47 protein-coding genes (2 of these 47 cut by a window edge) are annotated in these 57,671 nt (G+C 68.5%); 33 read left to right on the top strand and 14 right to left on the bottom strand.

Annotated features, from left to right (window positions below; all coding sequences use genetic code 11):
- Positions 1-3,162: the 3' portion of an ATP-dependent helicase gene (locus KF684_06425; protein ID MBX3352553.1), read on the top strand. Its footprint begins 288 nt before the window's first position; 3,162 of the gene's 3,450 nt are visible here — the last part of the coding sequence; its start codon lies off the left edge, out of view; it ends in the stop codon at positions 3,160-3,162.
- 4 nt (positions 3,163-3,166) lie between these two features.
- Here the strand turns inward: KF684_06425 and KF684_06420 are convergent, their stop codons facing one another.
- Positions 3,167-3,886: a site-2 protease family protein gene (locus KF684_06420; GenBank protein ID MBX3352552.1), complete on the bottom strand. Its 720-nt coding sequence runs from the start codon at positions 3,884-3,886 to the stop codon at positions 3,167-3,169.
- Positions 3,887-4,005: 119 nt separating this feature from the next.
- On the opposite strand from KF684_06420, the gene KF684_06415 reads away from it, so the two are divergent.
- The 17 genes from KF684_06415 (at position 4,006) to KF684_06335 (ending at position 21,965) form a co-directional block, all read left to right on the top strand.
- Positions 4,006-5,631, top strand: coding sequence for an acyl-CoA carboxylase subunit beta (locus tag KF684_06415; GenBank protein ID MBX3352551.1), 1,626 nt, complete (start codon positions 4,006-4,008; stop codon positions 5,629-5,631).
- The gene (locus KF684_06410; GenBank protein MBX3352550.1) at positions 5,628-5,906 is read left to right on the top strand and encodes a DUF4258 domain-containing protein; all 279 of its coding nucleotides are present in this window, start codon (positions 5,628-5,630) and stop codon (positions 5,904-5,906) included. The genes KF684_06415 and KF684_06410 overlap by 4 nt, the downstream gene beginning before the upstream one ends.
- The gene (locus tag KF684_06405) at positions 5,903-6,100 is read left to right on the top strand and encodes a DUF2283 domain-containing protein (protein ID MBX3352549.1); all 198 of its coding nucleotides are present in this window, start codon (positions 5,903-5,905) and stop codon (positions 6,098-6,100) included. The genes KF684_06410 and KF684_06405 overlap by 4 nt, the downstream gene beginning before the upstream one ends.
- 78 nt (positions 6,101-6,178) lie before the next feature.
- Positions 6,179-7,144 (top strand): hypothetical protein, encoded by a 966-nt coding sequence (locus KF684_06400; protein ID MBX3352548.1) that lies wholly within the window; start codon positions 6,179-6,181, stop codon positions 7,142-7,144.
- Between the two features lie 213 nt (positions 7,145-7,357).
- Positions 7,358-7,756, top strand: coding sequence for a DUF559 domain-containing protein (locus KF684_06395; protein ID MBX3352547.1), 399 nt, complete (start codon positions 7,358-7,360; stop codon positions 7,754-7,756).
- Positions 7,757-8,113: 357 nt separating this feature from the next.
- The gene (locus tag KF684_06390; GenBank protein MBX3352546.1) at positions 8,114-8,578 is read left to right on the top strand and encodes a VOC family protein; all 465 of its coding nucleotides are present in this window, start codon (positions 8,114-8,116) and stop codon (positions 8,576-8,578) included.
- Positions 8,579-8,629: 51 nt separating this feature from the next.
- Positions 8,630-10,066 carry a tetratricopeptide repeat protein gene (locus KF684_06385; protein ID MBX3352545.1) on the top strand — a complete coding sequence of 479 codons (1,437 nt, stop codon included), beginning with the start codon at positions 8,630-8,632 and terminating at the stop codon, positions 10,064-10,066.
- A gap of 113 nt (positions 10,067-10,179) precedes the next feature.
- On the top strand, positions 10,180-11,655 hold the full coding sequence (locus tag KF684_06380; GenBank protein ID MBX3352544.1) for a DUF559 domain-containing protein: 1,476 nt from the start codon (positions 10,180-10,182) through the stop codon (positions 11,653-11,655).
- Positions 11,652-12,422, top strand: a complete 771-nt coding sequence (locus KF684_06375) for an enoyl-CoA hydratase/isomerase family protein (protein MBX3352543.1) — start codon at positions 11,652-11,654, stop codon at positions 12,420-12,422. Before KF684_06380 ends, KF684_06375 begins: the two co-directional genes overlap by 4 nt.
- Positions 12,419-13,177 carry an enoyl-CoA hydratase/isomerase family protein gene (locus KF684_06370; GenBank protein ID MBX3352542.1) on the top strand — a complete coding sequence of 253 codons (759 nt, stop codon included), beginning with the start codon at positions 12,419-12,421 and terminating at the stop codon, positions 13,175-13,177. Before KF684_06375 ends, KF684_06370 begins: the two co-directional genes overlap by 4 nt.
- 135 nt (positions 13,178-13,312) lie before the next feature.
- Complete coding sequence (locus tag KF684_06365; GenBank protein MBX3352541.1) at positions 13,313-14,707, top strand: PilZ domain-containing protein; 1,395 nt, start codon at positions 13,313-13,315, stop codon at positions 14,705-14,707.
- A gap of 120 nt (positions 14,708-14,827) precedes the next feature.
- Entirely contained in the window at positions 14,828-15,742 is a 915-nt protein-coding gene (locus tag KF684_06360) for an enoyl-CoA hydratase/isomerase family protein (GenBank protein ID MBX3352540.1), read from the top strand.
- A gap of 80 nt (positions 15,743-15,822) precedes the next feature.
- On the top strand, positions 15,823-17,847 hold the full coding sequence (locus KF684_06355; GenBank protein ID MBX3352539.1) for an acyl-CoA dehydrogenase family protein: 2,025 nt from the start codon (positions 15,823-15,825) through the stop codon (positions 17,845-17,847).
- A gap of 178 nt (positions 17,848-18,025) precedes the next feature.
- Entirely contained in the window at positions 18,026-19,147 is a 1,122-nt protein-coding gene (pdhA, locus tag KF684_06350) for a pyruvate dehydrogenase (acetyl-transferring) E1 component subunit alpha (GenBank protein MBX3352538.1), read from the top strand.
- 146 nt (positions 19,148-19,293) lie between these two features.
- Entirely contained in the window at positions 19,294-20,268 is a 975-nt protein-coding gene (locus KF684_06345; protein ID MBX3352537.1) for an alpha-ketoacid dehydrogenase subunit beta, read from the top strand.
- Between the two features lie 144 nt (positions 20,269-20,412).
- The gene (locus KF684_06340; protein ID MBX3352536.1) at positions 20,413-21,165 is read left to right on the top strand and encodes a hypothetical protein; all 753 of its coding nucleotides are present in this window, start codon (positions 20,413-20,415) and stop codon (positions 21,163-21,165) included.
- 62 nt (positions 21,166-21,227) lie between these two features.
- A complete protein-coding gene (locus tag KF684_06335) occupies positions 21,228-21,965 on the top strand; it encodes a gamma-glutamyl-gamma-aminobutyrate hydrolase family protein (GenBank protein ID MBX3352535.1) in 738 nt (245 codons plus the stop codon).
- A gap of 62 nt (positions 21,966-22,027) precedes the next feature.
- Here the strand turns inward: KF684_06335 and accD are convergent, their stop codons facing one another.
- The 6 genes from accD to KF684_06305 form a co-directional block, all read right to left on the bottom strand.
- Positions 22,028-22,909: an acetyl-CoA carboxylase, carboxyltransferase subunit beta gene (accD, locus tag KF684_06330; protein MBX3352534.1), complete on the bottom strand. Its 882-nt coding sequence runs from the start codon at positions 22,907-22,909 to the stop codon at positions 22,028-22,030.
- 12 nt (positions 22,910-22,921) lie between these two features.
- Positions 22,922-23,551, bottom strand: coding sequence for a histidine phosphatase family protein (locus KF684_06325; GenBank protein ID MBX3352533.1), 630 nt, complete (start codon positions 23,549-23,551; stop codon positions 22,922-22,924).
- A gap of 191 nt (positions 23,552-23,742) precedes the next feature.
- Positions 23,743-24,510 (bottom strand): hypothetical protein, encoded by a 768-nt coding sequence (locus KF684_06320; GenBank protein MBX3352532.1) that lies wholly within the window; start codon positions 24,508-24,510, stop codon positions 23,743-23,745.
- Between the two features lie 22 nt (positions 24,511-24,532).
- On the bottom strand, positions 24,533-25,240 hold the full coding sequence (gene rpe, locus KF684_06315) for a ribulose-phosphate 3-epimerase (GenBank protein ID MBX3352531.1): 708 nt from the start codon (positions 25,238-25,240) through the stop codon (positions 24,533-24,535).
- 238 nt (positions 25,241-25,478) lie between these two features.
- Positions 25,479-26,888 carry an asparagine--tRNA ligase gene (gene asnS, locus KF684_06310; GenBank protein MBX3352530.1) on the bottom strand — a complete coding sequence of 470 codons (1,410 nt, stop codon included), beginning with the start codon at positions 26,886-26,888 and terminating at the stop codon, positions 25,479-25,481.
- A 295-nt stretch (positions 26,889-27,183) separates the two neighbouring features.
- A complete protein-coding gene (locus tag KF684_06305) occupies positions 27,184-29,058 on the bottom strand; it encodes a DUF885 domain-containing protein (GenBank protein ID MBX3352529.1) in 1,875 nt (624 codons plus the stop codon).
- 211 nt (positions 29,059-29,269) lie between these two features.
- On the opposite strand from KF684_06305, the gene KF684_06300 reads away from it, so the two are divergent.
- Positions 29,270-29,884, top strand: coding sequence for a hypothetical protein (locus KF684_06300; protein MBX3352528.1), 615 nt, complete (start codon positions 29,270-29,272; stop codon positions 29,882-29,884).
- A 33-nt stretch (positions 29,885-29,917) separates the two neighbouring features.
- Positions 29,918-30,739 (top strand): hypothetical protein, encoded by an 822-nt coding sequence (locus KF684_06295; GenBank protein ID MBX3352527.1) that lies wholly within the window; start codon positions 29,918-29,920, stop codon positions 30,737-30,739.
- Between the two features lie 148 nt (positions 30,740-30,887).
- Here KF684_06295 and KF684_06290 read toward each other — a convergent pair whose 3' ends face one another.
- Positions 30,888-31,619 (bottom strand): HAD-IA family hydrolase, encoded by a 732-nt coding sequence (locus KF684_06290; protein MBX3352526.1) that lies wholly within the window; start codon positions 31,617-31,619, stop codon positions 30,888-30,890.
- A 32-nt stretch (positions 31,620-31,651) separates the two neighbouring features.
- Here KF684_06290 and coaE point away from each other — a divergent pair, with 32 nt between their 5' ends.
- From coaE to KF684_06270, 4 genes are all read left to right on the top strand, one after another.
- Positions 31,652-32,293 carry a dephospho-CoA kinase gene (gene coaE, locus KF684_06285; protein ID MBX3352525.1) on the top strand — a complete coding sequence of 214 codons (642 nt, stop codon included), beginning with the start codon at positions 31,652-31,654 and terminating at the stop codon, positions 32,291-32,293.
- A 743-nt stretch (positions 32,294-33,036) separates the two neighbouring features.
- The gene (rho, locus tag KF684_06280; protein MBX3352524.1) at positions 33,037-34,458 is read left to right on the top strand and encodes a transcription termination factor Rho; all 1,422 of its coding nucleotides are present in this window, start codon (positions 33,037-33,039) and stop codon (positions 34,456-34,458) included.
- 564 nt (positions 34,459-35,022) lie between these two features.
- On the top strand, positions 35,023-35,562 hold the full coding sequence (locus KF684_06275; protein MBX3352523.1) for a hypothetical protein: 540 nt from the start codon (positions 35,023-35,025) through the stop codon (positions 35,560-35,562).
- A gap of 98 nt (positions 35,563-35,660) precedes the next feature.
- Complete coding sequence (locus KF684_06270) at positions 35,661-36,167, top strand: hypothetical protein (GenBank protein ID MBX3352522.1); 507 nt, start codon at positions 35,661-35,663, stop codon at positions 36,165-36,167.
- An 81-nt stretch (positions 36,168-36,248) separates the two neighbouring features.
- Here KF684_06270 and KF684_06265 read toward each other — a convergent pair whose 3' ends face one another.
- Complete coding sequence (locus KF684_06265; GenBank protein MBX3352521.1) at positions 36,249-39,344, bottom strand: DNA translocase FtsK; 3,096 nt, start codon at positions 39,342-39,344, stop codon at positions 36,249-36,251.
- Between the two features lie 150 nt (positions 39,345-39,494).
- Positions 39,495-41,630, bottom strand: a complete 2,136-nt coding sequence (locus tag KF684_06260) for a tetratricopeptide repeat protein (GenBank protein ID MBX3352520.1) — start codon at positions 41,628-41,630, stop codon at positions 39,495-39,497.
- A 390-nt stretch (positions 41,631-42,020) separates the two neighbouring features.
- Between KF684_06260 and KF684_06255 the strand changes: the two genes are divergently transcribed.
- Entirely contained in the window at positions 42,021-43,352 is a 1,332-nt protein-coding gene (locus tag KF684_06255) for a PQQ-dependent sugar dehydrogenase (GenBank protein ID MBX3352519.1), read from the top strand.
- 213 nt (positions 43,353-43,565) lie between these two features.
- A complete protein-coding gene (locus KF684_06250) occupies positions 43,566-44,450 on the top strand; it encodes a hypothetical protein (protein ID MBX3352518.1) in 885 nt (294 codons plus the stop codon).
- 89 nt (positions 44,451-44,539) lie between these two features.
- On the opposite strand, the gene KF684_06245 is transcribed toward KF684_06250, so the two are convergent.
- The gene (locus tag KF684_06245) at positions 44,540-46,039 is read right to left on the bottom strand and encodes a hypothetical protein (protein ID MBX3352517.1); all 1,500 of its coding nucleotides are present in this window, start codon (positions 46,037-46,039) and stop codon (positions 44,540-44,542) included.
- Between the two features lie 161 nt (positions 46,040-46,200).
- On the opposite strand from KF684_06245, the gene KF684_06240 reads away from it, so the two are divergent.
- A complete protein-coding gene (locus KF684_06240; GenBank protein MBX3352516.1) occupies positions 46,201-48,036 on the top strand; it encodes a TolC family protein in 1,836 nt (611 codons plus the stop codon).
- Positions 48,033-49,028: a threonylcarbamoyl-AMP synthase gene (locus KF684_06235; GenBank protein MBX3352515.1), complete on the top strand. Its 996-nt coding sequence runs from the start codon at positions 48,033-48,035 to the stop codon at positions 49,026-49,028. Before KF684_06240 ends, KF684_06235 begins: the two co-directional genes overlap by 4 nt.
- 1 nt (position 49,029) lies before the next feature.
- On the opposite strand, the gene rpiA is transcribed toward KF684_06235, so the two are convergent.
- Entirely contained in the window at positions 49,030-49,716 is a 687-nt protein-coding gene (rpiA, locus tag KF684_06230) for a ribose-5-phosphate isomerase RpiA (protein ID MBX3352514.1), read from the bottom strand.
- A complete protein-coding gene (locus tag KF684_06225) occupies positions 49,713-50,570 on the bottom strand; it encodes an RNA methyltransferase (GenBank protein MBX3352513.1) in 858 nt (285 codons plus the stop codon). The genes rpiA and KF684_06225 overlap by 4 nt, the downstream gene beginning before the upstream one ends.
- Positions 50,571-50,593: 23 nt before the next feature.
- Between KF684_06225 and KF684_06220 the strand changes: the two genes are divergently transcribed.
- Genes KF684_06220 through KF684_06205 form a run of 4 tightly spaced genes read left to right on the top strand, consistent with a single transcriptional unit; the run spans position 50,594 to position 55,111 of the window.
- Complete coding sequence (locus KF684_06220; GenBank protein MBX3352512.1) at positions 50,594-51,265, top strand: hypothetical protein; 672 nt, start codon at positions 50,594-50,596, stop codon at positions 51,263-51,265.
- On the top strand, positions 51,262-52,032 hold the full coding sequence (locus KF684_06215) for a class I SAM-dependent methyltransferase (GenBank protein ID MBX3352511.1): 771 nt from the start codon (positions 51,262-51,264) through the stop codon (positions 52,030-52,032). Before KF684_06220 ends, KF684_06215 begins: the two co-directional genes overlap by 4 nt.
- Before the next feature lie 33 nt (positions 52,033-52,065).
- The gene (locus KF684_06210; GenBank protein MBX3352510.1) at positions 52,066-54,135 is read left to right on the top strand and encodes a VWA domain-containing protein; all 2,070 of its coding nucleotides are present in this window, start codon (positions 52,066-52,068) and stop codon (positions 54,133-54,135) included.
- 19 nt (positions 54,136-54,154) lie between these two features.
- On the top strand, positions 54,155-55,111 hold the full coding sequence (locus KF684_06205; protein MBX3352509.1) for a hypothetical protein: 957 nt from the start codon (positions 54,155-54,157) through the stop codon (positions 55,109-55,111).
- A 12-nt stretch (positions 55,112-55,123) separates the two neighbouring features.
- Here KF684_06205 and KF684_06200 read toward each other — a convergent pair whose 3' ends face one another.
- Positions 55,124-56,299, bottom strand: coding sequence for a glycosyltransferase (locus KF684_06200; protein ID MBX3352508.1), 1,176 nt, complete (start codon positions 56,297-56,299; stop codon positions 55,124-55,126).
- Positions 56,300-56,351: 52 nt separating this feature from the next.
- Here KF684_06200 and KF684_06195 point away from each other — a divergent pair, with 52 nt between their 5' ends.
- Positions 56,352-57,671, top strand: partial view of an adenylyltransferase/cytidyltransferase family protein gene (locus KF684_06195; GenBank protein ID MBX3352507.1) — the 5' portion only. The gene runs 273 nt beyond the window's last position; the window shows 1,320 of its 1,593 coding nt (coding positions 1-1,320); the start codon lies at positions 56,352-56,354; the stop codon falls past the right edge of the window.

The following is a 57,671-nucleotide window of genomic DNA, read 5'->3' as shown; positions in this document are numbered from 1 at the left end:
GAGCGCGTCCGCGCGATGACGGTGCACTCGTTCGGCAGCCAGGTCGTGCGCCGCTTCGCCGACCGGCTGGGCCTGCCGCGCGAGGTGAAGGTGATGGACTCGGCCCAGCAGCGACGGATGCTGCGCTCGCTCGTCGCCGAGCACGACCTGTTCCGCTCGCAGGCGGCCACGGGGCGTGAGGCGGCCCTCGACGAGGCCATCGGGTTCATCTCCGCCTGCCGCGATGATTCCGTCACGACCCAGCGCTGCGCCGAGTGGGTCGCGCGTCGAGAATCGCTCATCGCAAAGGGGCTCGACCCCGAGCACAACGGCGCGGATGGCCAGCCATCGCCGGCCGACGCCGACCGGACCGCGGCGCTGCGCGCGGCCCTGCCCGCCCAGCGCGACATGGCCCGCCTGTTCGGGCTCTACGACGATCGCTGCCTGCGCGAGGGGCGCATCACGCTCGACGACTTCGTCGCGTTGCCCGTGCGTCTGCTCAGGAACGACCCCGCCTCCCGCGCAATCCTGCGCGACGAGTTCCGCCACATCGTCGTCGACGAGTTCCAGGACTGGAACGTCGCGCAGATCGAGCTGCTCACGCTCCTCGCGCCCGTCGCCCGGGAAACCGGCGCGCCCTCCGATGTCTGCGTGGTGGGCGACGACGACCAGGCCATCTACGGCTTCCGCGGCGCCGACGACCGGGCCTTCGCGCGCTTCGCCTCCCACTACCCCAACTCGACGACCGTCGCGCTCACCGAGAACTACCGCTCGGCGCCGGTCATCATCGAGACCGCCAACGCGATCATCGAGAGGGCGTCGTCGCGGTTCGACGAGAGCAAGACGATCGTCGCCGGCAGGCCGGATCACCCGGGCTTCGCCGACGCGCGCGTCGAGGGCGTCGAGCACGACCCGAAGGCCGGCGAGAGCGACGGCGCCGCCATCGCCGCGATGATCCTGCACGATCGCGCCGAAGCCACGGACCGGGACGAGCCCCGCCCGTGGAACGCCTACGCGGTCATCGCGCGCTCCGGCTCGCACCTCGACCAGATCGGCGCCGAACTCGCGGTGCAGAACATCCCCACGGCGCGCCGCGAGCGCTCCGGCGCGCTCGAGGACGAGTTCGTGAAGGACCTGCTCGCGTGGATCGAGGCGCTCACCGACCCGCGGTGCGCGCCCGGCGCCGGCCCGCGCCGGATGCTCACGCGCCCGCCCGTCGGCGTGCCTCTGGACGATGTGATCCGCTACGAGCGCGAGCACCGCGTCATGGTCGAGCAGTCGGACGAGACGCGCGGGTACCTCGAATGGCTGACGCTCGCGCACCGCACGGACCCTCGCATCGGGCGGTTCGTCGAAACATGGGACGCGCTGCGCGCGTTCTGCGCCGAACACCCGGCCGATGTCGCGATCGACCAGATCTGCCGACGCGCCATCTTCCCGGCGCTCGACCTGCTCGAGACGCACGACCGCCTCCGCAGCGGCACACGCCTCGCGAGGTTCGTCGCGTTCGTGCGCGCCAAGCAGCCCAACCTCGACGCGCCGGGCGACCTGCGCGAGTGGCGCGCGTATTTCAACGACCTCGATGAGAAAGAACGAGAACGCCTGTCCGACAGCGGCGAGAACGCCCTTCGCGCCCCCGACGACGACGCAGGCGAGGGCGTGCAACTGCTGACGGCGCACGCCGCGAAGGGGCTCGAGTTCGACACGGTCTTCCTGCCGCGCGTCTGGCCCAGCCAGGGCACGTTCCCGTCGACCAACGCCGACGGGAAGGCGCCCCTGCCCCCCGACCTCCGTCAGCGCGGCGACTCGATCGCCGCCGACGAAGAGCGCCGGCTGTTCTATGTCGCCTGCACGCGCGCCGAGCGCCGGCTCGTGCTCCTCGCCAAAGCCAAGAAGGGCAAGACGACCACCAGCAAGATGGGCGACTACTTCCTCGAACTCGCGTACAACGCCGGGGCGGGCATCCGCGCCGCCGTCGTCAGCGCGGGCGACCTGATGCGCCGCGCCGGCGTCGAGCCGGCGCCGGTCGTCGCCGACGATCAGCCGACCGACGCCGACCGCTCCGCGCTGCTGGATCGCGCCGAGCGTTCGTACCGGGAAGAGGCGGCGGAACTGTTGTTCGCCGCCGGTTCGGCCGACGCCGACGAGAACGCGCTGCAGCGCGTCGACGCCGGGCTCTCGCGCGCGGCGCGCCGGATGGCCGCGATCGCGAAGATCCGCGCGTCGGGTCTGCGCATCGACGCGGCGGGCTCGCTGGCGGAGGGCGACGAGCGCCTGCGCCGACTCCTCGAACGCGTCGTGGCCGGCGCGAGGGGCCCGGAGCGTCTGCGTCCGATGCAGGCGCCTCTGTTCCTGAGTTACAGCAAGCTCGCCGACTTCGAGCGCTGCCCGCGCTGCTTCTATGTGAAGTACGAGCTCGAGCTGGACGAGGCCAGGACCACCGAGCTGTCGATGGGCCATCTCGCGCACCTCGCGCTGGACAACTTCTACCGCGAGCGCCGGGCTGCCGAGGCCGACGGGCGCTTCCCGCCCGGCAAGGACCGGCTCCTCGAGCTCGGGCGCATCGAGTACGAGCGCAGCGAGGCGAGCCGCGCGCCCGGGGGACGCGTGATCCGCGAGCAACTCCTCGCGCAGCTCGTGAACGCGATGGACAAGCTCCACGACGACAGCGATCAGGTGCTGCACACCGAGCTGCAGATCCGCATGCCCTTCCGGCTCGAGGGCGACGCGCCGGGCGCGAGGCCCCACCTCTTCACGGCGAAGATCGACCGCGTCGACCTCGCCCCCGGGGGCGGCTTCCGGGTCATCGATTACAAGACCGGAAAGGCAACCAAGACCAAACTCGAGATCAAGAATGATGACCTGCAGATGGCGCTCTACGCGCTCGCGGTCTCGTGGTGGAGCGAATCGGGAGCGCAGCGCGACCCCGACGAGGCGCTTCCGCTCTCGAACGCATCGCCGATGGGCGAGGCGGTGCGACTCGGCGAGATCGAGCCCATCCCGGGCGTCGCGGAGTACTGGGTCCTCTCCACGGGCCAGCGCGGCGTCATCGGCTTCGACGCGCTCAACCTGAAGAAGGTCGTGAAGACTGTCGAGGGGTACGCCGCGAAGATGCTCGCCGGGGAATACAAGAAGGGCAGCGATCGCGACTGCAAGGGGCTGTGCGACTACCTCGGGGGGTGAGCGATCACCCCGCGTGCCCGCGGCGCACCGCGTTCGCGGTCATGAGCAGGTAGGCGCCGATCAGGATCCACCACAGCCCGCCGCCGATGCCGGCGCCCATGTAGGACAGCACGCCCATGCCGATCAGCACGACGCCGAAGCCCATGCCCAGATTGGCCGACACGCGCGTGGCCCACTGGATCTTGCCGGTGACCGCCCACAGGATCGAGCGCAGCACGCGCCCGCCGTCGAGGGGGAACGCCGGGATCATGTTGAACACCAGCAGGGCGAGGTTGATGAACCCCAGGTAGAACACGACCGACGTCAGCCCCGGCGTGACGCCGGCGCCCTCGAGCCCGTAGCCGAGCCCATAGAACCCGGCGCCCAGCAGCAGACTCACGAGCGGGCCGGCGAGGGCGACGGTGGCTTCCTCGGATGGCTTCCGCGGCGCCGCGTACATCTCGGCCAGCCCGCCGAAAAGATGGAGCGTGATCGCGCCGGTGGGGATGTGACGACGCCGCGCCTCGAGCATGTGCCCGACCTCGTGGAGGAGGACCGAGCCGAACAGCCCCAGCGCGCCGAGCACGCCCATGACCAGGTACGCGCTGTCGTCGTACCCGGGCGCCGCGAAGGGGAAGTACCCCGCCGACAGACGCCACACGATGAGCAGCACGATGATGAACCAACTCGCGTCGGCGTAGACGGGGAAGCCCAGGATGGTGAACAGGTAGAAGCGGGAGCCCATTGGGGAGAGTAGGCAGCAGGGAATAGGGAGCAGGGAGCAGGGCAGTGGGGTCGGGGCCACGCCTCTTCCTGCTGCCCGCTCCCTGCTCCCCGCTCCCTTCCCCCACTAGACTCGCCCCTATGACCAGCCCCACCGTCGCGATCAACCGGCTCCGTGAACTCAACGAGGAATACCAGCAGCAGGAGCGTCAGATCCGGCTGGGTGGTGGCCCCAAGGCGATCGACCGCCAGCACGAGAAGGGCCGGCTCACGGCCCGCGAGCGCATCGACCGGCTCGTCGACGACCCCCAGCGCTTCGTCGAGATGGGGCTCTGGGCCGCCTTCAACATGTACAAGGAGCACGGCGGCGCCTCGGGCGCCGGCGTCGTCACCGGGGTCGGGCCCGTCGAGGGGCGCCTGTGCATGATCGTCGCCAACGACGCCACCGTGAAGGCCGGCGCGTTCTTCCCGGCGACCTGCAAGAAGATCATCCGCGCCCAGCGCATCGCCCACATGGCCCACATGCCCCTGCTCTACCTGGTCGACAGCGCGGGCGTCTTCCTGCCTTTGCAGGAAGAGGTCTTCCCCGACACCGACGACTTCGGGCGCATCTTCCGCAACAACGCGGTGATCTCGGCCGACGGCCTGCCGCAGATCGCCGCGATCATGGGCTTCTGCGTCGCGGGCGGCGCCTACCTGCCAGTCCTCTGCGACAACATCCTGATGACCGAGGGCTCGGGCCTCTACCTCGCCGGCCCCGCGCTCGTGAAGGCGGCCATCGGCCAGCAGGTGACCGACGAGGAACTCGGCGGCGCCGCGATGCACGCCAGCGTCTCGGGCACCGTCGACTTCAAGGAGAAGGACGACGAGTCGTGCATCCGGCGCATCCGCGCGCTGGTCGCCGCGTTCAACAAGGCGACCCCCCGCGCCGACGCGATCGACCCCTCGGCCCCCGCCCCGGCCCGCGCCGCCGACGAGGTCTATTCCCTCTTCACCGACAAGCCCGGCGCCCAGTACGACACCCGCGAGATCCTCAAGACCTTCGTCGACGACGGCTCGTTCGAGGAGTACCGCGCCGACTACGGCGGGTCGCTCGTCTGCGCCTACGCGCGCATCAAGGGCCAGAACTGCGGCATCGTCGCCAACCAGAAGAAACTCGTGAAGCCCGCCGCCGGGGGCATCCAGATCGGGGGCGTGATCTACCACGACTCCGCCGAAAAGACCGCGCGCTTCATCATGGACTGTAACCAGAAGCGCATCCCGATCGTGTTCGTGCACGACACCACCGGCTTCATGGTCGGGCGCGAGAGCGAGCAGCACGGCATCATCCGCGCCGGCGCCAAGATGGTCAACGCGATGAGCAACTGCGTCGTCCCCAAGATCTCGCTCATCATCGGGGGCAGCTACGGCGCCGGGAACTACGCCATGTGCGGGCGCGCGTTCGACCCCTTCCTGACCTACGCGTGGCCCGGCAGCAAGTGCGCCGTGATGGGCGCCGCCCAGGCGACGGGCGTGCTCGCGACGATCGAGGAGAAATCGCGCGAGCGCAAGGGCGAGACCATCGACGAGGCGACGCACAAGGCGATCCTCGACGCGGTGCGCGAGAGCTACACCGAGCAGCAGGACATCCGCCACGGGGCTGCCCGCGGCTGGCTCGACCGCGTCATCCAGCCCCACAACACGCGCGACGAACTGGCGGCGGCGCTGGCGATGACGAGCAACTGGCCCAGCGAGCGGGAGTTCCGGACGGGAGTGCTGCAGACTTGAAATGGTCGAAAGATCAGGTCGAGTTGTCGTCCCACGCGTTGGAACAGATGGGCGCGAGAGGGATCGGCCGGGAGCAGGTTGAGGCGGTTCTCGCCGCCCCGGAAGCGGTTCTGGATGTCCGGGAGGGCCGTGTGGTGGCCCAGGCGGTCCTGGAAGTCGCGACCGAGCAACGCCGATACCTCTATCGCGTGTTCGTCGACATTGACCGTGAACCCGCCGTCGTTGTCACGGCGTACCGTACGAGTCAGATCGAGAAGTATCGGAACCGCCCATGATCGTCTCTTACGACCAACATACTGACACTCTTCGCGTTGTCTTCCGCGACGGACCCGTCACCGAAAGCGACGAGGACAAGCCCGGCGTCATTCTCGACTATGACGCCGAAGGCAACCTCGTGTCCATGGAGATCCTCGACGCTTCGCGCCGTGTGACGAATCCGCGTTCGGTTGAGGTGAGAGCTTCGGCTTGAATTGTGGGCTTCTGCGGTCCGGGCGATGACGAGCAACTGACCGCGCAGGCACGAGGTTAGGATAGAGGTTTTGCAGACTTGAACGATCAACGCGTCGCCGTCGCCTGCTCTCGCGAGGAACTCGGCTGCGCCGAGGACCGCTTCGTGCTCGACGCCTTCGCGCGTCTGGGGGTCGAGGCGGTCCACGCGGTGTGGGACGACCCGGCGGTCGAGTGGGCGTCGTTCGCCGCCGTCGTCGTGCGCCACACCTGGGACTACTACCGCGGCAGGCGCGACGCGTTCTGCGAGTGGGCGCTTCGCGTCTCGACCAAGACGCGCCTCTTCAACGGCGCCGAGACCATCTGGCGCAACACGCACAAGTTGTATCTGAAGCAACTCGAGGCCCGCGGCGTGCCGGTGATCCCGACGCTGTTCACGCGCCGGGGCGAGCCGCGCGTGGACCTGCGCCAGGTCGTGCGCGAGGCGGGGTGGGACGGCTCCGGGGGGCCCGGGGGCTCCGGGGGTTCCGGGGGTGGGGTGATCAAGCCGGCGATCGGGGGCGCCGCGTGGGGGTTGCGGGTGTTCGGCGCGAACGACATCGACGAGGCGGAGGATCACCTCGCGCGGCTGATGGAGACGGGCGACGCGCTGGTGCAGCCGCTGATCCCGAGCATCCGGACCAAGGGCGAGACCTCGCTGATGTTCGTGGACCGGATCTTCACGCATGCGGTGCGCAAGGTGCCGGCCGGCGACGATGTGCGCTGCCAGGACGACCACGGCGGCGCCGTGTTCGCGCACGAGCCGGGCGCGCGCGAGATGGAGGTCGCGCGTCGCTGCACCGACGCGTGGATCGCGGAGACGGGCGAGATCCCGCTGTACGCGCGCGTGGATCTGATCGATGTTTCCGAGCCGGGTGATCCCTCTTTGCGCGCCGAGGACGCGCGCGTCACGCTGCGCGACCCGCGCGTGGTGGAGTACGAAGTGGTGGAGCCGGAGATGTTCTTCCGCTTCAAGCCGGGGGCGGCGGACGCGCTGGCGCGCGCGGTGGTGCGCGAGGTGGGGTGAGCCGCTTCCCCTCCGGCCCCCTCTCCCCCGAGGGGAGAGGGCTGGGGTGAGGGGTTTCGAACTGCGCGGTGCGCTCGACCGCGCGATCTTCCCTTGTGCCTTGTGCCTCATCCCTCGTGGCTTCCGAGACACACCCCTCACCTGGCTCGCTGCGCTCGCCGTCCTCTCCCCGCAAGCGGGGCGAGGGGGCGGGAGTTGCGGTATTCTGGGATCATGCCGGTTCCCCGGGCTACGGATGAGAAGATCGAACGCGCGAAGATGCTGCGCGCACAGGCGTCGGTCCCCGAGCGAGTGCTGTGGTCGAAGGTCCGTGATCGCAAGCTCGGGGATCTGAAGTTTCGCAGGCAGCAGGCGATCGGCCACCTCGTGGTAGATTTCTATTGCGCTGACGCGCGGCTCGTTGTCGAACTCGACGGCGACCACCATGGAAAGACCCGCGTCGCCGACGCGGCACGGGACGCGTTCTTGCACGCGCAGGGTCTTGAGGTCGTGCGCCTCAGCGTGCGCGACTTCATGAAGCATCAGCACGCGTCGCTCGAGTACATCCTGCGCGTCGCGCGATCCCGGCTCCCCTCCGGCCCCCTCTCCCCCGAGGGGAGAGGGCTGGGGTGAGGGGTTTCGAGCTGGCCGTTGTGATCGTTTGCGCGATCTTCCCTTGTGCCTCGTGCCTCATCCCTCGTGGCTTCCGAGACACACCCCTCACCTGGCTCGCTGCGCTCGCCGTCCTCTCCCCGCAAGCGGGGCGAGGGGGCGGGACGGGCGCACCGGTCAGATCTCGTGGCACGGCTGCGTCGTACCACGCCACCCCTTGTCCTCTCTTCCTGCTCCCCACTCCCTGCTCCCTGCTCCCTCCCTGCCGAAAAACCTAACAAAGACCTTGCAACCGCTCTTGATGTCCGCTATATATGGTGGTGTGCCGCCGCGGTGGGCGTGGCGGGTCCGGAACCGACAGGCAATGAGAGAACAGAGATGGCAGACAACAGCAACATGCCCAAGGGGCTCGTGCCGCACCTCGTGGTCGACGGGGCGGCCAAGGCGCTGGAGTTCTACGCGAAGGCGTTCGGGGCGGAGGAGACCTGCCGCATGCCCTCGCCCGACGGGCGTCTGATGCACGCGGAGATGACGATCGGCGACCAGACGATCTTCCTGTGCGACGACTTCCCCGAGTACTGCGGCGGGAAGTCGCGCACGCCCACGGCGCTGGGCGGTTCGACGGTGACGATCCACCGGTATGTGAAGGACTGCGACGCCGCGATCGCGAAGGCCGAGAAGGCCGGCGCGACGGTGCTGATGCCGGCGGAGGACATGTTCTGGGGCGACCGCTACGGCAGCGTGACAGACCCGTTCGGGCATACCTGGTCGTTCGCGACGCACATCAAGGACATGACGCCCGACGAGATGGCCGAGGCGGGCAAGGCGGCGTTCGGGGGGTGAGGCGCACGGGTATCCTGCAGGAGTCGAAATCCGACCCCGGGAGCCCCGGTCATGAGCGAACCGCCGCCGTCGCCATTCCGTGTAGAGGTTGAACGCGCGCTGCGCGAAGGGCGTTACGCCGAGGCGATGTCGATGCTTGAATCCCCCGCGGCGCTCGAAGAGCAACGCGGGTTTCTTTTGTACTCGCGTGGCTGGGCGCTGGCGTACCTCGACCGCGAGGAAGAAGCGCTTGCCTGCTTTGAAGAGGCGCGGACGATCCGCGACGACTGGCCCGGCCCGCGCGGCTGGATCGGCTACCTGCTGTATGTCCTCGACCGCAACGAGGAGGCGGTCGAGGTCCTGCAAGGCGCGATCGGGCGTTGGCCCGACGATGCGGTTCTCCACTATCGGCTCGGCAACGCGATGCACGGCGCCGGTCGAAAGGAGGAAGCGGTCCGTGCGCTCAAGCGCTCACTGGAGCTGGATCCGGATCAAGTCGATGCGTTGCTGGCGCTCGCGTGGTCGCTCAGGGAAGAGGGTGAGTTCGAGCGAGCGCTGGAACTCGCCCAGAAGGCGGCGACGCTGGCCCCGGACAACGCCGATACCTGGTGCGCGATCAGCGATCTCGCGGATCAGTTAGGCATGTGGGAACTGTTGCTCAGCACGATGCGGCATCGGGCTGTGATCGAGCCGACGAACGCCCAGATGTGGGTCAATCTAGGCGTCGCATACTCGGTGAACGGCCTGCTCGACGAGGCGATCGACGCGTGGACGAAGTCGCTCTCGCTCGATCCGACGGACGCGTACGCGCACTGCAATCTCGGGTGCGCCCTCATCGAACGCGGCGATGTCGAGGCGGGCATCGCCGAAGTCGAGCGCGCGCACGCCAATGATCCCGACCATACGCGAACATGCGATCGGATGCGGAAAGCACTCCGACGGCGACGGTGCGACGAGGTGAGCGAGCTCTTCGAGCGAGAAGACTTTCTTGGCGCGAAGGGTTTTCTGCTCGGGGTGATCGCGTCGGATGACGGATCGTCCGAACTGTGGAGCCACCTCGGCTACGCGCATCTCGAACTCGACGAATATCAGCAGGCGATCGAAGCATACCGGCGCAGTCTCACGATCTGGGAGAGCAACCCGAACGCATGGCATTCGCTCGCCTGCGCGTACTGGGAAGTTGAAGACATGGCGAACGCGATCAAAGCGTACCGTCGGTCGGCCGAGATTGATCCTGAGGACGAGCGGAACTGGTTGTGCCTTGGAAAGATCGCCCTCGACCAGGGCGATCCGAAAGCCGCAGAAGAGCACTTCCGACGAGCGATCAGGATCGAAGGCGAAGCGCCGGAGATTTGGTATTGGCTCGGTCGGGCGCTTGCCGAGCGAGGCGATCGATCGGGAGCAATTCGGATGATGGAACGGGCGCTGGAGTTCGACCCGGAGAACGAGTTTCTTGAGGATCAGATCGAAGCTCTCAGGAAGCAGAACACCCGCTGGTGGCGTCGCTGAGCGTGCGGCGATGGGAGGGGGCGCATCCGGGCAATCTATGTTGACACTGCAACACGGCGTCTGCGATGACGCCTGCCGCGATTCGCCGACCAATGGTGTAGACTTCTCAAAGCATGGCCGAGCGTGTCCGCATCACCGATGTTTCGCCCCGCGACGGGCTCCAGAACGAGCGCGGCGTGGTGTCGACCGGCGACAAGGTTCGTCTGGTCGGCGCCCTGCTGCGCGCCGGGCTGGATGAGGTCGAGGTGAGCAGTTTCGTGTCGCCCCGGTGGGTGCCGCAGCTGGGGGACGCGGCGGGGGTGTTTGAGAGTGTCGCGAAGTTGTTGGGGGACCCTCCCCCTGCCCCCTCCCGCAAGCGGGAGGGGGTCGCAGACATGTCCCCCTCCCGCTTGCGGGAGGGGTTAGGGGAGGGCGTCTTTCCAAAGGTCCGCATCCCTCGCGAGCGAGAAACAGTGAATCGCGCGAGGCGCCTGCGTCGCGATTCGACCTGGCCGGAACGCACGCTGTGGTCGGTGCTGCGCGACAAGAAAGTTGGAGGGCTTCGCTTTCGAAGACAGCACCCGATCGGGCCGTACATCGTGGACTTCTTTTGCGCATCGCACGCGATCGCGATCGAGGTCGACGGCGAGTCTCACATGCGCGTCGAGCGCGGCGAGCACGACAAACGACGCGAGCAATGGCTCCGCGAGCAGGGTGTACGCGTGCTGCGGTTCTCGAACGATGAAGCGTTGCGCGATCCCGTGAAGATCGCGGAAGCGGTGTTGACATTCATTCGGCGATCTAGCGAAGACCCTCCCCCTGCCCCCTCCCACAAGTGGGAGGGGGGAAAGATCTGGTCCCCCTCCCGCTTGCGGGAGGGGTTAGGGGAGGGTCTTCGGACGCCCTTGCTTTCGGCCCTCGTTCCCAACGAGAAGGGTTTCGACGCCGCGTGCGAGGTGAACGCGAAGGCGGGGCGGATGCTCATCGGGAAGGTGTCGGTGTTCACCGCCGCGAGCGAGACCTTTTCGAGGAAGAACACGAACGCGAGCGTCGACGAGACGATCGAGCGGTTCGCGGCGTTCGTGCCGCGGGCGTTCGGGATGGGCTTCGGAGTGCGGATGTATGTCTCGTGCGTGGTGGCGTGCCCGTTCGAGGGCCCGATCGCGCCGGGCGCGGTGCGGCGGGTCGTCGACAAACTCCGCGCGATCGTGCCGCCGGGGCACGAGGGCGAGATCGACCTGGGCGACACGATCGGTGTGGCGCACCCGGCGGACATCGCGGCCCTGCTGGGCGAGTTCGACGCGCGCGAGCGGGGCGAGTTGACGCTGCACCTGCACGACACCTTCGGGCGTGCGGGCGAGTGCGTACGTGCGGCGCTGGAGATGGGTGTGCGATCGTTTGATGGATCGGTCGCCGGGCTGGGCGGGTGCCCGTACGCCGGGACGCCGGAGAAGCCGGCGCCGGGGAACATCTCGACCGAGACGCTGGTGCGCGCGGTGCGCGACGCGGGGTTCGCGTGCGCCGTCGATGACGACGCGCTGCGCGGGGCGGCGTCGATCGCGCGCGAGATCGTGGCGCGGGCCAGGGCGCAGGAAGGGGCGAGCGCATGATCCGCGTCGAGCACGAACCGGTGAGTGGAGGGAGCGGCGGCGGCGAGATCGCGACGATCGTTCTCGATCGCGCCGACAAGCGCAACGCGCTCACGCCCGACATGCTCCACAACCTGCGCGTCGCGGTCGACCACGCCGGGCACGAGCATCACGCGCGCGCCGTCGTGCTGCGCGGCGAGGGGCAGGCGTTCTGCGCCGGGTTCGACCTGTCGCTCTGCCAGGACGACCCGCTCGCGATGCGCGCCATGCTCACCGGCCTGAGCAACACCATCCGCGCGCTGCGCAGGTGCCCGTGCCCGGTGGTGATCGCGGCCCACGGGGCGGCGATCGCCGGGGGCTGCGCGCTGCTTGGCGGCGCGGACTTCGTCGTGACCGACGCGCACGCGAAACTCGGGTATCCGGTGACGCGCCTGGGCGTGTCGCCCGCGGTGAGCAGCCCGTTCCTGCGCCAGAGCGTGGGCGACGGCAACGCGCGGGCGCGCCTGCTCGATTCGGAACTCATCGACGGTCGGCGCGCGTGCGCGATCGGGTTGGCGCACGAATGCGTGGAGCGGGCGGAGGATGTGCTTGCTCGCGCGATGGGGGTTGCGCGGGCGTTCGCGGCCAAGCCGCCGCACGCGCTGCACCAGACGAAGCGGTGGCTGAACGAACTGGACGGCTCGCTTGATGAGCGGGCGATCGACGGCGCGCTGCACGCGTCGCTGGGGCTGACGGGCGGCGAGGAGGAGCGAGAACTGCTCGCCAGGATGTGGGAGAAGCGACCGTGAGCGTGAACGAACTGGCGTTGTTGTCGATCGAAGGCCGCGTCGCGACGCTGACGCTCAACCGTCCGGAGCAGCGCAACGCGATGTCGCGGGACCTGCTCACGGCGCTCTCTGAGCGCGTGCGCGAACTGGCGTCGCGCGCCGATGTGTCGGTGTGCGTGATCACGGGCGCCGGCAAGAGTTTCTGCGCCGGGATGGACCTCAAGGCGGTGCTCGATGTCCCCGGCGCGCCGGGGGAGATGCTGCGGCTCATCGCCGAACTGACCCACGCCATCCGGAACCTGCCGATGGTCACGGTGGCGCGGATCAACGGGGCGGCGATCGGGGGCGGGTGCGGGCTCGCGTGCGTGTGCGACTTGGGCGTCGCGCCGCCCGACGCGAAGCTGGGATATCCGGAAGTGGACCTTGGCGTGTGCCCGGCGGTGGTGGCGCCCTGGCTGGTGAAGAAGATCGGCGCCGGGCAGGCGCGCCGGGTGCTGCTCGAGGGCGGGCTGATGGACGGGCGGCGTGCGCACGACCTGGGCCTGATCACGCACCTCGCCCCTTCGCAGGACGAGCTGGACGCGACGGTCGACGAACTCGTCGGTCGGCTTTCGAAGGCGGGCCCGATGGCGCTGCAGACGACGAAGCGCTGGATGAACACGCTCGACGGGTCGGACGATCTCGAGGTCCTCCTGCGCGGCGCTGAGTTATCGGCCCGCGTGGTCGAGAGCGACGAGGCAAGAGCCGGGCTCAAGGCCATGTTCGCACGGAGGTGAGCGGGCGGTGGCTTTCCCCGGGTCTGGGTGATCGTGTGCGAGGGTTGGCAACCCGCTGAAGCGACCGGTGCGAATCGACGATGTTCCGGAGTCACCCGGTCGGGTACCGCTTTCGGCGCCGCGTCGTTCTCGCGCATGGGCACCATCGAAACCGCCATCTCGATCGCCGGGGAGATGAAGTACACCTTCTTCCCGGCCCCGCTCGCGTCGCTCTCCAACGAGACGCTCGAGGTGGATCTGTATCTCGTCCACGGCGAGGGGCGCGAGCCGGCGCTCTACCGGGGGTCGGGCCTGCCCTTCACCCCGCACGACGCGGTGCGTCTGGCCGAGACGGGCGTGAAATATGTCTACATCCCCCTCGCGCAGCACGGCGCGTACCGGCGGATGCTGATGAGCACGACCGAGCGCCTTTTCGCGGACAAGGGCGTGGCGGTGAAGGAGCGCGGCAAGATCGTGCGCGCCACCTGCTCGAAGATCATCGAGGATGTGCTGATGTTCCCCGGCTGGCCCGAGGCGGTGGACGCGGTGGAAGAGATCTCGGTGTGCTTCACGAGGTGGGCCGAGGAAGCGCAGCACGAGTTCTCGTATGTGCTGGATATGACCGCGCACGATTTCTACACGACGACGCACATGGTGAATGTCGGCGTGGGGTGCGGGATGCTCGCGAAGGAGCTCCGCCCGGGAGACGCGGACTTCCTGAAGCTGGTGTTCGAGGGCGGGCTGCTGCACGACCTGGGCAAGCGGGGCGTGCCGGAGGAGATCCTGAACAAAGAGGGCAAGCTCACCGACGAGGAGTGGGCCGTGCTCAAGGTTCATCCCGCGAAGGGGTACGACGAGCTGCGCGACCGCGAGGGCGTCTCGGCGGTCGTGCTCGAGATGACGCGCGACCACCACGAGAAGCTCGATGGATCGGGGTATCCGAACGGGCTCAAGGGCGACCAGATCTCGTTCCACGCGCGCCTCTGCGGCGTGGTGGACATCTACGACGCGCTGACCACGGCTCGCCCGTATCGTGGTCCGATTCCGCCGATGAAGGCGCTGTCGATGATGCGCGAGGAGGCGGGCCCCAAGCTCGATCCCGACATCTTCGAGGCGTGGGAGGCGCTGGTGCACAAGCTCCTGCGCGACGACCCGGCCAGGGCGGTGGGGGGGCGGGCCGGATCGATCGCGACGGTGACGGCGGCGCCCCGCGCCGACGAGCCGCGAAAGCACACCGGCGACGAGAAACGCGGCCACCCCCGGCGCGTCTGCCGCCTGCGCGGGGAGGCGTGCTTCGAGTACCGCGGCAAGCAGGTCGGCCCCGAGGTCGGCGAGTGGTACCCGGTGAACATCGTGGACATCAGCCAGAGCGGGCTGGGCCTGCGGTTCGAGTTCGCCCCGTCCAAGGGCGACTTGATCCGGGTGCGGATCCCCCAGCCGAGCGGGCACCCGCTCGAGCGCGAGGGGGAGATCGTCCGGGTGCGTCAGGACCCCGGGGGGGCCTATCTGGTGGGTATGCGGTTCACGCGGCTCATGTCCTCGGCGGCGTGACCGTCCGGACGCCGCGGCTCCTTTCGGGCGTGAATCCCGACCGGGGGGCGAGCGAAGGTTCCTATACTCAGGGTCGTCGATGGCGTGGGCCTCGGCGGAAAGTCCCTCTTAGGAACGCGCATGCCGTCTGATCTGCTGTCCTTCCATCGTGAATCGACGGGCCCGGCCGCGGGTGTCGTGACGCTGCATCTCGAGCAGGAGGGCAAGCCGGTGGTCGTGCTCAACCGGGCCTTTCTGGAGAAGCTCGACCGCACGCTGGACGCGATCGGGCAGCCCGAGAAGGGCTTCGTGCTGGCGAGCGACGCGCCGCGCGCGTTCGTCGCCGGGGCCGACCTCGCTGAGATCGACGGGCTGAACGACCAGGAGCTCGATGAGTATCTGAAGCTCGGCACGCGCGTCTACGGGCGGATCGCGGCGTTCAAGTGCCACACGGTGGCGGCGATCAACGGCGCGACGCTGGGCGGCGGGCTCGAGTTGGCGATGCACTGCGACACGCTGGTCGCGGCGATGCCGAAAGGGACCGCCGAGAAGCCCCCGAGGCCCTATCCCATCGGCCTGCCCGAAGCGGGTCTGGGCATCTGCCCGGGCTGGGGCGGCACGGCGATGCTGCCGTCGCGCATGGACCCGGCGCGGGCGATCCTGATGACGGCGACCGGCCAGACCATGAGCGTCATCGAGGCGCGCGAGGCGGGGCTCATCAGCCAGCTGCTCGACAACCCCGACGACCTGCTGCCCCTCTCGTGCGAGCGCGCGGCGACGGGGCTGTCCGGCTCGGTCGCGGGCCACAAGAACCACGAGGCGCGCAACATCTCGATGGAGCGGTTCAGCGTCGACGCGAGGGCCGGGCTGAAGCGCGCGATGCCGGACTTGCCGGCGACCCCGGCCGCGCAGGCGGTCGCCGAGTGCGTCGACGCCGGGCTGAGCGGGGGCTGGAAGAAGGCGCTCGAGTGCGAGCGCCGGAACCTGATCCGGCTGCGTCACACCCCCGAGGCGCGCCGGGCGATCGAGGCGTTCTTCGCGAAGTCGAAGGCCTGAACGCGAGCAAAGCAACCACGCGTGGGCCGGCGAAGGCCCGTCCACGAGTTTCGACCAGTGATTGAAAGGAAGACCCAGACATGGCAGATCTGAAGAACCTCAAGGGCATCTCCGAGAAGGACCGCAAGATGATCGCCGACGCCGAGCAGATGCTCGGGCCGGACCCTTCGGAGATGGGGTTCATCAAGAACCTGTTCTGGGGCAACTTCCGCGAGGATCTGGTGTTCCCGTACCCCGAGAGCGCTGCTGAAGAGACGGCGCGCTGCGATCAGCTCCTCGCGCGACTCGACGAGTACATGCGCAACGAGCACCCCTCGGTCCAGATCGATCAGGAGCAGGAGATCCCGCGCTGGGTCATCGACCGGCTCTTCGAGATGGGCGTGCTGGGCATGACCATCCCCCGCGAGCACGGCGGCGGCGGGCTGGGCATCACCTCGTACAACCGCGTCCTCGAGCGCATCGGCGCGTCGTGCGGGAGCACGGCGGTGCTGGTCTCGGCGCACCAGTCCATCGGCTGCAAGGCGGTCATGCTCTTCGGCACCGACGAGCAGAAGAAGAACTGGCTGCCCAAGCTTGCCACCGAGTGGGTCAGCGCGTTCTGCCTCTCCGAGCCCAACGTCGGCTGCGACGCCGGCGGGCAGGAGACCCGCTGCGAGTGGAACGAAGCCGAGCAGTGCTACATCCTCAACGGCGAGAAGAAGTGGGCCACCTCGGGCGCCATCTCGGGCCTGTTCACCGTCATGGCCAAGCAGAAGATGCCCGACGGCAAGGACAAGGTCACCGCCCTGGTCTGCACGCCCGACATGCCCGGCATCGACATCTTCCAGAAGAACCGCAGCAAGTGCGGCATCCGCGGCACGTGGCAGGCGCGCATCCGGTTCACCAACGTCCGCGTGCCCAAGGCCCATCTCATGCACAAGGAAGGCCGCGGCCTGAACGTCGCGCTGACCTGCCTGAACTACGGTCGCTGCACCCTCTCGGCGGGCATGCTGGGCGGCGCCAAGGCCGCGATGGACCAGGCGATCAAGTGGTCGCAGACCCGCTACCAGTTCCAGCGCCCGCTGGCGGACTTCGAGCTGGTGCAGCAGAAGGTCGCGCGCATGGCCGCGTACACCTACGCGATGGAATCCATGCTGTACATGACCACGGGCATGCTCGATCGCCACGACGACGACATCATGCTCGAGACCGCGATCTGCAAGGTGTTCTGCTCCGAGTACGGCTGGCGGACCGTCAACGACGCCATGCAGATCATGGGCGGCGAGTCGTACATGACCGAGAACCAGATCGAGCGCATCTTCCGCGACTCGCGCATCAACATCATCGTCGAGGGCGCCAACGAGGTCATGCAGTCGTTCATCTTCGCCTACGGCGGCAAGCAGCTCGCCGAGCAGATGGTCGGCGTGCGCGACGCGATGGCGTGGAACAAGGAGCAGGGCGTGGGCGCGAACCTCGCTCGCGTCCTGCGCAACGGCACGAACCCTGTGATCGTCGGCAAGGCGATCCCGCTCGGGCTCGAGCTCTTCCTGGGCATCAAGCGGGCCGCCCCTCAGGTCACCAAGCTGCACGCGTCGCTCGCGTCGCAGGGCGATCGCGTGGGTCAGCTCACGCGAGACCTCTCGCACGCGTTCAAGAAGATGAGCAAGGTCCACGAGGAGAACCTGCTCAACCGCCAGGTCGTGCAGGCGCGCATCGCGGACTGCGCGATCATGATCCACGCCATGACCTGCTCGCTGTCGCGACTCGATCGCGACCTGCGCGCCGGCGCCGAGGGCGTGGAGTTCGAGCGCGACCGCGCCGCCTGCATGCACTTCTGCGACATGGCGGAGGTTGAGTTCCGGCGCCTGATGCGCGAGCTGACCTCCAACGCCGACGCCTCGATGGCCAGGGCGTCGGAGGCGGCCCTCAAGCTCAGCGACACCCTCCCCAACTCGCAGTTCTCGATCCCCGAGCGCAGCCCGGTCGCCAAGGGCACCGGGCGCGAGCTCAACCAGCAGGGCATCAAGCAGTTCCCCGGCACCCGCTTCGAGGGCGACCCGACCTTCCACGGCTCGGGCGGCACCAGCAGCGGGTCGGGCGTCTCGGCGGTCGAGAAGCTGCACTGACCGCGCGATCCACCCTCCCGCCCCCCGGGGAGGGCCCGGCCCGAACCCCTCCAGGCCCGCGCCCCGCCGGGCTCCGGGGCACTTTGCGCCCGCCCCGGCCTACCCTTGTGCACGCGCACGGCGTGCGCCCGTTTCCAGCCATCCACCAGCCGCGCCCGACGCGCGACCGGAGTTCATGATGCCCATCAGGACCGATTTCGAAGGCAAGATCGAGTACGTGCAGATCCTCGACGAGACCGGCAAGTTCGACGAGAAGCTCGGCAAGGGCCTGCTCACCGACGCGCAGGTCGTCGAGCTCTACGAGCACATGTCGATCTGTCGCCACCTCGACGAGATCGCCTTCAAGCTGCAGCGCTCCGGGCGCATGGGCACCTACCCGCAGAACAAGGGACAGGAGGCGGCGGCGGTCGGCACCGCCCAGTGCCTCAAGAAGGGCGACTGGATCGTCCCCTGCTACCGCGAGAACGCGGCCCTGTTCATGCACGGGCTGCCCATGGAGAAGATCCTCCTCCACTGGATGGGCGACGAGCGCGGCAACCAGATCCCCGAGGGCGTGAACATCACCCCGATCTCGATCCCCATCGGCACGCACATGCTCCACGCCGCCGGCATCGCGTGGGCGGGCAAGCTCCGCGGCGAGGACATGGTCGTCGCGACCTACTTCGGCGACGGCGCGACCTCTGAGGGCGACTTCCACGAGGCGATGAACTTCGCGGCGGTGCTCAAGGTCCCGGTGATCTTCGTCTGCCAGAACAACTCGTGGGCGATCAGCGTGCCCAGCAGCAAGCAGTTCAAGTGCGAGACGCTCGCGCAGCGCGCGTTCGCCTACGGCATGCCGGGCATCCGCTGCGACGGCAACGACGTGTTCGCCGTCAACAAGGTGATGAAGGACGCGGTCGCGCGTGCCCGCGCCGGCGAGGGCCCCTCGTTCATCGAGGCCGTGACCTATCGCCTGGGCGACCACACCACCGCCGACGACGCGCGCCGCTACCGCGACCCGGAAGAGGTCGAGAAGTGGATCAGCCGCGACCCGCTGATCCGCACGCGCAAGTACCTCGAGAAGAAGAAGGCCTGGACCGAAGCCAAGCAGAAGGCCCTCGACGAGAAGGCCAAGGAGCTCGTGGCGCAGGTCGTCAAGAACGCCGAGGGCATCGAGAAGCCGGCGATCGACGACATCTTCGACTACACCTTCGCCGACCTGCCCGCCGAGATCGTCCGCCAGCGAGAGACGATGAAGACCCACGGGCTCGGGCAGTTCCCCGAGCAGGAAACGCTGTCGCGGGTAAAGCAGTATTCGTGAATGAGGCAGCAGGGAGCAGGGAGCCGGCAGCAGCCGGATCTTCCTTCTCTCGCCGCTGCCTGCTCCCCACTCCCTACTCCCTTCACAGACTCACGCCACCACACCGATCGCCCAACCCCGACGCGGTCGTTCACAGAGACTGACTCATGGCCAACCTCACCCTCGTTCAAGCGATCAATCTGGCTCTCGCGCAGGAGATGGAGAAGGACGAACGCGTCGTCATCCTGGGCGAAGATGTCGGCAAGAACGGCGGCGTGTTCCGCGTCACCGAGGGGCTGCAGGCCCGCTTCGGAGAGGAGCGCGTCGTCGACAGCCCCCTCGCCGAGTCGGGCATCATCGGCAGCGCGATCGGCCTCGCGATCGCCGGCATGCGCCCCGTCCCCGAGATCCAGTTCGACGGGTTCCTCGGGCCGGCGTACGACCAGATCGTCAACCACGCCGCCCGCTATCGCACCCGCTCGCGCGGCGCGATCACGGTGCCCCTCACCATCCGCGTGCCGGTCCAGGGCGGCATCCACGCCCCCGAACTCCACAGCGACTCGCCCGAGGCGATCTACGCCCACCACCCGGGCATCAAGGTCGTCATGCCCTCGTCGCCCTACGACGCGAAGGGCCTGCTGATCGCCGCGATCCGCGACCCCGACCCGGTCATCTTCTTCGAGCCCAAGCGCGTCTACCGCTCGTTCCGCGAAGAGGTGCCCGAGGACGAGTACACCATCCCCATCGGCAAGGGCAAGATCGTCAGCGAGGGCACGGACCTCACCGTCGTCACCTGGGGCGCGCCGGTCTACCAGTGCCTGGCGGCGATGGACAACCTGCCCGAAGACCTGTCGGTCGAACTCATCGACCTGCGCACGATCTATCCCTACGACGAGGACATCATCCTCGAATCCGTCGAGAAGACCGGTCGCTGCGTGATCGTGCACGAGGCGCCCAAGACCTGCGGCTTCGGGGCGGAACTCGCCACGATGATCCAGGAGCGCGCCTTCCTGCACCTCAAGGCCCCCATCCAGCGCGTGACGGGCTTCGACACGGTCATGCCCTACTACAAGCTGGAACTGGACTACCTGCCCGAGGCGCCGCGGATCCAGGAGGGGATCTTGGCGTGTGCGAATTACTGAGGGAGCAATGGGATGGCAATTGGTCTGAGATCCGATGAGGAACCGATAGCCCGTTGCTTCGTCTGCAGTCGACCGCACGAGGGGTGGTGTCGTTGCGAGTTTTTCCGTTCCGCATCTGTCGCTATGTGATATAGTCTTGTCATTATGACATCGGGCTTCGATGAAAATCTGCCAATAGACCCTCACGAACGGTTCATATACCTCTCGCAATCGCATTTCGAGGTTGTTCGCGAAGCGGTTCAGCGCGGCGCAAAGGGCGGCGTCTCCGAAAAATCCTACAATGCTGCGATTGAGTTGTATGCATTGCTCAAGGCATCGGCGGAGTATCTGGGACTTTCTGTGCCAAAATGGCAACCGACTGGTGACAAATCCAGGGACTTCTCGGCGATATATCAGGTTGTGTCGCCGGCAATTTCATCGTCTAAAGAAAAGATACGCATCCGGACTATTCACGACACGTTGAACGAGAGAGTTGCCTCGTACTCATCGGTGTGGGAAAACCTCCCCACGATGGACAATGCTCGATATAAAAATATTTTGCAACAGAAGATTAATGATCTGCGACAGGCCGTTAATCTCTCTGATCTTCCTGATGAACACAAGGATCGCATCCTTCGGCGACTGAATGATCTTCAGAAAGAAATGGATAAGCGCAGTCCACGCATTCAGGATGTGTGGTATGGCGTGTGTACGACTGCGGCTATGTGCGCCGAGTTGGGTGGTGGTCTGGCAATGATTATTGATCCCATGACCCGACTGCTCAACGCGGGTACGGGCCTGCTTGCCGAAGTCAACAAAATGTCCTATGCATCGTATTTAGGTGGGCTCTCGCTTCCGGCTCCGAGACCCGAGAAGACGGGTCTCGATAGCGATGGCGAGTCCTCGCCTAAGCCGTAAGGAAAGTGGTTTGCCGCTGATACTTTGTGCATGTTGAAGTCTTTATACCAAAGAAAGAGATCGTGTCACTGAGTGATCGCGTCATCGTGGGTGTGACCTGCCACGCGTCGGGCGAAGGCCCATCGCGGGTGATGCTGCGCCGGGCGTACATCGACGCGATCGTGCGGGCCGGGGGCGTGCCGCTGCTGCTGGCGCAGGTGGCGGAGCAGGCGCGCGAGCACCTGGCGATCTGCGACGCGTTCGTGTTCACGGGGGGCGACGACCCGCGCACCGAGGAGTTCGGCGTCCCGACGCACCCGCGCGCGAGCGTGATGGACCCGGCGCGCCAGCGCCACGAGCTGACGCTGCTTCGCCTGCTGCGCGAGGAGCGCCCCGACATTCCTGTGCTCGGTGTGTGCCTGGGGATGCAGCTGATGGCGCTGGTCGAGGGCGGCGCGTTGAACCAGTGCCTCGACGACGACACGCCGACGGCGGGCGACCACGCGCCGCCGCGCGAGAGCCCCACTACCGATCGGCGCCACGCGCTGCGCGTGCTCGTCGAGCACCCGGTGGTGAAGCCGGGCGAGGTGAACTCCTGGCACCGCCAGGCGGTGCGCGACGCGGGCGCGATGCGCGTGGTCGCGACGGCGTACGACGGCGTGATCGAGGCGATCGACGACCCGCGACGCGCGTTCTGCGTGGGCGTGCAGTGGCACCCGGAGCGTTTGCGCGATGTTGGGCTGGATCAGCGCGACGCGAACGGGGATGGGGTGTTCATGGCGTTGATGAACGCTGCGAGGGCAATGGGCAGTCGGCAATAGGCAATGGGGCAAGAGGGCCTGCCTCTTCCTGCTCCCTATTCCCTATTCCCTGCTCCCTTCCTTTACTTCCCAGCAAAGTCGATGATGCGGCTGATCTCGCTTCGCAGTTTGTGGCGGTGCACCACGCGGTCGACCATGCCGGCGTCCTGGAGGAACTCGGAGCGCTGGAAGCCCTCTGGGAGTTCCTGTCGGATGGTCTGCTTGATGACGCGCGGGCCGGCGAAGCCGATGAGCGCCTTGGGCTCGGCGAGGATGACATCGCCCAGCATGGCGAAGGAGGCGGTCACGCCGCCGGTGGTCGGGTCGGCGAGGACGGAGATGAACAGGCCGCCGGCGTCGTGGAACGCGCCGAGGGCGGCGGAGGTCTTGGCCATCTGCATGAGGGAGAGCGAGCTCTCCTGCATGCGCGCGCCGCCCGAGCAGGAGACGATGATGAGGGGCAGGTCGCCCTCGATCGCGTGCTCGATGGAGCGGGTGATGGTCTCTCCCACGACGCTGCCCATGGAGCCCATCATGAAGGAGGGGTCGAGGGCGCAGAGCATCGCCGGGCGACCCTTGATGAAGCCGCGACCGGCCTTGATGGCCTCGTGCTCGCCGGACTTCTTTTCCTCGGCGACGAGGCGGTCCTTGTACTTCTTGATGTCGGTGAAGCCCAGCGGGTCGGCGCAGCGCAGGTTCGTGAACATCGGCTCGAAGGAGTCGGGGTCCACGAGCTGGGCGATGCGCTCGGCCGCGGTGATGCGGAAGTGGTGATCGCACTGGGGGCAGACATGGAGGTTGGCCTCCATCTGCTTGCGATAGATCATCTGCGCGCACGAGGGGCAGCGGAGCCACAGCCCCTCGGGGATCGCGTTGGACCTCTGGGGCTTGAGCTCGGACCACGAGCGCGGGCCGGCGGCCTGGCTGGTGGGGGGGGCGATCGGTTGGGATTCGGCCTGGCTCATCGCGCGTGTTCCTCAGGCGCCGGTCTTGAGTTCGACCGCGAGGTCCTTGAGTCTATCGCGTGGGACCGTGAACCACTCGCCCTCGGGCGCTTCGCCCACGACCTCCCACAGGTCCTCGAGGGGGCGCTGGGTCAGCCAGCAGCGAACGATGCCCAGCGACACGGGGCGGAGCACGATCGCGACGCCGGCGCGACCGGCCTTCTCGAGCGATTTGCGCAGCGCGCGCAGGACGCGGACCTCGGCGTCGGCGAGCGTGTCGCCGTCGGGTGGGGTGACGGCGGTCGGGTCGGCGCGCCACTGCTTGTAGACGGTCGGGTGGCGCTCGAGGAGTTCGCTCTCGCGCATGCCCTCCCAGAGGCCCATGTCCATCTCGCGGAAGTCCTCGACCTGGCGGGCGCGCACGCCCAGCTGGGCCGCGAGAATGCGACCGGACTGGCCTGAGCACTCGTCGGGCCCGTGCAGGACGACATCGATCTGGCTGTCGGCGTCGTTGATCGCGACCGACGCGACGCGTGCGGCGAACGCTTCGCGACCGCAGGCGCTCAGGGGGAGATCGGTTTCGCCCTGCAGACGCCCGGCGTCATCCCAGTCGGTGGGGCCGGATCGCACGAGCAGGACGCGGAGGTCATCTGTTCTAGCCATACGGATCAGGGGTCCGAAGACCCATCCTTGGGTCAGAACCGGGCGAACGCCCGGGGAGACAGACGGGGAGGATAGCAGGGGTGCGTCCTCCAACCAATCGGGCGCGTCGGGGCGCGTCTCTCTGCTATCGGTTCGTGTACGGGGCGAGGCCGGTTTCTTCCACCAGAGGAAGATGCCCAGAATGGGGGATTTTACGGCTTCGCGAAGATGAGCAGGTCGCGGTCGCGCCGGATCGCCATGGAGCGTCCGGTCTGCAGGACGATCTCCCAGCGGCGTTCGGGCAGGGGGGCGCCCATCTCGTCGACGCCCTCGGGCTGGAGCACCAGGGTATTCCCGTCGCGCGACCACGCGCCGGAGCGCAGAACGACCTGTCCGTCGGCGGCGTGCTCTTCCAGAAGGTACGAGTCCCTGTCGACGATCAGCGTCGGACCCCCGGCCGGGCGGACGGTCATCCACACGCCCAGCAGCGGGTCGGGCCGCACGAGCGCCGGCGCGTCGGCGTCCTCGTCGTCGACCGGGGCGCCCGAAGCCGACGCCGGGCCGCCAGAGCCGACGGCGGCGACCGGGGCGTCGCTCTGCACGATGTCATCGCCCCCGAAGTTCAGGAAGGGCACGACGCGGTTGATCCCCTGGATGCTCTTGCGCAGCGAGAGCAGGTGCGCGTCGAGGTTGCCCAGCGAGGTCTGGATCGAGCGCAGCAGCTGCAGTTGCTGATCGAGCGACGACAGCGAGTCGTTGGTCTGCCCCAGCCCGCCCTCGACCTGGATGAGCCGGTCGCGCGTCTGCTCCAGCATCGCGAGCTGGATCTGCACGGACTCGAGCGAGGTGTTGACGCCCTCGAGCTCGGCGTTGACTTCGTTGAGCTGCGCGTGGACATTGCGCATCTCGTCGCGGATTTCCCAGACGACGCAGCCGGGCATGGTCGTCGCGAACACGAGCAGCGGGAGAATGCGTTTCATGCCCGATCGTACGGCGCGAAGGTCACCCGCGCAACGATGCGATGACCGCCGCCCGCTCGTGTTCGGGCTTCCCGAACACCGCCGACGCCGCGACGAGCACGTCGCAGCCGGCGTCGCGAACGCGCGCCGCGTTGTCGGGCTTCACGCCCCCGTCCATCTGGATGCGCAGGTCCGGACCGAACCGCTCGCGCACGGCGCGGGTCTTGTCGAGCGTGTCCTCGAGGAACGACTGCCCGCTGAAGCCCGGGTTCACGCTCATGACCAGGACCATCTCTGGGCGGAGCGAGGCGTCGTCGGGGTCGATCACCTCGAGCAGCGCGCGAAGGTCGGTGGGGGGGTTGATCGCGACGCCGGCGGTCATGCCCTGCGCCCGGATCGCCGCGAGCATCTCGCGCACCTGCGGCTTGGTCGGCGCGACCTCGATGTGGAAGGTGAAGTGGTCGGCCCCCGCCTTCGCGAAGGGCTCGATGTACATCGCCGGCCTCTGCACCATCAGGTGCACATCGAGCAGCGCGCTCGGGCAGGCCTTGCGCACCCACTTGCACATGTCGGGCCCCATCGTCAGGTTGGGGACGAAGTGCCCGTCCATCACATCCAGGTGCAGCGCGTCGGCGCCCGCCGCCAGAATCCCGCGGCACTCCTCGCCCATGCGCGAAAAGTCCGCGCTGAGGATCGACGGCGCGATCATCGGCAGCCGGGCGGGGTTCGTCATCGTCGGGCGTGGGGGCATGGGGGAGTCTAGGGGAAGGCAATGGGGAATCGGCAATAGGCAATGGGGGAGAAGAGAAAGAGGGTGCCATCACACGAGCGCAGCGAGTGCGATGCCGGACCACTGCACGCTCGCATCACACTCGCTGCGCTCGTGTGATGGCACCCAACATTGGGAACGACCGTGGCACGCCTGCGCCGTACCACGCCACCCCCAGTCTTGCCCGTCTTCTCCCCCCCCATTGCCTATTGCCTTCCCCTCAAAACTCCGCGTTCCCCGGCGTGCGCGGGTAGGGGATCACATCGCGGATGTTCTGCATGCCCGTCGCGAAGAGGATGAGGCGCTCGAAGCCCAGGCCGAAGCCGGCGTGGGGCACCGTGCCGTACTTGCGCAGGTCGCGGTACCACCAGTAGTTCTCTTTCGGCAGGCCCATCTCGTCGATGCGCCGGTCGAGGACATCGAGGCGCTCCTCGCGCTGGCTGCCGCCGATGATCTCGCCGATGCGCGGGACGAGCACGTCCATCGCCGCGACCGTCTTCTCGTCGTCGCTCAGGCGCATGTAGAACGCCTTGATGCCCTTGGGATAGTTCATCAGCACGACGGGCTTCCTGATGAGTTTTTCGGTCAGGTAGCGCTCGTGCTCGCTCTGCAGGTCGAGTCCCCACTCGACGGGGAACTCGAAGCGCTCGCCGGATTTCTTGAGGCGCTCGATGGCCTCGGTGTAGTCCATGCGCTCGAAGGGGCTCTCGGCGACCTGCGTGATCGCCTGCACGACGCCCTTCTCGATGCGCTCGTCGAAGAACGCCATGTCGTCGGCGTTGCGGTCGAGCAGGCGCCGGATGCAGTGCTTGATGAACGACTCGGCGTAGTCGGCGTTGCCGTTGAGATCGCAGAAGGCGACCTCGGGCTCGATCATCCAGAACTCGGCGAGGTGTCGGGCGGTGTTGCTGTTTTCGGCGCGGAAGGTGGGGCCGAAGGTGTACACCTTGCTGAGCGCGCAGGCGTAGCCCTCGACATTGAGCTGGCCGGAGACGGTCAGGTGCGCCTCGCGCCCGAAGAAGTCCTTCTCGAAGTCCATGGCGCCCTCGGGGGTGCGCGCCGTGTTGACCGAGTCAAGCGTGCTCACGCGGAACATCTGCCCCGCGCCCTCGCAGTCGCTGGCGGTGATGATGGGCGTGTGCACCCAGTAGAACCCGCGCGAGTCGAAGAACTCGTGCACCGCCATCGCCAGGGTGTGCCGCACGCGCGCGACGGCGCCGAAGGTGTTGGTCCGGGGGCGCAGGTGCGCGACGGTGCGCAGGTACTCGAAGGAGTGCTGCTTGGGCTGGATGGGGTAGGTGTCGGGGTCGTCGACCAGGCCAATGACCTCGACGCTGCTGGCGCGGACCTCGACGCTCTGGCCCTTGCCCTGGCTGGGGACGACCTCGCCCTCGACCACGAGCGACGCGCCGGCGGTGAGCTTGAGCACGCCCTCGGCGTAGTTGGGCAGATCGGCCGGGGCGACGACCTGGATCGGCTCGAAGCACGACCCGTCGTGGAGGTTGATGAAGGAGAGCCCCGCCTTGCTGTCGCGCCGGGTGCGGACCCAGCCCTTGAGCGTGACGCGCGAGCCGGGACGGGCGCTGAACGCCTCGCGGACGGAAAGCCACGGAGAGGATGCGGTGGTCATGGGGAGCGATGGTAGGAGGGGGGAAGGGATTGGGGAGCAGGGAGCAGGGAGCAGGGAGTGGGGAAGAGGGGAAGAGGGAAGAGAGTGATGTGGGGAGCGAGAACGCCGGGGTGGCGTGGTACGGCGCAGCCGTGCCACGGCCGCGAGCGCGCTGCTGTCCTGGAGCGTCGTCAGAATCCCGCTCTTCTCGCGCATGCGAGATTGCCCTCGCTCAGACGAGTGTTCACCTCGCCGTGGCACGGCTGCGCCGTACCACGCCACCCGCCATTGCCCATTGGGGCCCTCCCCCTGCTCCCTACTCCCTCCCCTTGCCAACCCACTCCACCACATTCCGCTCCAGCACATCCAGCGGGACGGCGCCCGACAGCAGCACGACATCGTGGAACTCGCGGATGTCGAAGCGGTCGCCGAGCTCGCGCTCGGCCAGGGCGCGGAGTTCGCGGATCTTGATCTCGCCGATCTTGTACGCCGTCGCCTGGCCGGGCCAGCCGATGTAGCGGTCGACCTCGGCGTTGACATTGCGTTCCGAGAGCCCGCTGTTGGCGAGCATGTACTCGACCGCCATGTCGCGCGTCCAGCCCTTGCTGTGCATGCCGGTGTCGACGACCAGTCGCATCGCGCGCCACATCTCGTAGGACAGGCGCCCGAAGTCGTCGTAGGGGTCCTGGTACATGCCCTTGGGCGCGTCGGGGGTGCGCTCCATCTCGAGCCCGAGCCGCTCGCTGTAGAGGCCCCAGCCCTCGACGAAGCCGGTATAGCCCTGCCAGGTGCGCCACTCGTGCACGCCCTCGAGTTCCTCGGCGAGCGCGACCTGGTGGTGGTGCCCGGGCACCGCCTCGTGGAGCGTGAGCGCGACGACTTCGTACAGCGGGCGCGTTTCGAGTCGATAGGTGTTGGCGATGAAGAACCCGGCGACGCCGTTCTCGAGCGAACCGGACAGGTAATACGCCGTGGGCGCGCTGGGCGCCATGAAGGCCGGCATCTCGCGGATGCCGTAGGGGAGCCGGGGGAGCGTCTTGAACAGCCGCGGCATCCAGGCGTCGGCGCGCTTGGCCGCGTCGCGGTACGCGACGAGCAATTCCTCCGCGGTCTTCGCGTAGAACCGCTCGTCGGAGCGGATGTAGTCGAGGAACGCGCGGAAGAGCGCCTCGTCGTCGAACTGCACGCTGCGGCTGGTCACCCGCTCCATGAAGTCCGATCGCCGGATCGTGTCCATCATCTCGAGACGGATGCGCGCGACCTCCTTCAGCCCGATCTCGTGGATCTGGTCGGCGGTCAGGTCTGTGGTGGTCATCGTGCCCAGCATGAAGTCGTAGAACGCGCGCCCGTTGGGGTACTCGGAGGCGCCGACCTTCTCGCGCGTCGCCGGCAGGTACTCGTCGCGCAGAAACTCGCCGAAGCGGCGGAGGGAGGGGATCACCGATTTCGTGATCGCGTCGCGCGCGTCCTTCGCGAGCGCGTCGTCGCGATCGAGCGACCGGAACGGCTTGTAGAGCGGGTGCGTGGTCGGGTCCTTCAGGTGCGCGTCGGTCGCGCTGCCGAAGGCCTGGTCCGGGGCGGCGTAGACCGCGGTGCGCGGCTGCACGCGCCCTTCGCGGATCCCGGCGCGCAGGTTCTCGATGGTCTGGTCGATGTACCGGGGTGTCTCGCGCAGGCGCGCGAGGAAGTCTGTCATCTGCTCGCGCGTGTCGAAGGAGACGCGCTCCGCGAGGTTGGGGATCGTCTGCTGGGGGCCCCCGAGGTTGGTCACCGCGACCTGCCAGCGCTTGTACTTCATCGCCTCGACGCGGTCGCGCAGCTCGCGCTCGAGCAGCGCGAAGTTCACGCGGTTGGCGTCGCTCAGCGCCTCGCGGTCGAGGGCGAGCAGGCGCGTGAGCCGGTCCTGCGACTCGCGCGCGCTCGAGAGGGCCGCGGCCTCGCTGGCGTCGGGCAACAGCCGGTCGAAGCGCCGGTCGCCGCGGATACCGGCGCTGAGCGGGTTGCGCCGCTTCATGGATTCGAGGTCTTCGTCGAGCAGGCGCAGGAGCGCGCGGTCGGCGTCGGTCACGCGGGCGTCGTCGGTGGCGATCGCGGGCTGGGTCGCCCGCGCCTGCGCGATCGCCATCGGCGACCCGGCCAGCGCGAGGAGCGAGCAGACGGAGACAGCCGTGAGGAATCGAGAGGGGTTCATGGCGTGGAAGGTACCGCCCGGCGCCGAAATGTGCTGCGGCACTCAGAATGCTCGGCTGTGTGGAACACGGGGTTCGAGGGGCGATACACGGGAGGCTGCGGATGTTACAGTACCGACTTACATCGCATGGCAGGGAGACCCCACTATATGGTATAGTTGGGGCTAGCAGTGTCCGAACGGTCGCGACTGAACCATTTTCGTGGAGATCCGCATGACACAGTCCGCAAAGGCAACAGCAGAGGCTAAGACCCCTTTGAACGCCGCCCAGACGATCGTGGAGGAGCTGAAGGGGATGAACGCAGAGGATCAGTCACTAGCCTTGCAGTTCGCGATCCAGACCCTGCGGCTCGCTCTGCCGACGGTGCAAGCTCCAGTAGCGCAAGGGCCTGCATACTCGGCCATTCCCCATTCGCACGCAGCATCGGGAGTGCCGGCTACCTGGTCTGATATCAAATCCTTTACGAGCGCAAAGGCACCCAAGAGCGATCAGCAGTTTACTGCAGTGGTCGCTTACTACTACCAGTATGAAGCTCCCGAGCGGGATCGCAAGGACTTTATTGATCCCGAAACAATGAAAGAGGCTGCGCGCATGGCCGGCAGGCCGCAAGTCAAGCGGTGGGCGATGACGCTGTCAAACGCGAAAAACGCAGGTTATTTGGACTCCGCGGGGCACGGCAAATTTAAACTCAACTCTGTTGGAGAGAATCTCGTCGCCATTACCTTGCCCGAGAGCGGCGCCGGCGGCCGTAAGTCTGGTGGTGCAGCTAAAAAGAAGCCGCGTAAAAAAAAGGCACCCGGAAAGAGATCTGCAAAGAAGGCACGATAAGGCGCGACTCCCCACATCTGAAAGGAGTCTTCATTGCTGCCAACTATTTTCGGTGCAATTGATGCCGCGATCGAGGAAGTCACTAGGGCGCGTAGCAGAGTATCGGCTATCAAGACCGCCCAAGTGAAGACGGTGGACGCTGTTGCAAGTCTGAAGGCTACTGCTCAAACATGGTTTCATACCCACAAGCCCGTCGTGGTCTCGGGGGATCCGAGTCTTGATCTTTCCGAGGTGGATCGGTACTACGCGGTGATACTGGGCGCGACATCGCGGCATGCGGCGAAGAATACTTATCTGGATGCTTTGAAGAATGTCAAGGCTGCACTTGTGAAGGCGAGAGCTGCTGCCTTGTGTGCTCCAGCATCGTCGGCAGTGGCTAGTTCCGATGATCTCGCGCCGGACTTCTCTTCCCTAGCAGGCAACCAGGAGATGCGAGAGATCCTCACCCGCCGATGGCATGAATGTGCAAAATGTGTTAATGCGAATGCCCATCTTGCTGCAATCGTAATGATGGGCGGCCTGCTTGAAGCTCTATTTGTAGCTCGTGCAAATAAGATGCCCGATTCTAGGCCGCTCATCAATGCTGCAAGCGCCCCCAAAGACAAATCGACCGGCAAGACGATTGACTACCAAAAATGGATGTTGGATTCATATATCAAGGTTGGCTTTGAATTAAACTGGATTACGGCGTCTGCAAAGGATGTTGCAGATACACTCAAGGAGTACCGAAACTATGTCCATCCAGCGAAAGAGCTGCGGTATGGCGTGACGCTTGGAATCAACGATTCTACCATGTTCTGGCAAGTTACAAAGGCGTTGGCTAGACAGCTGCTCTTGAGCGTGCGATCTAATTGATTGTTTCTATGGTGGGCAGTTGGGTGCTGGTGCTTCTTTGTTGATTTGGCTTGGTGGTCAGCATGTCGTTGGGCGGTAATCCCACTTGTGCGATGCTCCAGCCATATGCTTGCAGTGCGGTCTGTGTGTTCTTCCCTCTCGTCGTGCCTTATGCCTCGTGCCTCGTGCCTTCCGCCCCGTCCACCACCCTCAGCAGGTCCGTCGGGCGCTCGAGAACCACATCCGCCCCGGTGGAGGCCAGTTCGTGGGCGTCGCGGAATCCCCAGGCGCAGCCGACGACGAAGCAGGCGCCGTCGGGCCCGGGGGGGAGGGCGCGCCCGGTCTTCATGTCGGTGTCGGTGTCGCCGACGTACATCGTGCGCGAGGGGGTGGTGCTGGCGTGCTTGATGAGGTGGAGGAGGGACTCGGGGCTGGGCTTGAGGGGGAAGCGCCCGTCGTGGCCCAGGATGTCGACGAAGGGCTCGCGCCCGAAGCGCTGCTCGACGAGGGCGACCGCCTCGGCGTGCTCTTTGTTGCTCAGGATCGCCATGGGGATCTCGCGCTCGAGCAGGCCCGACAGCATCGAGGTGATCCCCTCGTAGGGGTGCGCCAGGGCGGCGTCGGCCTTCTCGTCGCGTTCGCGGAAGCGGTTCACCAGGTCCCGCAGTTTCTCCGGGTCGTCGTCGAAGCGATGGCCCGTGGCGCGTTTGAGGAGCATGGTCGCCCCGTCGCCTGCGAAGCGGCGGTACGCTTCTCTCGGATGCGTCGGAAGCCCGATCTCTTCGAGGACCGCGTTGCACGCGTCGGCGATCGCCGGCAGGGTGTCGACCAGCGTGCCGTCGAGGTCGAACACGACGAGTTCGGGGATGCGCGAGGGAGCGGCGAGGCGGTCGTTCGTCATCGCGTCGATCGTAGGTGGAAGGAGCGGGCGTCTTGAGCGAGCAGCGCGCGGGTTCCGACAAAGCGTCGCCGCTGGTCATCGGGCTGGCCGGGGGCATCGGCTCCGGGAAGTCGTCGGTGGCGCGCGCGTTCGCGGCGCTGGGGTGCCTGGTCATCGATTCCGACGCCGAGGTGCGCCTGCTCCTGGCGCGCGACGAGGTGAAGCGAGCGTTGGCGTCGTGGTGGGGGCCCGGCGTGCTCGACGCGAAGGGCGAGGTCGATCGCGGCGCCGTGGCGCGGATCGTGTTTACGGATCCTGCGCAGAGGGCGCGTCTGGAGGGGCTGCTGCACCCCATGCTGCGCACGAACCGCGAGGCGATGAAACGACGCGCCAGGGAGGCCGGCGCCCCGGCGCTGATCCTCGACGCGCCCCTCCTCTTCGAGGCCGGCCTGCACACGGAATGCGACGCGGTCGTTTACGTCGAAACCCCTCGTGAGACGCGCCTGGAGCGGGTCCGTCAGGGTCGTGGCTGGACGGAGGAGGAGCTGGACCGGAGGGAAAAATCCCAGCTCCCCCTTGAAGAGAAGCGGTCTCGGTCCGATTATGTGGTAGGGAACGACGGGGACCCGGCCTCCCTTGAGGACGAAGTTTCCCGCCTTCTCGCCCGGATGCTCACACGCCGCACGAAGGTGTAGCCAGTGACTTCATCGGCCTGCCCGCACGTTTCGCGGGGCGGCCGATCCCGCGACAGCCAGCGTGCGCCGAGTTTCAGGCGAGCCATCGCCTCGTCTCCCGGCGTGCCCTGCGACGCGTCTCCCCTGCGCCCACGGATCTCGCCCGGCCCCCTGCCGCGCCAGACACTCCGAGCGGACGGCGTTTCCCCAACACTTCCACGAACACAATCGCGAAGAGACTCATGGCCAAGAGCACGAGCGCCGTAGACGATCGATCCACCGACGCGCCCAAGCGCCGCACGACCAAGAAGAAGGCCGACGCGACGCCCGACGCCCCCGCCAAGCCGGCGCGATCGTCGAAGGCCGCTGTCGAGAAGGCCGTCGAGGTCAAGGCCGAGCCCAAGCCCGCCGCCAAGCCCGAACCCCGGCCGGAGCCGCGCGCCGAGTCGCGCCCCGAGCCCCGGGCCGACGCCCGTTCCGAGCAGGCCGCGCCCCGGAACGACAGCCGCCCCTCGTCGCCTGCGCCCTCTCAGGGCAACCAGCCCCGATCATTCCACGGCCCGAACCAGCCCTCGGCCAATCGCCCCTCCCAAGGCAGCAACCCGATGCAGCAGACCCAACAGGCGCCCTCGAACCAGCACCAGTCCCAGAGCCACTCCGGCGGCGGCGGGGGCGGCGGGGGCCAGCAGGGCCAGGGTCAGCAGGGAGGCATGAACGCCCTCAACAAGCGCCGCAAGAAGAAGAAAAAGAAGAAGGGCGGCGGCATGGGCGGCGGGCCCTCCGGCGGCGGCGCCAACCCGGCCTTCGTCTCCTACGGCCCCATCTCCTCGAACCAACTCCCCAACGAGGAAGAGCTCGCCCGCGAGGCCGCCGAACTCGAGAAGATCGTCGGCACCAAGGAATACAAGGAAGCCGAGAAGGAGGCCCTCAACCTCCACGAACTCCGGCGCATGAAGATCGCCGACCTCCACAAGGTCGCCGACAAGGAGGGCCTCTCCGACTACCACCAGACGCCCCGCCAGGAACTCATCTTCCAGATCCTCAAGGCCCGAGGCAGCAAGGGCGGGATCATGTTCGGCGAGGGCACCCTCGACATCGCGCCCGAGGGCTACGGCTTCCTGCGCTCCGCCGAGCAGTCCTACCTCGCCGGACCCGACGACATCTTCGTCGCGCCCTCCCAGATCCGCCAGCTCGGCCTGAAGCGCGGCATGGAGATCCGCGGCGCGATCCGCGGCCCCAAGGAGAACGAGAAGTTCTTCGCCCTGCTGCGCGTCGACAGCGTCAACAACAAAGACCCCAAGACCCTCGCCTCGATGACCACCTTCGAGGACCTCACGCCACTCCACCCGGAGGAGCGAATCGTCCTCGAGACCGAGCCCGGCATCATCGAGACGCGCATCATCGATATGGTCGCGCCCATCGGCAAGGGCCAGCGCGGGCTGATCGTCGCCCCGCCTCGCACCGGTAAGACCGTGCTGCTGCAGAAGATGACGCAGGCGATCAAGAAGAACTACCCCGACATCCGCGTGATCGTGCTCCTCATCGACGAGCGCCCCGAGGAAGTCACGGACTTCAAGCGCAACACCGACCCCTCGGTCGAGGTCATCGCGTCGACCTTCGACGAGCAGCCGCGCCGGCATGTGCAGGTCGCCGAGATGGTCATCGAGAAGGCGCGACGCGCCGTTGAGTTCGGCGAGCATGTCGTGATCCTGCTCGACTCCATCACCCGCCTCGCCCGAGCGTACAACAACGAGATGCCCCATTCCGGCAAGATCATGTCCGGCGGCATCGACTCGGGCGCCCTCCAGCGCCCCAAGAAGTTCTTCGGCTCGGCCCGCGCCATCGAGGGCGGCGGCTCGCTCACCATCCTCGCCACGGCGCTGGTCGACACCGGCTCCAAGGCCGACGAGGTGATCTTCGAAGAGTTCAAGGGCACCGGCAACAGCGAGCTGCACCTCGACCGCAAACTCGTCGACAAGCGCGTGTGGCCGGCGATCGACATCGCCGCGTCCGGCACCCGCCGCGAGGAGCTGCTGCTGGACCCGAAGGAACTCGAACTGGTCTACCGCCTGCGCAAGGTCCTCGCCGACATGAATGTGGTCGAGGCGATGGAACTGATGAAGAGCCGCCTGGGCAAGGTGAAGACCAACGCCGAGTTCCTGATGACGATGGCGATGGGCGGCTGAAGAAGGCACGAGGGACGAGGCACGCGGCACAAGGGTGGCGTGGTGCACGCGCAGCGGGCGCCACGAGCGCGTGAACAGACGAAGCAATCCCCGCGGGTCGGACAGTGTCCGGCCCGTTTCTTGTTGCGATCTTCTCTCTGCCCCCTCTCCTGTCTCGCGCAGCGAGATGGGAAAAGGCCGGGGTGAGGGCTACGCAACCTCCGGGCTTCCCTCCCCAATCTCTGGCTTTCTCTTCTCTCTCTCTCTCTCTCTCTCTCTCTCTCTCTTCGGTGCCACCACACGAAGTGTGGTGCTCCCCCATCTCCGGGCTTCGCTCCTCTTCTCTGACACTCTCTTCGAGATCGAGGGAAAGAAGGAGGGGTAGACACCACACTTCGTGTGGTGGCGCCGGAGGCGGGAGAGGGAAAGGCAGAGTGAAGAGAAGCGAAGCCCAGAGAAGGCGTAACCCTCACCCCAGCCCTCTCCCATCGCTGCGCGACAGGAGAGGGGGCCAGAGAGTCGGTTCTCATCACGAGGCGTGTGCCGTACAGTGTCCGTGTGCGACGAAGCCCGTTCCGCAGAGCGATGACGCTTCTCCGATCGCGGTTCCCGCTCGGCGCGGCCATCGCCGGCGCGGCGTGTCTCGCATCGATCGCGGCGATTCTCACCGCGATCCCGGCATCGGATCTGTCCTGGCTGATCGGCGCGGCGGTGTTCACGCCGCTGCCGCTCCTGATCCTGTCGTTGCTCGTCGCGATCGTCGAAGCCGGCGATGTGAACGCGCGTGAACTGGTGCGCCGGTTCTTCGGCGTCATCGTGTTCGCGGTGATCGGGTACTCGGCCGTCTACACCGTGTGGTCGTGCTGGTTCATCTGGTCGGCGCAGCGATCGGGCGACGGGCAGGCCGCTTTCGTGCTCGTCTTTGGCCCAATGTACGCGGCGATGTACGCGATCCCTGGCGTTCTGCTCGCTGCGGCGCCGCTCCTCATCCCGCGGCTGCGGTTCCGGCTCGATCAGGTGCGAACTGATCCTGGTTGCCTCGCCTGCGGATACTCGCTCGCGGGGCTCGATCGCGCAGTCTCCGTGTGTTGCCCGGAGTGCGGCAGTCCGCGCTCGGCGATGTAGAGTGTGCTGAAGGCGGTCGATGCCAGCGGCGTCCGGACTTCGGACGACTCCCGACGCGGCCCAAGAGCCGGCCCGAGCCCGGTTAGAATGACGCACGCATGAAGCAGCCACGCGCGAGGTCGGGCGTGATGTCCATGAACACTGGGTTCGCGCTTGTCTTCCTGTCCACGATCGCCAGCGCCGTCCTCGCGTTCTTCTCGCTGTCTGTGACCTGGTCGCTGCTCACACCGGGGGCGATCGGCGCCTGGTGGGGTCTTTTCGTGTCGGGCTGGTGGGTCGCCGCCGCCGTGGGCGTCGTCGTCGGGCTCCTGAGCGGGTTGGTCGTGTCGGTCATCCTCGACGGGCTTCCGGCGCGGCCGGTGAACACAGCGATCCCGCTCGTGTCGATCGGCGTCGGCGTGGTCACGGCGCCGTTTCTCTTCTTTTGGTCGGCGATCGCCGTCGTGGCGGCGCAGTTGTTCGCGGCGTGGGCGCTCTACGCGAAACTGAATCGGACGGCGGACGATCGCGAGAACCCGTGCGCGTCGTGCGGGTATCCACTGGCCGGGCTCGATCCGACGAAGACGAACGCGTGCCCGGAGTGCGGCGACGCGTTGCCCGCGTAGTCGAACGCCCGTGATGAAGGCGCGATCAGTGGACCCCCGGCGCTTCGAGCCGCGTGCTGCCGCCCGCGGCTCTGATGGATGTCACTTCTTCGTCTTCGGCCGCCTCGCCGCGTCGGTGTTGATCTCCGGCGCGTCATCGTCCTCTTCTTCCTCGTCGTCCTCGGACTCTTCCTCGTCCTCGTCGACATACTCGTACTCATATTCGTACTCGTCGTCGTCTTCGGACTCCTCGTCGTCCTCGCCTTCCTCTTCCTCGCCCTCTTCCTCGTCGACGGCGTCCTCTTCCTCGTACTCCTCTTCTTCTTCCTCGTCGCCTTCCTCTTCGTCCACGAGTTCGGCGTCGTCCTCTTCCTCTTCTTCTTCGTACTCTTCCTCGTCGCCTTCTTCGCCGACCAGTTCCTCGTCGTCCTCGGTTTCGTCGACCACCTCGTCGGCGTCTTCTGCTTCGACTTCTTCCTCGTCGTCGGCGTCGAAGGGGGGCGGTGTGACGGGCTCGCCGCGCGAGGGGGCGGTGATGGCGCGGGCGAGGGCTTTGTCGATGGGGGCGGGGGTAGCGTTGTCGACCCAGAGCGTGCCGTCGGCGTCGGCCTGGGCCTGCGCCTTCATCGCTTCCCATTCCTCGCGGGTGATGACGACCTCGCGAGCGACGGAGCCCTTGTGCTCGCCGATGATGCCGGCCATGCCCATGAGGTCCACGAGGCGCGAGGCGCGGGTGTAACCGATCGCGAGGCGGCGCTGGAGGAGGGACACGCTGCCGCGCTTGGTCTCGAGGATGATCTCGACGGCCTTGTCGAAGAGCGGGTCCTTCTCGGCGTTGTCGCGCCAGTCGTTTTCGGGGTCTTCCTCGTCGGCGGAGCGCAGCTGCACGAGCTGGCGCTCGAACGAGGGGCCGGCGACGGACTTCATGAACTTGACGACCTTGCGCGCCTCGCTGTCGTCGACGAGCGTGCCCTGCGAGCGCAGCAGTTTGTGCGTGCGCGGCGAGAGGAACAGCATGTCGCCCTGGCCCAGCAGCAGTTCGGCGCCCTTCTGGTCGAGCACGATGCGCGAGTCCATCGCGCTGGCGACCTTGAACGCCAGACGCCCGGGCATGTTGGACTTGATGAGGCCCGTGACGACATTCGCCTGGGGGCGCTGCGTCGCGAGGATGAGGTGGATACCGACCGCGCGCGCCTTCTGGGCGAGGCGCACGATCGAGGTCTCGACCTCCTTGTTGGTCATCATCAGGTCGGCGAGTTCGTCGATGACGAACACCATGCGCGGCAGACGCTTGGGGATGCGGATCTGCTCTTCCTCGGTGTACGCGCCCAGTCGCTCGAAGAGTTCTTCGCGCTCCAGCGCGTTGTAGCCGTCGATGTCGCGCACGCCCGCCTCGGCGAGGAGTTCGTAGCGCTCGTCCATCTTGGTGACCGCCCACTCGAGGATGGCGGCGGCCTTGCCCATCTCGGTGACGACCGGGCACATGAGGTGGGGGATGTCGCGGAACTGCGACATCTCGACCATCTTGGGGTCGACGAGCACCATCTTGAGTTCGCTGGGCTTCTTGGTGTAGAGGAAGCCCATGATGATCGCGTTCATGCACACCGACTTGCCCGAGCCGGTCGCGCCGGCGATGAGTAGGTGGGGCAGGTCGGCCAGATCGACGACGAGGGGCTCGCCCGACGCGTCCTTGCCCAGGAACAGGGGCAGGCGCATCTTGGACGCCTTGTCGGAGCCGGTCATGAGTTCCTTGAGGCGCACGCGCTCCTTCTTGAGGTTCGGCGCCTCGATGCCGATGGTGTCGCGCCCCTCGAGGTTGGGGACGATGCGCACATTGACGACCTTGAGCGCGCGGGCGAGGTCCTTGCTGACGGTCTCGATCGCGCTGACCTTCGTGCCCGGCGCGAGGCGGACCTCGTACATGGTGATGACCGGGCCCGAGTCGATGCCCACGACCTCGCCGTCGATCTTGTAGAGGCGCAGCGCATGCTCGAGCGACTTGGCCTGCTCGCGCAGGATGGACTCCATCTGCGCCGAGTAGTCCTCGTCGGGGTCTTCGAGCAGGTCGAGCGAGGGGAACTGGTAGCCCTCGATCTCCTCGCCCTCGGCCTGGAAGTCGGCCAGGTCGTCCTCGGTCGCGGAGCGCCGTGCTGCGCCGGCGAAGCGCACCGGGAGCTTGGCGATCTTCTCGCGCAGTTCCTCGGCCTTGAAGACCTGCGGCGCGCCGGGGAGTTCGTCGTCCTCGCTGTCCTCGGCCTCGTCTGCTCCGTCGGTTTCGTCCTCGTCGAGTTCGTCCTCGACGGGCGCGAGGGCCGCCTTCTTCTTCGAGGGCTTGACCTCGGCGACGACGCCCTCTTCTTCCTCGGCGACGGCGGCGAGGCGGCGCTTCTTCGATCGCTCGGCGCGCTCCTCTTCCTCGGGCTTGCGCAGGGGGATCGACTCGTCGTCGTCGAGGTCGTTCTCACGCTGGGCGGCGGCCTTGCGCCGGGCGAGGCGAGCGGCGCGTCGCTCGTCGGCGAGGTCGCGCCGGTGGTTGATGTACTCGGTGAGGCGGATGTTGAGCGTCGCGAACCCACGCGCCAGGTTGCGCGTCGCCCAGCGCGCGAACGCCGCCGGGCCGACGAGCACGAGGTGATCGAACGCGACGACGAGTCCGATCACGCCCAGCAGCGCGATCCAGAGGGCCGCGCCCAGCCCGCCGAAGCGCGACGCGAGTTCGGCGACGCCGGCGATGGCGATCACGCCGCCCGCGCCCTCGGGCGCGTTGGAGAACGCCGGGAAGAGCAGCGCGTGGAACCCGCTGGCCGCGAGCGCGATCATCAGCACGCCCAGCGCGCGGACCGCGAGTTGCCCCCGGCGCTTGCCGGCGGCGAGCAGGGTCATCTCGGCGCCGAGCGCGACGAGCATCGCCCACGCGCCCCAGCCCAGCAGCAGGAAGAGGTTGTGCGCGAGCCACGCGCCGAAGGGGCCGCACCAGTTGCCGAGCGTTTCGTTCAGCGGCGCGACGGCGTGGCCCGGCGCGTCGGCCGGGTCGTGCGAGACCAGGGCCGCGGCGAGGAAGAGCCACACCCCTGCGCCGACGAGCCAGGCGAGGCGAGGCCAGAGGAGGGCGTGATCGGCGTGAGCGGCGGCGGCGCGAGGTCCCTTCGCGCGCGACGATCCGCCCCGCTTACCGGGTTGAGAGTTGCGTCCGTGCATTCTGGAGAGGGTATCGGCATCCAGGACGCGCCAGGCGGAACAATCGCGCGAGACTTGCGCGTCGGAGAAGAGATTCAACGCGGAGAGCGCGCAGGGAGGAGGGGATCGGGATGGGGCAGGAGGGGCGTCGCGGCCGGCGCGGCGCAGGGCTCAGCGCTGCTGGCGCTGCTGCTGGATCAGCCGGTCACGAGCGGCCTCGGCCATGTCGAGGTACTTCGGGGCCTCCGCCATGCGCCGGTTCTGGACGAGGATGCGTGCCGCCGTCGTGGGGGCCTCGGGGTCGTCGGGGGCGAGGGCGATGACGCGATCCAGCGAGGCGAGGGCGTCGTCGACCTTGTTCTGGCGGATCTGCGTCTCGGCCAGCACGCGCCAGGCGCGCGGCTCGTTGAGCTGGGCGGCTGCGTGGCGGTCGCGTTCGCGCAGGGCGATGGCCTCGCGCGCCTGGGTCTCGGCTTCGCCCGGCTTGCCCGCCGCCATGAGAAGCTGGGCGAATTCGACCCGCTGGACCGCGTCCCAGGGGCGCCGAGTCACCCCATCCTGGAGCAGCGTGATCGCCTCGTCGAAGCGCCCGACCCGGGCGAGCCGGCGCGAGAGGTCGAAGCGGACCGCGGCCATGCGCGGCGTGATGGACAGCGCCCGGCGCAGGTCGGCGATCGCCGCCTCGGAGTCGCCGCGCGCGTCGTGGATCGACGCGAGCGAGAGCGCCAGGTCGGTGTTGATCTCGCGACGGTCCATCAGGGCGTGGATGATCTCGATGGCGCGGTCGAAGTCGCCCAGCACGCTGTAGAGCCACGCGCGGCGGACCTCGACCACCGGCGTCGTCGCGAGCCCGACGCCGCCCTCGCGCAACGACGACGAACTGGTGTAGAGATCCAGCGCCCGGCGCGCGTGATCGAGCTGGTCCTGCGGCAGCGCGGGACGCTGCGCGACGAACACGACCTCTGCCGGCACCTGGACGAGGTTGTCGACGAACCCGGCCCGGATCGCCTGCACGCGCGTGACGCCGGCCTGCACCGTCGCGACGAGCGTCGCGACGCCCAGCAGCGCAAAGACGATCCCCGCCGGCTTGAGCCGGCCCTTCAGACGAAGCTGGAAGTTGTGCAGCCGCAGGTTCTTTTCGAGGGGCAGGCGCCAGAGCATCCAGGCGATGTAGGTCACGCAGCCGGCGACGCCCGCCGCCATCAACAAGGGAACGGCGCCGTAGGTCCCGCGCCACGCGAGGAACGACCCGATGAAGACCAGCGCGAGCGCGATCTCACCCTTCCAGTTCAGGTCGAACTTGCGCCTGCTCGTGCCCACGACCGCGCCCTTGGGGTCTTTCGATTTCGAGCCCTTCGTCTGGAAGAACCGCAGGCGGTGCCCGGGCTTCCCCTTCGCGACCGGCGGTCGCGCGAAGCCGAAGCGCAGCGCGTCGTTGGGGCACACGCTCACGCAGTCGAGACACTTCATGCAGCCGGGGTCGACGACCATGCCGAAGTCGCGGATCTCTTCGTGGACGCGCACATTGCTCGTGCACACCGCGGTGCAGTGGCCGCACCCCTCGCACTTGTCGTGGTCGACGATGATTCGCCCGGGCGAGACGGTGTCGGCCGGCGCGAAGAACCCGCCGTAGGGACACCCATAGGTGCAGAACCCTTTCGCCCCGAGGAAGTAGACGACCACGAACCCGCAGATGAACAGGAAGGGGATCGCGACCCACAGGGGCGGGAAGGTGGCCCAGAAGTCCTCGACGATGAACTCGGTGGACCATCCGAAGGGCTGCACGCTCCCGAAAAACGCCTGGACCTGCCCCGACCCGTGCTTCTGCACGAGGGGGAAGACGACGAAGCGGTGCACGATCGGCCAGAGGAACATGTAGAAGGCGAACGCCATGGGCGCGAAGACGAGCAGGCGCGAGCGGAAGGGCTTTGGCCGCACTCCGACTTTCTTGAGCATCCACGAGCACAGGTCCTGCAGCGCGACGACGTGGCAGCCCCAGCCGCAGAAGAAGCGCCCGAACACGATCGTCGAGAGGATCGCGACGGCGAAGAAGACGAAGCCGGCGTTGATCGCGCCGCTGACGATGGTCTTCATCGACTCGCTCGGCTCCACCGGCGAGACGGTCCTGCCGACGCGCAGCCACACGATCATGTGGATGGCGAACGCGACGTGGACGAGAAACAGCACCAGCGCGCGGCGCGGGCCTGACTTCGATTTCCGGATGCCCCTGGACGCGCCGGCCGCCGACGCGCCGGGGTCCGCGCGGCGGGACCCTGCTCCGAGGCCCGCGGCGCTGGCCGAGAGCACCGGGAGAGACAGATCCCCCGAGGCGTTTCGCTTCGGCGAGGGCGATCGTGGACGAAAGAAACGGGGCAATGCGCTCATCGAGGGTTAGTCACCGGGCGGAGGGCGCCGGGGCGGGAGTGGTCGGTCGCTCAACCTATCGGATGATCCGGGCAGGGGTTGGGACCGGGGGCGAGAGGGCGGCGAAGTCCGAGAAAGCGTACGGGGGTCGCCGGGAGGCGGTCCCGGGAAAAGTTTGGGGAAGTTTTGGTTCGCGCCGGGGGAAACAGGGCTTATTCTGTTGGGGTAGAGAGAATCCCCAGGCCTCGGCGCACGACGCCGTGGCCGTGTGTGCCCCTTGTCCCGCCGCGAGCCCGTAGAGGAGTGGTCGCGGTCAGCTCCCAGGAGATCGGTATGCGTTTCAAGACGAGTGCAATCGTCGCTTCCGCGGTTCTTGCCGCGAGCGCGATGATGTCCGCGCAGGCCGGGTCGCTCGCGACCCTGTCGCTGCAGAACTTCGCGTCGGGCCTCAGCCGCCCGGTGAGCATGTACCAGCACCCCACGGTCGACGGGGCGTTCCTGGTGGTCGAGCAGGGCGGGACGATCCGCGTCGTGCAGAACGGCGTGGTCACCGGCACCTTCCTGACCGTCGCGGTCGGCAGCAGCAGCGGCGAGCGCGGGCTGTTCAGTCTCGCCTTCGATCCTGACTTCGAGACCACCGGTCGCTTCTGGGTGAACCACACCAACGCCAGCGCCGCGACCGTCATCGCGCGCTACCAGGTCTCGGCCAACCCGCTCGTCGCCGACGCCGCGAGCCGCACCGAGATCCTCGTGATCGCCCAGCCCTTCACCAACCACAACGGCGGCTGCATCACCTTCGGGCCCGATGGCTATCTCCACATCGGCATGGGCGACGGCGGCTCGGCCGGCGACCCCGGCAACCGTTCGCAGACCCCCGGCACCCTGCTGGGCAAGATGCTCCGCATCGATGTGCGCGTCCCGGTCGGCAGCACCGAGCTCTATCGCATCCCGGCGGACAACCCGTTCCTGCCCGGCAACAACCCGCCCGTCGCGGGCGCGCTCCCCGAGATCTGGGCCTTCGGCGTGCGCAACCCCTGGAAGTTCACCTTCGATGACTTCGGCGTCAACGCCACCAACGGCATGCTGATGGGCGATGTCGGCCAGAACGCGTGGGAAGAGTACAACTTCCAGCCCGCCAACCAGGGCGGCATCAACTGGGGCTGGCGTCTGAAGGAGGGCCTGGCGAACTTCAACACCAGCCTCCCCGCCGCCTATCTCCCCCTCACCGACCCGATCCTCGTCTACGGGCGCGGCCTGGGCGGCTCGACCACCGGCGGCTATGTCTATCGCGGCACGAAGATGTGCTCCTACGCCGGGCGCTACTTCTACGCCGACTACATCTCCGGGCGCGTCTGGTCCTTCAAGCTTGAGAACGGGACCGCCGTCAACAACATCGAGCACTCGTCCTCGCTCTTCCCCGGAACCCGCCCGAATGTTTCGTCCTTCGCCCGTGACTTCGACGGCGAGCTCTACATCCTCGAATACAACACCGGCATGATCAAGAAGATCGTCAGCAACGACGCGCCCTTCAGCGGCGACTTCAACGCCGACGGCGCGGTCGACTTCGCCGACCTCAACCTGGTCCTCACCGGTTTCGGCACGACCTACACCTTCTCTGACCTGAACGCCGTGCTGTCGTCGTTCGGGCGCAGCTGCGCCGGCTGAACAGCCGACACCGCGGTCCGATAACCCGATCATCCCTCGAAAGCCCGGCCCTTCGGCCGGGTTTTTCCGTTCTCGCGCCCATCCCGGTCAAGCGACCCCCCGACCGGGCCGATAACGGCTTGGTCCGCGAACGCTCTGGCACGCCGCGTGCGAATGAACACCGGCACATCACCGGGGCGACATCCGCTCCCGCTCGCTGAAAGGGTCGAATCCATGCAGATCGCATCCAACGACACGACCATCGCAGCCCTCGGCGCTGCGGCCAGGCCCGATCCCGCCGCGACGAAGCGGAAGCTGGCGGCGATCGAGGAGCTGTCGTTCAAGGAGAAGGCCGGCGCACAGCCCAGGCCCACCGACACGGTCGAGCTGACCGAGGTGAAGCCCGCTGCGCCCTCGGCGCAAGTCACGCGCTCCGCCGCGCAGGAAGTGGTCGCTGACCAGACTCCGGCGACGCCGACTCCTGCCGCGCCGTCGACGCCCGACGACCTCGTCGCGTCCGTGCTCAAGTCCATCGGCGCTCGCGCCGGCGAGGACGGGTACAACGCGGCGCTCGACGTCAACGGCGACGGCGTGATCAACTTCGCCGACCTCAACGCCGCGATCTCTGGCGCCGGGGCGCCTCCCCAGACCGGCGGGCCCAGCCCGATCGAGTCGCCCGCCGGCGCACCCACGGCGCAGGGCCTGGGCGCCGACGCGTCCGACGACATCGCCCCGACTAACTCAGACGCGATCGGCGCGCCCGTGCCGAGCACGCCCGCGCCCTCCAACGACGAGCCGCGGGTCTACACCGCCGATGACATCGAACTCGCCCTCGGCGCCTTCGGAGCCGTCGACGGCGACGACGCGTTCGACACCGACTTCGACTTCGACGGCGACGGCCGGATTTCCTTCGGCGATCTGAACGAGCTGCTCTCCCGCCTCGGCGGCCAGACCGCTCAGCAGTCGCTCATCTCCCAGCTCACCGAACTCTTCGGCGCCACCAGCAACGACACACGCTTCAACCCGTCGATCGACTTCGACGGCGACGGCGTGATCAACTTCACCGATCTCAACACCCTGCTCTCGCGCCTCGCAGAGAACAACGCGTCGCAGGGCTGATCGCCCCCCTCAAGCAGCATCCATGAAACACACGAGCCCGGCTCTCGATGAGCCGGGCTCGTTGTCATTCGTTCGGATCGTCGGGCCGCTCAGCGCGAGCGGATCTGGTCCGCCGTCATCTGGTCGATCCGGCGAGCGTCGATCAGCGGCAGGCCGAGCGTCGCGTCCTGACGCGACTGCCTGACCACCACGCCCACCACGCTGCCCAGCTTCGCCTCGAGGTCGAGCGCCGGGTCGGGCGTGATGTACGCGAGCGTGCGCCCCGAGTCGACCGCCTGCAGGCGGAAGAGGCGCGGCAAGCGCTGTCCGGTGTAGACCGTGCTCGTCGTGAGGCGCCCCACGAACGCGTAGGCCGGCGCCTCGTTGACGGTCCGCACCGACTGCTCGACCTGCGCCGTGCCGCTGTCGGCGATCGCCTCGGTCTCGGCCAGCGACTGCAGCGTGCGCTGCAGATCGGCGCGAAGGCGCAGCAGCTCGATGCGCGACATCGCGGCGCGCCGGGCGTTCTCACTCTCGGGCGTGTCGGGCAGAGAGTCCGCGAAACGCTTGAACTCGTTGATCAGGGGCTCGTACTCCGCGCCCTCGGTCGGCTGGCGCATGACCTCTTCGAGCGTGCGCTGCAGGTCTTCGAACCTCGGGGGGGCCATCGGCGCGGTGCGCGCCGGCTCGCCCGAACCCCCGGCCCGGATCGGCTGGGAAGGGGTGGGGGTCGGCGCACGCGCCGGCTCGTCGGCGGCGGGCGGCGGGAAGCGACGCGTCGCGTCGTCCCCGGACTGCGTCGGCGCGGCTTCGCGCACGACCGGCGCCGGGTCCTGGCGCGTCGGCGTCGGCGCGGGCTCGGGCATCGGCTCGGGCTCGTCGGCGTAGATCGGATCGTCGTCGGGCTCGAACTCGGGCTGTGTCTCGATCGGGGCTGGCGTCTCGACAGGCGCAGGGGCCGGCGTCGGCGACTGCGTCGGGCGCGCGGGGGTGGTGGTCGGCGCGACGGGCGCAGAGCTCTGCGCGAGGAGTGTCTGGACCTCGGACTCCGTTGCAGGGCGGACGAGACTGTCGCTGATGAAGCCCTTCGCGCCGCCCGGGGCGACGACGCGATAGCCGGTCACCTCGCCCGAGGAGCTGCGGATCGTTTCGATGTGCTGGAGCACGCTGTCGGCAGGCATGGGGTAGTCCAGCAGGGGACGCCAGCTCTCGCCCACGCCGCCAGCCGGGTTGTTCGCCTGCAGCCGGCTCTCGCGCACAAGGACGACGACCCCGGACTTCTCGTCGAATTCCGCGTCGCGCGAGCGCACGATCGCGGCGATGCCCTGGGGGTATCCCACGCGCAGCCAGCCGAATTCGTGCCCGTCGACGCGAAGAACCTGGCCCCGGTTGACCTTGCCCACGGCGTACCAGACCTGCCCGGCGCCGCAGCGAAGGTTCACGTTGTCCTCGGTGACGACGACGTAGTAGGGTTCGACTTCCGACAGCTGTGCCGAGGCGCTGGCCCCGAGCAGGGCGAACGCGGCGAGGGGCGCGGTCGCGATCGCGACCCCGGGCGTCGTGAGGAGCGAAGAAGCCACGATGCCGAGCAGTTTCGTCGAGCGGTCCATGCCAGTCTCCTGGGCCAGTCCGAAGGGTGCTGTGGGCGCGCGGCCGGGCCGGCGCGTCTCATAAAGATACGCGATCCGAGGGCGCGCGTTCCCGGGACCTTTGACCAACCCCCTCACGGCGGCTACTTTCAGAACCCGCGTCGCCACGCTCGGGAGTCAGCATGCCGAAGTCACCACAGCTCGCGACCCTCTCTGCGCTCGCCCTCGTGCTGGCCGCAGGATGCGCGAAGAGTCCGTTCGAGCAGGAGCGGGCCGACGCCCTCCGACGCATCGCGGGCGTCACGGAGGACCGCCAGCGTGCGCCCTTCGGGGAACAGCCGCCGGAGACACGCACCACGGCTCCCCAGTCCTCGATCGACCTCGGGTTCTCCCAGGAGCGCCTCGACGAGCTCGCCACGATGGCCGGGGCGACCTCCTATCGCGGCGTCAAGCCCGACACCGGCCCCGGGCTCTTCGGCGACGACACCCCGGTCGTCACCATCACCCTCGATGACGCGATCCGCCTGGCCGTCCAGAACAACCTGAACCTGCGCAGCGCCGCGTTCCTGCCGGCGATCAGCCTCGAGGCCCTCGACGCCGCCGACGCGGCGTTCGACTGGGTGTTCTTCACCGGCGTCGAGTGGCGCAGCGTCGACCAGCCCCAGTCGTTGCGCGTGATCGGGAACACGCCGGTCGGATCGGGAGCGCTCGTCAACGAGTCCGTCCGCTGGAACACCGGCGTTCGCAAGCCCCTCCGCCAGGGCGGGACCTTCGACGTCGCCGCGAACCTCACCTACATCAACGACAGGACGCCGGGCACGAGTCTGTCGCCCGACCCCTCGCGCGCCGCGGTCCTCGAGTTCGGCCTCAACCAGCCCCTGCTGCGCGGGTTCGGGTCCGACTCCGCCGAGGCCGAGGTCCGCCTCGCCGAGAACCAGACCCGGCGCGCCGCGCTCGTCACCAAGTCCGAGCTGCTCACCCTCGTCCGCGAGGTCGAGCGCGGGTTCCAGAACCTCAGCCGCGCGCACCACGCCCTGCTCATTCAGCAGCGCCTGCTCGAGCGCGGCGTCGAGACGCGCGACGTGCTCGCGGGACGCCTCGAGTTCGACGTGCGACCCGCCGAGTTCTCCGACGCGCGCGCCCGCGTCGAAGCCCGACGCGCGAACCTCATCCGCTTCCAGCGCATCCTGCGCCAGCGATCCGACGAGCTCAAGGCCCTGCTCGACTCAGAACAGTTTCCGCTCGCAGGCGAAGAGCTCCTCCTGCCCCCGGCGAACGTCGACGCGTCGCCCATCGACTTCAACCTGCTCGACTCCATCACCTCGGCCCTGCAGAACCGCCCCGAGCTCCAGCTCGCGCTGCTCAATATCGACGACGCCGCGATCCGCCAGCGATTCGCCGACAACGCGCGCCTGCCGCTTCTCGACCTGAACCTGCGCGCGGCCCTCGCCGGCCTGGACGACAGCTTCGGCGACGCCTTCGGCGATATCGCCGACAGCGACTACGTCGATTACATCGCCGGGCTGCAGTTCGAGCAGACCATCGGCAACCGCGGTCCCGAGGCCGTCGTCCGCGTGCGACGGCTCGAGCGCCTCCAGTCGGTGCTCGACTACGCCACCCAGGTCCGCAACTCGGTCCTCCTCGTCAAGAGCTCGCTGCGCACCGTCGTCACGAGCTACGCCCTCATCGAGCAGACGCGGATTTCGCGCATCGCCGCCGCCGAGAACCTCCGCACGCTGCTCGTCGAAGAGCAGACGCTGCGCGGCCTGACGCCCGACTTCCTCAACCTCAAGCTCAACCGCCAGGAAGCGCTCGCGCAGGCCGAGCTCGAGGAGTCCGGCGCCATCATCGATTACAAGATCGCACTCGCCGAGCTCTACGACGCGATGGGCATCCTCCTCGACAAGCGCGGCATCAGCTTCGTCGCGCCCACCGCGGATGAACTGCTCGAGCGAGGCACGGAGTGGGAGCCGCGCACCCGACCCGACGGTTCGCAGTCGCGCCCCGCGGGCCGATGACCGCGCCGCGCGACATCGCCGGCGAGATCGCCGCCGCCGTGGAGCGACTGCGCGAGGGGCGCGCCGTCGCCTTCCCCACCGAAACCGTCTACGGGCTTGGCGCCGACGCGCGCAGCCCGGCGGCGGTCCGCGAGGTCTTCCGGCTCAAGAACCGCCCGCCAAGCAACCCCCTCATCGTGCACGTCGCCGACGCTTCGGGCGCGCGCGCCGTCGTCGCGCACTGGCCCTCGCGGGCCCAGGCGCTCGCCGACCGGTTCTGGCCGGGTCCGCTGACGATCGTGCTGCGCGCAGCCGACTCGGTCCCGCGCGAGGTGACCGGGGGGGGAGACACCGTCGCCGTCCGCTGCCCCGACCACCCGGTCGCGCTCGCGCTGCTGCGCGCCTTCGGGGGCCCGCTCGTGGGCCCCAGCGCCAACCCCTCCGGCTCGCTCAGCCCCACCTGCGCCGAGCACGTCCGCGAGTCGTTCGACGAGCGTTCCGTGATGGTCCTCGACGGCGGGCCCTGCCGCGTCGGCATCGAGTCCACTGTGGTCTCGCTCGCCCACGACCCGGCGCGGATCCTGCGATCGGGCGCGATCGGCGCCGACGAGCTGGCCGACGCGCTCGGTGAATCGCTCGACATCGACACGCACGCCGCCGACGCCGCCGAGGGCTCGGCCCTCGCGTCGCCCGGGCGGCTCGCCTCGCACTACGCGCCCGACGCGCCCGCGTTCCTGCGCAGCCCCGACGAGATCGCCGCCGAGCTCGGCCGCGGCACGGGCAGCGTCGTCGTTCTCTCGCACGCGCCGCTGGACGCGCCGGTGCGCGAGGGCGTGACGCTCATCGCGATGCCCACCACCGACCGGGCCTACGCGCACCGGCTCTACGCCGCCCTGCACGAGGCCGACGAGCTCGGGCCCGAGCGCATCCTCATCGAGCATCCCCGGGGCGAAGGCCCGGTGTGGGACGCCGTGCGCGATCGCCTCCGGCGCGCCTGCGCGCCGCGCGGGTGAGTCAGCGCCGGCGCGTCATCCGATCGACGCGCGACCCGTCGGCGCTCTCGACGAGCGCCTCGTCCGCTTCGGACAGGAACAGCCCGTGCCCGATCACGCCGTCGATGCGCGCGAGCGCGTCGTTCAGCGCGCGCATGTGGATCGTTCCCCCCACCGGCGCGTCGATCACGACGCACGCGTTGTCGGTGCGGTACTCCGAGCCGTCGTCGCGCGCGCGGACCGGCCCGTCGAGGCCGATGGCGCGCAGGCGCGCTCGCACGCTGGCGAGCGCGAAGGGCATCACCTCGATCGGCAGGGGGAACCGCTCCCCGATCCGCTTCACTCGCTTGCTCTCATCGATGAGGTAGACCCGCTGCACGCTCGCGTTGGCGACGAGCTTCTCGCGCGTCATCGCCCCGCCCCGACCCTTGAGCATCGTCAGGTCGTCGGTGATCTCGTCGGCGCCGTCGAACAGATAGTCCACGCGCTCCACCCCGGCGAACTCGATGACCTTCAGCCCCAGCGCGCGCGCCAGCTCGGCGCTCGCCTCGCTCGTCGCGACGCACTCGATCGACAGACCCTCGCGCTGCGCGCGCGCCGCCAGCGCCCGTATGCCGCGCGACGCGGCCCGACCGGTGCCCAGCCCGACCACCATCCCGCTGCGCACCGGGGCGACCGCCATTTCCGCCAGCGTGTCTGTCGTCGTCATGGCGCGAGTGTACCCGGTCGTGGCCGCAGCGCGTGCAGCGCCACCGCCAGGGCCGCGGAAACATTGATCGAATCGGCGCCCGGCGCCATCGGGATGCGAACCCGAGCGTCGGCAAGGCGCATCGCGCGCTCCGAGAGCCCGGGCCCCTCGGTGCCCACCAGCAGCGCCAGCCGTCGTCCCGGCGCCAGGGTCGCGGCGAACTCGTCGATGTCGCGCGCGTCGTCCCCGGGCGTCAGCGCCACGGTCAGCACGCCGCGATCGCGCAGCGCGTCCATCCCACGCGGCCAATCGCCCCTCGCGAACCGCGCCGTGGGCACGCGCAGCGCGTGGCCCAGCGAGGTCCGGATCGACTTGCGGTACAGCGGGTCGGCGCAGGTCGGCGACAGCAGCACGGCGCTCGCGCCGAAGGCGGCCGCGTTTCGGAACGCCGCGCCGATATTGTCGTGGTCGACCAGCCCGTCGAGGATCAGCGCCGTGGACGGCGCGTCGCGCAGGAACTCGTCCAGCGCGCACAGCGCGTCGCGCTCCTCACGCCGTTCGCCCAGCGCCAGCACCCCCTGGTGGAACGGGAACCCGATCACGCGCTCCAGTGCGTCGCGCGCCGTCACGAACACCGGCAGGTCGCCCGCGACCGGGCTCGCGTCCAGCAGCGCGCGCGCCTCGCCCTCTCGGCGCGCGTCGAGCAGAACCGCCTTCAGCGCGAAGCGCGCGTCCGGCGCGAGCATCCGCCGGAGGACGAGCATCCCCTCGCCCACGAAGACGCCCCGACGGCGCAGCGCGTCCCCCTCGCGCGTGGCGCGGAAGTCGTCCAGCCGGGGATCGTCGAGATCGGCCACGCGTTCGATGCTGGGCACGCGAGCGTTCTAGCATCCCTCGTATGAAAGAATCCACCGCCACATCTCGCGCCGTCCTCGCCCTGCTCGCCGCCGGGCTCGTTCTGACGCTCAGCGCCTGCAAGCCCGAGCAGAGCGGGACCGCCACAGGGCCCTCCTCGTCCTCCGACCCCGTCAGCCCGACCGACCCCGGCGCCCCGATGGGCCCGGTGACGATCAACGCGACCCAGGGCGAGGGCGCGGCCGACCCCGCCGCCGCGTCCTTCGGCGTCGCCGGGCTCGTGATGCCCCGGCCCCAGGGCTGGTCGCTCGACGCGCCGGGGCCCATGCGCGCCGCCCAGCTCAGCCACCCGGACAACCCCGACGCGATGATCGTGTTCACCCACTTCGGCGAACGCGGCGCCGGCTCGGCGCCCGACAACCTCACCCGCTGGGCGCGACAGGTCCTCGACGCCTCCAACCAGCCCACGCTCCCCGAACTCACCGAAGAACGCCGCGGCGATCTCAAGATCACCATCGCGAAGCACGTGGGCGTGTACATGTCCGGAACTCCCGGAACGCAGCCCGTCCCCATGCCCGACACCCTCTTCCTCGGCGCGATCATCGAGGGCGGCCCGCGAGGCCCCGTCTACATGCGCGCCCACGCGCCCAGGGCGTTCATGACGGCGCAGGAAGAGGCGGTCCGCGCCATGCTCCTGGGCGCACGCGCCGAATGAGCGCCGTCGATCGGTACGACCTCTACGAGGCCGCGGCCCAGTCTCCCGACATGGAGGCACGCTTCCTGCGAGCCGTCCACGCCGCACACCCTCGCACGCTCCGCGAGGATTTCTGCGGCAGCGCCGCCGTCTGCCGCGCCTGGCTCGACCTCGATCCATCCCACCTGGCTGTCTGTGTCGACAACGACCCCGGCGCGCTCGACGCGCTCCGCGCACGCGCCACGCCGGCGCAGCTCGAGCGCATCACGGTCGTCGAGAAGGATGTTCTCGACGCGAACGAACGGGCCGACATCGTCTGCGCGCTCAACTTCCCCGTCGGCTATTGGCACACCCGCGCGGCGCTCCTGCGCTATCTGCGATCGGCGCGAGAACGCCTCAACCCGGGCGGCGTGTTCGTCTGCGATATCTACGGCGGCGCCAGCGCCTTCATCGTGGGCGAGTCCGACCAGGAGCTCCGCGGCGGGGTGCTCTACACCTGGGAGCAGCGCGACGCAGACCCGACCACAGGCATCGTCGAGAACGCGATGCACTTCCGCCTCCCCGACGGGCGCGAGATCGCCGACGCGTTCACCTATCGCTGGCGCCTCTGGTCCATCCCCGAGCTGCGCGACGCGCTCGCCGACGCCGGCTTCGCGAGCTCCGAGGTCCACAACCGGCTCGGCGACGCGATCGACCACGAGGGCAACCTGCACGTCCGCCCCGTCATCGACGCCGGCCTCGAGCTCGACGACGACTATGTCGTCTATGTCGTCGCCCGGCGCGACTGAACCGCCCTCCCCCCGGGACGATACCCTTCCGCGGTGCAAGCCCCCCTGACGCACACGCTCGCGCTGACCTTCCTCGACCCCTTCGCCGGGCTCCTCGCGGCCGGGCTCAGCGTGCCCGCGCTCCTGCTGCTGTACTTCCTCAAGCTCCGTCGCCGCCCGGTGCGCGTGACCGCGTCCTTCCTCTGGCAGCGCGCCGCCGAAGACCTGCAGGTCAACACGCCCTTCCGCTGGCTGCGCGTCTCCGTCGTCCTGCTCCTCCAGCTCCTGGCGCTCCTGCTGCTCTGCGCCGCGATCGCGCGCCCGGCGCTCTCCGACCTGCCCCCGGCCGGCGGGCGCGTGATCCTGCTCATCGACGCGTCGGCCTCGATGTCCGCGAGAGACGCGTCGGGCGGCGCGAGCCGGCTCGACGACGCGAAACGCCGCGCACTCGAGTTTCTCGACTCGCTCGACCTCGGCTCGACCCGGGGCGCCGACCGGACCGAGGCGATGGTGCTCGTCGCCGCCGCCGAGACGCGCGTCGTCGCCAGTTTCTCCAGCGATCGCGCCGCGCTCCGCGCCGCGATCCGCTCGGTCGAGCCCACCGACCAGCCCGCCGACCTGCGCGCGGCGCTCGAGATCATCGACGCGTTCGCCGCTCAGACGACGGCGGACGAGTCCGACGAGGCGTCGGCGCCCACGCTGGTGATCTTCAGCGACGGCGGCCTCGCCCCGGCGCAGCACGACGGATCGGCGCGAACGAGGTTCACCGCCGCGGTTCGCGAGGTTCGATTCGTCTCGGCCGGGCCCGACGCGCAGCGCGACCCGCAGAACCTCGGCGTGGTTGCCATCAGCGCCCAGCGCGACGAGCGCGCTCCGACGCTGGTGCGCGTGTTCGGGCGCGTCGCGAACGCGTCGCGCCAGCCGGCGCAGGCGTCGGTGACCCTCGAGATCGACGGCAGGGCGTCCCGCTCCGTGTCGATCACGGTCCCGGGCAGCGACGGGTTCCGCGCCGGCGAAGCGCCCGTCACCTTCGAGGCCGACGCGCCGGGGCTCGCGCTGCTCACGCTGCGCGTCACCCCGGGCGGCGATCTCGCGTCCGACGACAGCGCGTCGCTGGTCATCGATCCGCCCGGCGGCGTGACGATCGCGCTGGTCGCGCCGGTCGGCGCCGTTCCCGGCCGCGCGTCCCCGGACTCCTTCCTGCGCGAGGCGCTCGAGGCGCTCGAGCCGCGCCTGCTGCGCGTCATGACGCCGACCCAGCACGACGAGCTCGTAGACCGCAACGACCGATCCGCCGGCTCGCCGCTGACCGCGGATCTGGTGGTGTACGACCGCGTGACGACCGGCGCGCTGCCGCTCACGCCGAGCGTTTCGTTCGGCGCGCCGCCGCGGATCGAGGGACTCGTGCTGGAGCCCTTCGGTGGCCCGGCGCGCGCGACGCGGTTCGTCTCATGGCAGCGCACGAACCCGCTGATGCGCGCCGTGGCGCTGGGCGACACGCTCGTCGCCCGGCCCCTCCAGCTCACGCTCCCGGGCGTGGGCGAGTCGGGGGTCTCGCGCGTCGAGCCCATCGCCTTCGGCGAGCGCTCGCCCCTGATCGTGTTCCTGGAGCATCGCGGCGTCGGGCGCGTCGTCGTCGCGTTCGAATTGGCGCAGAGCACCTGGCCCCTCGACATCGGATTTCTCGTGTTCCTCGCGAACACGGTCGAGGCGCTCGCGCCGCGCGCCAGCGCCGCGGGCCGGGCGTTCACCACGGCGCAGCCCCTGGTCGTCCGCCCGGCGCCCGGCGCCGCGCGGATCGAGGCGACCGGGCCGGCCACGCTCGAAGCCCGCGCGCCCGCCGACGGGTCCGCCTCGAGGGTCTCGCTCGGGATTCCCACACGCGCGGGTCTGTATTCGCTCGCCGGGGCGCTGCCCGAGGACGCCGTCGCGCCGGTCAACCTCGCCGACGCGCGGGAAAGCGCCATCCGGGCGGCCGACCGCCTCCCCATCACGACGCGCGACTCCGACGCCGTCAGGGCGGGCGAGGCGGCCCCCCGGGAAATCTGGCACCTGTTTGCGCTCGCCTCGGTGCTTTTCCTGGCGATGGAGTGGTTGCTCTTCGCGTGGCGGATGCGCGTCTGACTGGCTACATTGCGCCCGAATGCGAGCCACACCCCTCCGCGTCCTTCCCCTTTTCGCATCGTCGGTCGCGCTCTGCGCCAACCCCTACGCGCCAGAGAATCAGCCCCTCTCCCCCGACAGGCCCGAGCGGCTCGAGCGCACCCTCGACGAGATCGAGTCGGCGCGCTCGTTCATCGAGCTCGACATCCGCGGGCGCGGCGCGTTCGGCGCCGACGGCAAGCAGACAGGGTCGTACGACCTCGGGCGTCTCGACGCGACGCTCGCGTGGACCACGTCGCTCAACGACTCGATGCGCCTCCGTATCGCCGCGTCAACTTCGCAGTCCTACTACGACTTCGACGACGTGCAGGGCGTCATGCCCGGCGCCGACGACCCCTGGGACCACCTCCAGAGCTACCGGCTCGGCGCGACGCTCTTCAACCGCGTCGACGAGGTCTGGAGCTGGCTTGTCGGCGTCGATGTGCGCCTCGCCTTCGAGTCGGGCGCCGATCTCGAAGACTCTCTCGAACTGCGCGGCGTCGTCGGCGCCGAATACCGCGTCAGCAAGGACCTCGCGTTCACCTTCGGCATCGCCGCCGGCTCGCAGATCGAGGACGACGCGCTCATCATTCCCCTGATCGGCATCGACTGGCGCATCGACGAGAAGCTCCGCCTCGTCTCGCGCGAGCTCGGGCTGCTGCTGTCCTACCAGGTCGCGGAGCACTGGACCGTCGGCGCGTTCGGCAACTACGAGCTGCGCGACTGGCGCCTCGACGACTCGCGCGCCGTGAACCCCGACGGCGTGGCGCGCGAACGCGCCGTCATCCTCGGGCTCGAGGCCAAGTACCGCCCGTCCAACAGGATCGAGCTGGGCGTCGAGGGCGGCGCCATCGTGTGGTCAAAGCTCACCTCGCTCGACTCCAACGGGCGCACCTTCGGCAAGCAGGAGTTCGAGCCCGCGCCCTTCATCGGGCTCAGCGCCGTGTTCCGGTTCTGATGCGCCGAGCGTTCACGCCGCCCCCAGCCCGCGGTGCTCCACATCGCACGCGAACCGCTCGGGGTCGATCGCCTCGAACGCGTAGACCGGCCGATTGGTGATCGTGCGCCAGCGTCGCGCGGTCTCGTGCGCGAACAGCGGCGCGCTGTTGCTCACCACCACCGCGTCGAATCGCTCCGTCCTCGCCTGCGAGGATTCCAGCAGCGGCGTGCCCATGCACCAGCGAATGCCGGCATGCACGAAGCGGTCGTCCGCGATCGCCTCGACGCGCACGCCGACGCGCCGCGCGCACTCCAGGTACATCGGGATGTTCTTCCCCAGCGTCGCGAACACCACGCGCCGAACGCCCGACGCGTGCAGGCGACGGAACGCGCCCTCGATCCGGGCGCGACCGAACAGGTCGTCGAAGATCCGCTCGTCCAGCGTGCGCCGTGACCGCAAAGAGGGCGCCGCGTGCGCCGCCAGCACGCCCCGGCGCGCCGCCCAGGGCGACTGCGCCGTGCGCCCAAGCGCGAGGTACCGCTCCGTCCACGCCTTCGCGTACATCGCGCGCCAGGGCGCAGGCAGGTAGCGCAGCGCCTGGCTGATGTTGTTCCGCGCGTCGAGATAGATCGTGCGCGACGGGCGACGCCCGCTCTGGTGCTTGCGATGGATCGCCACCAGGTCGTGGAACACCGCGCACTCCCACCCGCGGGCCGCGAGCCGGTACACGATGTCGTACTCCTCCGCCTGCATGAACAGCCGACGGTCATAGCCCCCGGCGCCCAGCAGCGCCTCGCGCCGGAACGCGACGGCGGCGCCGACGAACACCCGCGGCAAAGCCCCGCACTCCCACTGCCCGCCCGGCAGACGCACCCCGAAGCCCGCGCACGCGAGCTGCCGGTCGGTGTCGAGCCGGCGCTCCATCGGGCCCCACGACTCGGGGAGGGGGGCGCAGTCGTCATCCAGCGCCACGACGTACTCGCGTGTCGCACGCTCCAGCGCGATCTGCTTGGCCGTCGGGCCCAGATTCTCGTCGAGCCTGATGAGCGTCGCGTCGGGCCTCGCGTCGCGCACCGCGCTGCCGGTCAGGTCCGTCGACGCGTTATCCACGACCAGCACCTCGGCGTCGGCAGGAAGTGCGCGGAGCGTCTCCCTCAGGGCCGCGGCCCGGTTCCGCGTCGCGATGATCACGCTGAAGCGGCTCATTGTGCGAAGACTCCGGTTCAGCCATCGTCCGGAAAGGGACGATAACTTCAGCGTGAATCAGGCCCAGAAGGTTGTTTCCATCGCCCAGGCGGCCACCACCGCCCGCGACGCCCAGCGCCGCGGACGCACCGTCGTCATGTGCCACGGGTGTTTCGACATCGTCCACCCCGGCCACCTCCGCCACCTGCTCTGGGCCAGGGCGCAGGGCGACATGCTCGTCGTCTCGGTCTCCGCTGACGCCGTCATCGACAAGGGCCTCGGTCGCCCGCTCGTGCCCGAGCGCCTGCGCGCCGAGAACCTCGCGGCCCTCGAGTGCGTGGACCTCGTCGTCGTGTCCCCCTCGCCCACCGCCGTCGACACGCTGCAGGCCATCAAGCCCGACCGCTATGTGAAAGGCGCCGAGTACAAGGACGCCCACGACGCCCGCCTCGCCGCCGAGCGCGATGTCGTGCTCGCCTACGGGGGCAAGGTCCTCTTCTCCTCGGGCGATGTCGTCTATTCCTCCACGAGCATCATCAACACCCGCTCGCGAGACTGGGCGCTCACCGCCGATCGCGTCGCGGGCTATCTGCAGCGCCACCACCAGACCGAGCGCGGCCTGCGCAAACTTCTGGAGCACGCCGCCGGGCTGCGCTGCCTGGTCGTGGGCGACACCATTCTCGACGAGTACATGCACTGCGACCCCACGCACATCGCGGGGGAGTCGCCCATGATGAACGCCACGCTCGTCGGGAAAGAGCGCTTCATGGGCGGGGCCGCGATCATCGCCCAGCACCTGCGAGGGCTTGGCGCCAAGGTCACGCTCGCGACGCCCGTCGGGCGCGGGCGCAGCAGCGGCCAACTGCTGAGGATGTGCGACGACCACGCGATCGACACGATCCCGCTGCGCCACGCCGGGCGCATCCCTCGCAAGAGGCGATACCTCGCGAAGGGCCAGAAACTGCTGAAACTCGACGACGCGCCGCCCCCGGCGTTCTCGCGCCACAGCGTCGACGACTTCGTGCGCGAGATCGAGAACGCCGCCCCGGCGTGGGATGTCGTCGCGCTGATCGACTTCGGCTACGGCGCCCTCTCGCAGGACACGCTGGGCCGGCTCATCAAACTCCTGCGCCCTCGCACCCGCGTCATGCTGGGCGATGTCTCGGGTCCGCGCGCCGACCTGCTCGCCCTCAAGGGCTGCGATGTGCTCATGCCCACCGAGAGCGAACTCCGTAGCGCGCTCCAGAACCCCACCGACGGCGTGGCGACCCTCGCCGGCTCCATCGCCGCGCGCGCCCAGGCGAAGCATGTTCTCGTGAAACTCGGCGAAGACGGCGCAGTCGCCTTCGACGCGACGCGCAAGGATTCGTCGGGTCGCATGCTCAACGACTTC

Source organism: Phycisphaeraceae bacterium (assembly GCA_019636675.1).
Taxonomy (GTDB): Bacteria; Planctomycetota; Phycisphaerae; order Phycisphaerales; family UBA1924; genus JAHBXC01.
This window is presented reverse-complemented; position numbering and strand designations above follow the sequence as displayed.

Bases quoted from the DNA above. Each gene is read 5' to 3' on its own strand.
- KF684_06415 (MBX3352551.1), top strand. From the start codon at position 4,006: ATGACCAGCCCCACCGTCGCGATCAACCGGCTCCGTGAACTCAACGAG.
- KF684_06290 (MBX3352526.1), bottom strand. From the start codon at position 31,619: ATGACGAACGACCGCCTCGCCGCTCCCTCGCGCATCCCCGAACTCGTC.
- KF684_06405 (MBX3352549.1), top strand. From the start codon at position 5,903: ATGATCGTCTCTTACGACCAACATACTGACACTCTTCGCGTTGTCTTC.
- KF684_06365 (MBX3352541.1), top strand. From the start codon at position 13,313: ATGGGCACCATCGAAACCGCCATCTCGATCGCCGGGGAGATGAAGTAC.
- KF684_06375 (MBX3352543.1), top strand. From the start codon at position 11,652: ATGATCCGCGTCGAGCACGAACCGGTGAGTGGAGGGAGCGGCGGCGGC.
- KF684_06325 (MBX3352533.1), bottom strand. From the start codon at position 23,551: ATGGCTAGAACAGATGACCTCCGCGTCCTGCTCGTGCGATCCGGCCCC.
- KF684_06300 (MBX3352528.1), top strand. From the start codon at position 29,270: ATGACACAGTCCGCAAAGGCAACAGCAGAGGCTAAGACCCCTTTGAAC.
- KF684_06200 (MBX3352508.1), bottom strand. From the start codon at position 56,299: ATGAGCCGCTTCAGCGTGATCATCGCGACGCGGAACCGGGCCGCGGCC.
- KF684_06390 (MBX3352546.1), top strand. From the start codon at position 8,114: ATGGCAGACAACAGCAACATGCCCAAGGGGCTCGTGCCGCACCTCGTG.
- KF684_06355 (MBX3352539.1), top strand. From the start codon at position 15,823: ATGGCAGATCTGAAGAACCTCAAGGGCATCTCCGAGAAGGACCGCAAG.
- KF684_06360 (MBX3352540.1), top strand. From the start codon at position 14,828: ATGCCGTCTGATCTGCTGTCCTTCCATCGTGAATCGACGGGCCCGGCC.
- KF684_06270 (MBX3352522.1), top strand. From the start codon at position 35,661: ATGAAGCAGCCACGCGCGAGGTCGGGCGTGATGTCCATGAACACTGGG.
- KF684_06255 (MBX3352519.1), top strand. From the start codon at position 42,021: ATGCGTTTCAAGACGAGTGCAATCGTCGCTTCCGCGGTTCTTGCCGCG.
- KF684_06305 (MBX3352529.1), bottom strand. From the start codon at position 29,058: ATGAACCCCTCTCGATTCCTCACGGCTGTCTCCGTCTGCTCGCTCCTC.
- accD (MBX3352534.1), bottom strand. From the start codon at position 22,909: ATGAGCCAGGCCGAATCCCAACCGATCGCCCCCCCCACCAGCCAGGCC.
- KF684_06395 (MBX3352547.1), top strand. From the start codon at position 7,358: ATGCCGGTTCCCCGGGCTACGGATGAGAAGATCGAACGCGCGAAGATG.
- KF684_06215 (MBX3352511.1), top strand. From the start codon at position 51,262: ATGAGCGCCGTCGATCGGTACGACCTCTACGAGGCCGCGGCCCAGTCT.
- KF684_06340 (MBX3352536.1), top strand. From the start codon at position 20,413: ATGACATCGGGCTTCGATGAAAATCTGCCAATAGACCCTCACGAACGG.
- KF684_06205 (MBX3352509.1), top strand. From the start codon at position 54,155: ATGCGAGCCACACCCCTCCGCGTCCTTCCCCTTTTCGCATCGTCGGTC.
- KF684_06345 (MBX3352537.1), top strand. From the start codon at position 19,294: ATGGCCAACCTCACCCTCGTTCAAGCGATCAATCTGGCTCTCGCGCAG.
- KF684_06240 (MBX3352516.1), top strand. From the start codon at position 46,201: ATGCCGAAGTCACCACAGCTCGCGACCCTCTCTGCGCTCGCCCTCGTG.
- rpiA (MBX3352514.1), bottom strand. From the start codon at position 49,716: ATGACGACGACAGACACGCTGGCGGAAATGGCGGTCGCCCCGGTGCGC.
- KF684_06245 (MBX3352517.1), bottom strand. From the start codon at position 46,039: ATGGACCGCTCGACGAAACTGCTCGGCATCGTGGCTTCTTCGCTCCTC.
- KF684_06380 (MBX3352544.1), top strand. From the start codon at position 10,180: ATGGCCGAGCGTGTCCGCATCACCGATGTTTCGCCCCGCGACGGGCTC.
- rho (MBX3352524.1), top strand. From the start codon at position 33,037: ATGGGCGGCGGGCCCTCCGGCGGCGGCGCCAACCCGGCCTTCGTCTCC.
- pdhA (MBX3352538.1), top strand. From the start codon at position 18,026: ATGCCCATCAGGACCGATTTCGAAGGCAAGATCGAGTACGTGCAGATC.
- KF684_06250 (MBX3352518.1), top strand. From the start codon at position 43,566: ATGCAGATCGCATCCAACGACACGACCATCGCAGCCCTCGGCGCTGCG.
- KF684_06320 (MBX3352532.1), bottom strand. From the start codon at position 24,510: ATGAAACGCATTCTCCCGCTGCTCGTGTTCGCGACGACCATGCCCGGC.
- KF684_06385 (MBX3352545.1), top strand. From the start codon at position 8,630: ATGAGCGAACCGCCGCCGTCGCCATTCCGTGTAGAGGTTGAACGCGCG.
- rpe (MBX3352531.1), bottom strand. From the start codon at position 25,240: ATGCCCCCACGCCCGACGATGACGAACCCCGCCCGGCTGCCGATGATC.
- KF684_06220 (MBX3352512.1), top strand. From the start codon at position 50,594: ATGAAAGAATCCACCGCCACATCTCGCGCCGTCCTCGCCCTGCTCGCC.
- KF684_06275 (MBX3352523.1), top strand. From the start codon at position 35,023: ATGACGCTTCTCCGATCGCGGTTCCCGCTCGGCGCGGCCATCGCCGGC.
- KF684_06265 (MBX3352521.1), bottom strand. From the start codon at position 39,344: ATGCACGGACGCAACTCTCAACCCGGTAAGCGGGGCGGATCGTCGCGC.
- KF684_06235 (MBX3352515.1), top strand. From the start codon at position 48,033: ATGACCGCGCCGCGCGACATCGCCGGCGAGATCGCCGCCGCCGTGGAG.
- asnS (MBX3352530.1), bottom strand. From the start codon at position 26,888: ATGACCACCGCATCCTCTCCGTGGCTTTCCGTCCGCGAGGCGTTCAGC.
- KF684_06420 (MBX3352552.1), bottom strand. From the start codon at position 3,886: ATGGGCTCCCGCTTCTACCTGTTCACCATCCTGGGCTTCCCCGTCTAC.